Here is a 48,459-nt window from a genome sequence, read left to right as displayed (position 1 = left end):
AACCCACCCCTGACCGGCCTACTCCCAAAGACAAAGAACCGGAAATGAACAATGAACGTTACTGAAGCCTCCCTGTTCTGGGGATTCCTGTTGGTTTACGGCGTGGTCATGTATGTGCTGTCGCCGAAGAGCAAGAACGCGAATTCGTTCTATAAAGGTGCTGATGATCACGGTAACCCGGTGGGTCAGTGGTCACTGACGGCCAGTATTTTTATCAGCTGGATTTTTGCCAAGTCGGTGACCAACGCTGCCAACCTGGGTGCGGCCTATGGTGTGGTCGGTGGTTTGGCGTATGCCAGTTACTGGCTATCGATTCCGGTGGCAGGGTATGTGATTTATCTGATTCGTACTCAGACCGGCGCCCGTAGCCTGCAGGACTTTCTGACCTCCCGCTTTGGGCGGCTGGCCAGTCTGGCGTTTGCGGCGGCGATTCTGATTCGGTTGTATAACGAAGTCTGGAGTAACACTGCTGTGGTGGGCGGTTACTTCGGGTTGCCGGGTGAGTGGGAATACTATGCGGCAGCGATGTTGTTCACTGTATTTACGCTGGCCTACAGCCTCAAAGGCGGGCTGCGGTCGTCGATTTTTACCGATGTGATTCAGGCGTTTGTGTTCGTCTTCTTCGTTGGCGCGGTGTTGTTCCTGATCATTCCGGCCAACGATACCAGTGCCCTGCTGAGTAATGGTGAGTTCAAGCTTAACGCCGGCTTTGATCTGCTTCTGGTGGCCTTGTTGCAGCTGTTCAGCTATCCGTTCCACGATCCGGTGCTGACCGACCGGGGCTTTGTGAACAAGGAAAAGACCATGCTTAAGAGCTTTGTGGTGGCCGGGCTTCTGGGCTTTGTGGCGGTGTTTATCTTCAGTCTGGTGGGCGTTCACGCTCGCCTGAACGGCATTGACGCCATGGGCAATGCGCCTGCGGCTGTGGGACAGTCATTGGGGCTGGCGGCGTTGTTCTTTATGAGCGTGGTGATGATGACTTCGGCAGGTTCGACACTGGATTCCACCTTTACCTCGTTGGCGAAATCCCTGGCGGTGGATCTGCCACGGTTGGCGCAGCGCGCATCGGACAGGCTGCCGAGCATGCGGGTCGGTGCGGTGGTGATGGTCGTGTTTGCGTTTCTGGGCAACCTGCCGATGTTCGCCGGCACCGACATCCTCAAGGCGACCACCATCTCTGGCACCATGGTGATGGGCCTGGCACCGGTGTTCCTGTTCTACGGCTTCACCCGCTGGTCACCCTGGAGCTTTCACCTGAGTTTCTGGACCGGGCTGGGGCTGGGCGTGCTGCTGGCCACCGGGCTGATCCCGTCAAGTTGGGCCATTGGCGACGGCAAGTACGCCATGCTGCTTGGGGTCAACGCCTACGGCTTTCTGATCTGTACCGCCGGGTTCTTTCTGCCGCTGGTGTTAAGGCGACTCGCAGGCAAGTCTCTGGCCACCAGTGGGGTATAGGCATGGCCAGCTCCGAGGGTCGCAGTTGTCCGTTGGCCTACCGCTACCATCCGGCTTCACTTTGCCAGGAAGCCAGTCAGGTGTCCGAGGATGTGCTGTATGTCATTGGCGGGCTTTACGGCAATCCATTCGCTCTGGATGAAATTGAGCAGATGGCGCTGGCGGAGGAGCGGCAGGGGCATCGGGTAAAACTGGTCTTCAATGGCGACTTCAACTGGTTCAATGCCAGTGACGCGCTGTTCCGGCAGATCAATAACCGAGTGCTGGATCATACGGTTACCCTTGGCAATGTAGACTTCGAGCTGGCTGCACCCAGCGTCGGAGCAGGTTGCGGCTGCGCTTATCCCGATTTTGTGGATCAGGGCGTGGTTGATCGTTCCAATCGAATGATGGAACGGCTTCAAGCGTTGGCCGATGAACATCCGGATATACAAAAACGGCTGTCCGGATTGCCCAGGTTTCGCTGCTTGATATTTGGAGGCCTAAAGATTCTGGTGCTGCACGGGGACCCTGAGTCACTGGCAGGCTGGGGGCTGGCCCATGAATCTTTTGTCGCCGGCAACGATTCGGTATTGGCGGAATGGTTCAGGGTGTCGGGCGCGGACGTGATTGCCTCCACTCATACCTGCCTTCCCGCACTCTGGTCAGGCGTGGTCAATGACCGGCTCCGTGTGGTGGCGAATAACGGCTCTGCGGGCATGGGTAACCTGCGTTCGGATACCCGTGGACTGATCACTCGTATTGGTTTTACAAGCCCCCTCGCTGAGCCAGTGGCGGGCATTGAACATCGTGGCCTGAATGTATCCCTTATGCCGGTCGCCTACGATCTCGGTGCCTGGTTGTTACAGTTTGACCGGCTCTGGCCCGCTGATTCACCGGCGGCGGTTTCCTACCGTTACCGAATGATCTCAGGCACGTCCCTGAGCCCGGAACACATTATTTTCCCTTCCAATTCGTAATCAATTTGTCACTGGCGGTTGCTTCAATCCGGTCTATTCTAATAGGGCAAGCGTAGCCTGTTCGGCGTGGGCCGCTCAGGCCCAACTTGAAATATATTTTGTGGTCTATATAATTTAACCCTAATTTTTTGACACGAATTGATCACGCTATGACATCAGAAGGCTCGAATACCACCGCCATCACCCTTCGCACACCCGTTAAGGATGATGGCTACAGGCTCCACCAGCTGGTGGCAGAATGCCCTCCGCTGGACCCCAACTCGATTTACTGCAACCTGTTGCAGTGCAGCCACTTTGCCGAGACCGGCGTGGCCGCGGAGAAGGACGGCGATCTGGTCGGCTTTATCTCCGGATACATCCCTCCCCAACAGCCCGAAACCGTGTTTGTCTGGCAAGTGGCCGTTCACGAGAAAGGTCGTGGACAGGGTCTGGCCAAGCGGATGCTGAAAGAGATTGTGGCCCGGGACGCGTGCAAGAACGTGACGCACCTGGAAACCACCATCACCGAGGACAACGAAGCATCCTGGGCGTTGTTCCGCTCATTTGCCCGTGATCTGGGAGCCGAGCTCACCTACCACGAGCACTTTGAGAAAGAGACTCACTTTGGCGGCAAGCATGATTCTGAATTCCTGCTGCGCATCGGGCCTTTCACAAAGCCAGTCTGAGAGTCTGTTACTGACGCAGGCGTTAATAACCGCTATTTGGAGTGGCCGGCAGACTACTGAGGTAGGTCTGCCAGAAGGCTTTAACCAATGTGTGGCTGGCTGATCGCGACGTAACCCGACGGGCTGCCCCACATCTACCTCGAACCTGACATGCTAAGAGGCAAGACAATGGAACTTTTCAAGTCGACCGAATCTGAAGTACGCGTTTATTCCCGCGCCTTTCCGGTGATTTTTAACCGCGCCAAGAACGCGCACCTGTACACCGAAGATGGCAAAGAGTACCTGGATTTTCTCGCCGGTGCCGGTTCCCTGAACTACGGGCATAACAACGATATCCTCAAGAAAGCGCTGCTGGAATACGTTGAAGCCGACGGTGTGAGCCAGGGCCTGGACCTGTTCACCACCGCCAAGCACGACTTCATCGAGTCCTATAAGAAGCACATCCTTGATCCCCGTGGCCTGGATTACAAAATGCAGTTTACCGGCCCCACCGGTACCAACTGTGTGGAAGCGGCCATGAAGCTGGCGCGCAAGGTCAAAGGCCGTAACGGTATTATCTCGTTCACCAACGGTTTCCACGGTGTGACCATGGGTGCCGTTGCTGCGACCGGTAACAAGCACCACCGGGGCGGTGTCGGTACGCCGCTGGGCAACGTCGATTTCATGTTCTACGACGGTTACCTGGGTGATGACGTGGACACCCTGGAGATCATGGACAAGGTACTGTCTGACAGCTCCTCCGGTGTTGAGCTGCCGGCAGCCGTAATCGTTGAGGCGGTACAGGGCGAAGGCGGCCTGAACGTGGCCCGTGCCGAATGGCTGAAAGGCCTGTCCGAGCTGTGCAAGAAGCACGATATCCTGCTGATTCTGGACGATATCCAGGCAGGTAACGGTCGTACCGGTGAGTTCTTCAGCTTTGAATTCGCCGGCATCAAGCCGGACATTGTGACTGTGTCGAAGTCTCTCAGTGGCTACGGCCTGCCGATGGCCCTGGTGCTGTTCAAGCCGGAGCTGGATATCTGGACGTCCGGCGAGCACAACGGTACCTTCCGCGGCAACAACATGGCCTTTGTAACTGCCCGTGCGGCGGTAGAGACCTACTGGAAAGACGACGCTTTCGCCAACGAAGTGAAGGCCAAGACCAAGGTGCTGGGCGACGCCCTGCAGGCGATTTGCGACAAGTACCCGGGTGAGTTCAAAATGAAGGGGCGCGGTTTGATGCGTGGTATTGAAGCCACACATGCCGATGTGACGGGGCCGATCACCAAGCGTGCCTTCGAGCATGGCCTGATTATCGAAACCAGTGGTCCCAACGACGAAGTCATCAAGTGCCTGATGCCGTTGACCACCAGCGAGGAAGACCTGAAGAAAGGTGCCGAGCTGCTGGCGAAAAGTGTGGACGAAATCATGCAGGAAGGGATCAGCGAGGCGTCGTAAGGCGCCTTTCTCATCCGAACATTCATTCTGCAGGATAGCGAAGACGACACTATGACTACCCAACTACATACCGTAGAAAAGATCGGCGGCACCTCGATGACCAACTACGAGGCCGTCCGTGACAACATCATCATCGGTGATCGCAGCAAAGAAGATCTGTACCAGCGCATTTTTGTGGTTTCCGCCTACGGTGGCGTCACCAACGAACTGCTGGAGCACAAGAAAACCGGTGAGCCGGGCGTGTATGCCCTGTTTGCCGACGCTGAATCCGACTGGGCCTGGGGTGACGACCTCACCAAACTGGTGAAGTTCCTGACCGATATCAACGGTGAACTGTTTGAGGATCCCATGCTCAAACAGCAGGCAGACCAGTTCATCACCGACCGTATTGAGGGTGTTCGCGGTTGTCTGATCGACCTGCAGCGTCTGTGTTCTTATGGCCAGTTCCAGCTGGAAGAGCATCTGCTGACTGTGCGTGAAATGCTGGCCGGTATCGGCGAAGCGCACAGTGCTTTCAACACCGCACTGAAGCTCCAGCAGGAAGGCATCAACGCCCGCTTTGTGGATCTCACCGGCTGGCGCGACAATGAGTTGCTGCCCCTGGACGAGAAGCTGAAGCAGGCGTTCGACGCGGTCGACCTGACCCGTGAACTGCCCATCGTGACCGGGTATGCCCAGTGCAAGGAAGGTCTGATGCGGACCTTTGATCGCGGCTACAGCGAGATGACCTTCAGCCGGGTGGCGGTGATCACCGAGGCCCGTGAAGCGATTATCCACAAGGAATACCACCTCAGCTCCGCCGACCCCAATATCGTTGGTGCCGACAAGGTGGTCCCCCTGGGCCGGACCAACTACGACGTCGCCGACCAGCTGGCCAACCTGGGTATGGAAGCCATCCACCCCCGTGCCGGCAAGGGCATGCGGCAGAATGAAATCCCGCTGCGGGTGATGAACACCTTTGAGCCGGAGCACACCGGTACCCTGATCACCGGCGATTACGTCAGTGAGAAGCCCCAGGTGGAAATCGTCGCCGGCGCCAAGGGCGTGTTTGCCATTGAGGTGTTCGACCAGGACATGCAGGGTGAGCCGGGCTCCGATCGTCGCATCCTCGATGTGCTGAGCCGCTTCAAGGTGCGTTTCATGTCCAAGGACACCAACGCCAACACCATCACCCACTATGTCGGCAGCACGCTCAAGCACGTCAAGCGGGTGGTCAAGGCGCTGAAGGAAGAGTTCCCGAATGCGGAGATCAATACCCGCAAGGTAGCTGTGGTTTCCGCCATCGGCAGTGACATGAAAGTGCCTGGCATTCTGGCCCGTTCAGTGAAGGCGCTGGCGGACGAGGACATCAGTGTCCTTGCCCTGCACCAGTGCATGCGTCAGGTGGACATCCAGTTTGTGGTGGACGAGGACAACTACGAGAAGGCCATCGTGGCCCTTCACGGTGTTCTTATCGAACCGCACAACCACGAGTACGCCATCGTCGCGGCCTGAGACCTGGCCTGAATCAGCCCCCCGGGTGGAAGCGAATATTCCGCCGGGGGCTGCGTTGTTTGTCCCACCTCTCCGGGGAAATCCACGCCCTGCTCCCCATCGTATCTTTGAGTACATTTTTCGAACGGTACCAAAGCCATGACCAGGTCTGTATGGCTGGGACCGTCCCCGACCATAACCCCAAATAGTGAAACGGACTCTCTGGTGGGGCTGTACTTCAGGGATGCGTCCCGGTATGAACTTCTGGGAGACAAGGGCGAACAACGTCTGGTTCGTCGACTCACGCACTGTTATCAGGTGATTGGCCGGGAGTTGGCTTTGCCTGAGGAAACCCCACAGACCTACCGCGATATAGTGGGCAGTCTCGGCGATGCCTGTGCTTTTTCAACCCGAAGTCGCCGCGCCTATCATCTTGCCCGCGCATGCCGCAGCAGGCTGGTTGAGAGCAACCTGCGCCTGGCGGTTCACATTGCCCGCCGATACGGTCAATACGGTATTCCGATGGCTGACCTGATCCAGGATGCGAACATTGGTCTGATCAAGGCGGTGGAACGTTTTGACCCGACCAGGGGCTTTCGTTTTTCTACGTACGCCTACTGGTGGATCAGCGAAGAGGTGAAGCGTTGTCTCCAGCGTGGCACCCGACTGGTGCATACGCCGGAAAATGTGGTCGATGAGATTCGGCAGCTGCGCAAGGTGTCCATGCGATTGCACCAGGTCCTGGGGCGGGCGCCGCTTCAGAGTGAACTGGCGCGGGAAATGGAGGCTTCACCTTCTCGCATTGGTGAACTCCGCGCATTGGCGAGCCGGGAGCTGTCCGTCGATGCACCGGTCTCTGGTTCTGACGGCATCACTCTGGGTGACAGTTTGAGTGCCAATGACCAGTTGGCGCCGGAGCACTCCATGGCGCAGCGGGACCGGAAGAAGACTCTGGCCGAGATCCTGGGCCAGTTGACGGAGCGGGAGCGGGCGGTGTTGTCCCGTCGGTTCGGACTGGGGATGCCAGAACCGGACACCCTCCAGGTAATTTCAGATGATTTGGGTATCAGTCGCGAGCGAGTGCGGCAGATTGAGAAGGGAGCCATCCGGAAGTTGCAGTCACAACTCGGGGTAGAGGCCTTCAGTGGGTCGTGAAGAGCCATGCGCCGACAGTTACCTGACAGAGGACGACAACGGCCGTAAGCACCAGTCGCAGTCTCAGGTACCAAGCCGGCCAAAAGGCTTTCATCCACCGGGCATCGACGAAGTAGAGAGCCAGATACGCGGTGGTATACAGCGCAACCTGCCAGGTTGTCGTGAGTAACAGACCGAGACCGGCGGAAAGAAAGAACACCTGGCTGAGTAGCATGGTCACCAGGGGGGAAAGCGGGTAGCACCGGTTTTCCAACTGCATGGCAATGGGCCAGTAAACGCCGCCCATGAAGGCCAGAACTCCCGCGCTGTACAGATAAAACCAGCCGATGATAGCCACGCTGTGTGCCGGTATGAGAAACAGCGAAAGAATGGCTGCAACGAAGGGCAATAGGCCGAGAAGGCCAACGAGAATCGCAAGGCGGGCTACGGCAATCACGATGCTTGCCTCAGCCAGTAACGACCAGAGAGTCGATTCCCGAGGGTGTTGTCGCGGCTGTTACCGCGTTGGTTGAATGCTATTTTCACCGTGGTGCTCCGGGATGACGTGTTACGCCAGTACTTACGAATCCCGGTGGCAATAAGATCAATTGCCCAGTGCCTGGCACTCCCTATGTTGCGGGCAGCTCACCAGATGATCATTGACCATACCTGTGGCCTGCATGAAGGCGTACACAATGGTCGGTCCGACGAAGTTGAAGCCGGCTTTTTTGAGTGCGCGGGACATGGCTTCGGCCTCGCCAGTGGTCACCGGAACTTCAGACAGGGTTTGCCAGTGATTCTGAATCGGCCTGCCATCCACGAAGGACCACAGAAATTCGCTGAAATCGATGCCCTGCTCTTTCAGCTCCAGGAAGCTGCGGGCGTTCTGGATAATCGACTTTACTTTCAGTCGGTTGCGGATAATGCCTGGGTTGCCGAGTAACTCCTCCACTTTGTCGTCGTTGTAGCGGGCAATCCGTTCCGGGTTGAACTGGTCGTATGCCGCCCGGTAGCTGTCCTGTTTGCGCAGGATGGTAATCCAGCTCAGGCCGGCCTGCTGGCCGTCCAGACAAAGCTTTTCAAACAGCGCGAGCTCATCGAATTCGGGGCGGCCCCACACGGTGTCATGGTAGTCGGTATAGAGTGGGTCGGTTCCACACCAGGGGCAACGGTTGTTCTCATCCATAAGGGTTCCTCTTCAGTTCAGCTGCTGGTGTGATGGGCCGATGCCGGCTGAAGGTCAAGGGGCTGTCCGGTGGGACCGGTCTGTCGAGGTCCAGGTCGGCTGTTGGCCCGGCTAACAGGCCTCCTGAAGGCAGCAATAGATGATCATGCCGGTAAACCAGAGTCACCAGGAAGCCTGCCAGCTCGCCGCTGGCGGCCTGCCATCCGGCGTCGTGGCGGTCACAGTACAGGCTGAAGTCCGACCGTACTTCCAGTGTTTGCAGGTTGCCGGCTATGCCCCGCCCTGTGGCTTTCAGCCAGGCCTCTTTGAGCGTCCACACCCGCAGGAAATCTTCGTGGCTGTTGTTGGCCAGTAACCATGCCTGCTCATCCGGAGTAAACCAGCGGCGCACTACTTTTTGCCAGTGGGGATGCCGGTCGAGTGGCTCCAGATCCAGACCGATACCCGGCTGCCCGCTGACCGCACATCCTGACAGACCGCCGCTGTGGCTCAACGACAGGTGCCAGCCCTCGGGGCGAGCCGAGGCTACGGGGCGGCCGCTGACCGGTTCACAATGTCCGGCCGGACACTGGGAGCCGTGCCCGATGGCCTGTCGAATCAGCCAGCGGCTGCTCAGGTACTCGCGCTGCCTGGGCCCGGAAAATTTGGCCACCGTGGCCCGCTCGTAGTCGGTCAGCCAGCCCGGACACGACAGCACATCGGCTTCGGGCTCCCGGCACAGCCAGACTGTGGGTGCCGTCTCAGGGTTGCAGTCGCTGGATGTGCCAGCCATCACCTTGCCTCACGTATTCAAAGCGATCGTGCAGGCGGCTGGGCCGGCCCTGCCAGAATTCAATGCGCTCCGGGATCACCCGGTATCCTCCCCAGAAACTGGGCAGGGGGATTTCCCCTTCACTGAACTTACGTTTGATTTCAGCCACTTTCTGCTCAAGCAGGCCGCGGGACGTAATGGCCTTACTTTGCTCCGATACCCAGGCGCCAATCTGGCTGCCCCTTGGGCGGGAGGAAAAATAACGCAGGGATTCCGCCTTGCTCACCTTTTCCACGGCGCCCTGGATTTTCACCTGGCGGTTCAGCCCAATCCACGGAAACAAAAGGGCCGCTTTCGGGTTTTGTTCCAACTCCTGGGCCTTGCGGCTGCCGTAGTTGGTATAGAATACAAAGCCACGGTCATCATAATACTTCAGCAGCACAGTTCGCAGGTCCGGCATTGAATCGCTGCCAGCGGTGGCCAGGGACATGGCGTTGGGCTCCAGAATGCCCGCGGCTCGTGCGTCATCAAACCAGGTATGGAACTGTCCTATCGGGTTCTCATCCAGCGTGCTCCGGTGCAGGCCCTCGCTCTCGAATTCACGTCGCATGTCACTGATATCCATCGGATGGATCCTGTCGTAAATAGTGAGTCTTCAGTACTATACAGATACGGTGGTCTATTCTTTCAGGATTGGCGAGTGATGGAAACTGACGGGCAACAATCGGGGAGTTCTGGTGTGGCCAAGGCGCAAACGCAAAAGCCTGTGTACAGGAAAGTATGGTTCTGGTTGGTGTTGCTGCTGGTGGCGTATACGTTGGCCGGCTTTTTTCTGCTGCCCTGGTGGCTGCAGCGGTTTGTCCCTGAACAGCTGGAACAGCGCATGGGCTGGCAAGCACAGGTCGAGGAGATCAAAACCAATCCGTTCAGCATGAGCTTGGATATCCGCACCCTGACGGCGGATGACGCGGACGGCGAGCAAGTCATCGGGTTCGACCGGTTGTTTGTCGATCTGGGGTTCTGGAAGCTGTTCACCGGTGTTGTGGGGCTGCAGGCCATTGCGATTGAGGAGCCCTTTATCCGGCTCGATCTGCTGGACGATTACAGCGTGAACTTCGCGAGGGACTGGAACGAGGCCAACCCGGCCGCGACTGAGCCGGAGTCGTCGGAGGAAGACACGTCCACGCCACCAAAGCTGTACTTCCAGCAAATCACTATCAATGGCGGTGAGTTGTTGTTCCGGGATTTCAGCAAGGCGGAATCCGCCAACTTCCGGATTTCACCCCTGGACCTGACCCTGAACGACCTGGCCACCTGGCAGCGGGACGACACCCAGAGTAACTATTACCTGTTGGCCGCACTGGGAAACCAGACCATCGAGTGGGAAGGTGATCTTAGTATCAATCCGTTGTATTCAAAGGGCTTTATCCGGGTAGCGAATATTGATCATGAGACCCTGAAACATTTCCTGAAGCCCTATCTGCCCTATGATCTCCGGGGTGGGAACGTCTCTGTCAGCACCAACTATGAATTGCAACTGATGGACCAGCTGTACCTGACAACATCGGAAGGTGAACTGGAACTGGAAGAGCTGGCAGTCGCGCTGGACCAGAATCGGGAGGATGTTGCCCTGAAAACCGGGCGGCTGGCTGTTGAGAAGGTTCGTTTTGGCCTGACCGGGCGGACCGCCGAGATTGGCATGATCACGGTGGATGCCCTGGATCTGGCAATGGAACGTGGCCCTGATGGTGCGATCGATCTGCTCGCCCCTCTCCAGCAGGAGCCCGGCAGTGAGAGCGATGAAGATGCCGGGGATTCATCCGGGCCCGGTTTCCAGTGGTCCATGGCCGGGCTGGAGCTGGCTGACAGCCGCGTACAATGGCGCGATCGCCAGCCGGAGACATCCGCAGAGATAGCGGTAGAGCAGCTGGCGCTGACTCTGGGGCGTATTTCCCATGAACTGGGGGAGCCCGTTCGCTATCAACTGCAGGGCACCCTTGCAGAGGGCGGATCGCTTGGGCTGGATGGACAGGCGACCCTACAGCCTTTCACCCTGGAGGCCGGCGTGACAGGCTCCGGCGTGCAACTGGCGGGTTTTGAACCCTATATCCGTGAAATGGCGAACCTAGACGTTCGCAGCGGTCAACTGACGGTGGATGGCAACCTGGATCTGGACGGTCAGCAGGAGCCGCTGACCGGTACCTTCAGTGGCACGGCCGAGGTTGCCGGTCTGAACCTGACGTTGCCGGATTCGGACGAGCCTCTGCTGGCCTGGCAAACCCTCCGTCTGGCACCACTGGAGTACAACGTTTATCCGGCTCGTCTGGAAATCGGCACTATTACCCTGAGCGAGCCAGCCGCTAACGTCGTACGTGGTGGCGATGGGCTCCACAATCTTGAACGGATTATACGTGACTCCGGGGCCGCGTCTGATGATGCTGACGAGCCCTCGGAGGGTAATGGCGGAGAGCCCGACTTTATTTTTCGTATCGAACAGCTGCTGCTGGAAGACGGTGCGGTCTCCTACACCGATCGAACCCTGGAGCCGTCATTCACCACGACGTTCGACGAACTGAACGGGACGGTCGCCGGCATCAGCAACGTTGCGCCCCAGCAGGGCAAGGTGTCGGTGCGTGGCCGGGTGGATAAGGTTTCCGAGCTGAACTTCGAGGGTACCCTGGGTACATTGGGTACCGATGATGTCAGCCGGTTGAGCCTGGCAATGAAAAACGGTTCCCTGCCCAACCTTTCGCCCTATTTCGGGCGCTACCTTGGTTACGGCGTGGACAGTGGCAAACTGAAAGTTGAAATGGATTATGAAATCGCCGGGAGCCGCATCGACGCCACCAACATGATCGTGATGGACCGACTGGAGCTGGGGCAGCCGGTGGCAAGCGATGAGGCGGTGGGTGCCCCGGTCAAGCTGGGGCTTGCGCTGTTGCGGGATCGCCAGGGTGTGATCGAAATTGACTTGCCGATCAGTGGCAACCTGGATGATCCCGATTTCAGCGTTGGAAAGGTGGTGATGCGGGCCTTTGTGAATATCCTGGCCAAGGCTGCGGCGTCACCTTTCAGCGTTCTGGGTTCGGTTGCCGAATTGGCGGGTTTGTCGGGAGAGGAACTGAGTCAGGTTAACTTCCTCGCGGGTGAGGTTGCACTGGCCGAGGGTGAGCAGGCGAAACTGGATGCCCTCGCCGATGCGCTGTCGGAACGACCTGCATTGTTGCTCAATATCCGGGGTGTGGTCGCACCGGACGCTGATGGACTGGCACTGATGAAACAGCGACTGGAGGAGCAGAACGGTGGCAGCCTGAGTGATGAGGCCTGGGAGCAGGCGCGCCAGGAATACCAGGCCGGAAATCGATCGTTACCCCCGGAGGCCTTGGGTAACCTGGCATCCGCCCGAGGCGTCTGGCTGCGGCGGCAAATGCTGGAAGAGTATGACGTTGCGCCCGAACAGCTGTTTTTACTGGACCCGGTACGGGATGCCATAGCTGATGATCAGGGGCAGGTTGCTGTCGAGTTTGCACTGGATGCGCGTTAGTCGGCTTCAGGGCTTCCGGTAGGGAAACCCGGTCAGGAAACCCGGCGGTAACTGTAATCCCCACTGCTCAACGAGAAGTCGGTACTGTCCGCTTTCCATCAGTGGTTCAAACAGCCGAATCATGCTTTCGGCATCCACGGGTGCGTCGGGGTGGGTAATGATCGACAGGCGGTAGGACTGGTCAGTAACCTCGGATACCAGAAAGGTATTCCAGTCTTCCGGGTGGCGCTTCAGATGGTTCTGAAGGTAGGCGCGGCTGACAATTGCGACTTCCGCAACCGAAGGCCTGTCTGCCTTGATCAGATTGATGTTGCGCTGGTGGCTGTCGGAAAACTCGATACTGAATCGCTTCTCCAGTTCCGAATTGTCGGTTTCCAGATCGGCGAAACCGTAGTGGTAGCCGGAAATGGCGACGATCCGCCGTTTGCTTACGTCATCAAAGAAACTCAGGTCACGGCCGGGCTTCTTTAAGGCCAGGTAGATATCTTCATCGGTCAGGATGGGGATCGTGGCGTTGAAATCGTGACCCTCCCAGCCCCAGTTCGGACTCTCGAAGAAAATGACATCGTACAGACCAGCTTCAAAATCCAGGTGGCGCCGCTGGGGCGAAGTGTGAATGATCTTGAACCGGATATCCTGATGGGCATCTGCGACACGTTCCAGGGTCCCGGCGAGCAAGCCCGCGACCTGATTGTCCTCGTTGATACTCGCAATGGGGGGGAAGTTATACACACCCACCCGGATCTCTGTCTCGGCCCTGACTGTGGAGAGAGTCAGCCCGACGGCGAAAAGAGTCGTCACTAGAACTGTGTTTTTGAATAGTTGGGCTGATGACACAATCTCGATCCCGGAGTATAGGTATGAGCGTCCCCAGGCTACCGTTACGGTAGTCTGGTCATAAAGGGTCAAGTATAGACACATGAACAAAAGGAAGCAGTTATTGTGAGCCGCCCCCTGAGCCATTTTTTTGCCTACGTCTCCCGCCTGCGCTGGATAAAGCGCTGGGGGCTGATGCGTAATGCCATTGAGGAAAACGTAGCCACCCATTCCTGGGAAGTGGCGAGCCTTGCCCACGCCCTCGCGCTGATCCGCAACCGGTATTATGGCGGTTCGGTGAACGCCGACCGGATTGCAGCGGCGGCGCTCTATCACGATGCGACCGAGGTCATTACCGGCGATATGCCGACACCGGTCAAGTATCACTCGCGAGTCATGCGGGAAGCGTTCGGAGACATCGAACACAAGGCAGAGGCGGAACTGCTGGCATTGTTGCCGGAGGATCTGAGGGAGGACTTCGCGCCCTATCTGAGGGAGTCCCAGTGGTCGTCAGAGGAGCAGGAGTTGATCAAGGCCGCGGACCGGCTGTCGGCCTGGCTGAAGTGTCAGGCGGAGATTCGCACCGGTAACAAGGAGTTTGAACCAGCCGCCGAGCAGATCGCACGACGGCTGGAACAGGATGGGTTACCCGAGGTTGCCTACTTTATGGAGGTGTTTGCCCCCGGTTACCAGCAACCCCTGGATAACCTGCTGGGGTAGCGCCCGTTCAGGAAGCCGCGCCGGAGGAGGCAACCATGCCGCCGCGCAGGCCATCGCGCTGGACCGACTGGCGCACCAGGTCTTCCGGGCTGCCCGCCAGATCGCGGAACATGCCCATGGAGCCCAGCAGGGCGGACGATTCATACGGTACGAACACCCGCTCGCCTTCCTTGGCCATGTTCGGCAGCACCTTGATGTAGCTCTGCCCCAGAAGGTAGCCGATAACGGTCTGTTTGTTCTCTTCCGATTCGCCCATGGCGCTCAATACCAGGCGAATGGATTCCTGCTCGCCCTGGGCCCGCAGAATGGCGGATTCCTTGTCGCCCTGGGCGTTGAGAATGGCGGACTCGCGCTGACCCTGGGCCATGGCAATGGCTGCTGACTTCTCACCTTCCGCTTCGGTCACGGTGGCGCGGCGCTTACGTTCTGCCGCCATCTGCAGGCGCATGGCTTCTTCCACTTCTTCGGGCATGCTGATGTCCTGAACTTCTACCCGCGTCAGTTTGACCCCCCACTTGGACGCTGCCTCCTCCATTTCCGACTGGATGGCGCTGTTGACCTCGCCACGGGACTCGAACAGTTTGTCCAGTTCCATTTTGCCGACAACCGAGCGCAGGGTGGTTTTCGCCAGTACTTCCACGGCCTGACTCATGTTCGCCACTTCATACACCGCACGGCGGGGATCAATGATCTGGTAGTACAGCGCACCATTGATCTTGACCGTCACGTTATCGGTGGTGACCACGGGCTGGCCGGGGAAGTCCATCACGGTTTCACGGCGATCGATGCGAGTCTCATCCGTGGTGACCGGGTGGTAGTCATCGCCCATGCGTACGTAACGAATCATGGTGATCGGTCGGGGACGTTCGATAAACGGGATGATGATGTTGACGCCGCTTTCCAGTACCCGGTTGAAGGAGCCCAGACGCTCAATAACCATGACCTCGGACTGGCGTACGATCACCAGGCCCTTGGCGATGATCGCGATGCCGATAACAACCAGAACCAGACTGATGATCAGCCCGGGTGACATAAATGCTTCCATACTTGTTACTCCGTGTGATTGACGCTATGGACAACGGCGGTGGTGCCGTCGAATCGTTCAAAAATGACTTCCGTGCCTTCCGGCAATGCCGCTAACCCGGTGTCGCTGGTACGGATCCGGTAGAAATCGCCGTTGACCTTGATGCCGATGGCACCGTCGAAATCCCGTCGCTCACAATGATAGCGACGACCATGTTCAACGCCTGTGCCGGTGGTGCCATAGGCAACGCCTTTGGGTGAAAACCGGGGGCGAATCCAGAGAATGGCAACAGGGACGAGAATGCCTGAAAACACCCCCATACCGACCAATTGCCATTCAAAGGATGCACCCAGAAACGCCAGCACTGCCGTCAATGCCGCTGCGGCCCCCAGCGCCAGAAGCACAAGAACGCCGGAGGCAAGTTCCGCCAGGCTCAGGACCAGCGCCAGGATCAGCCAGACATGTGTGAGACTCCATTCCATACAGGTAATATCCGTCAGTGGTTGGTTTGCAACGTTGCGCCGGATTGTAGCATGGCTCTCAGGGTTGGCCTGAGTGCCCGGAACCGGCGACCTCTAATGCCATGGTCAGGAACCGGACACCTGTTAGAGTAATTACTTTAAAACAAAGAAGAGGCCCCGGCCATGAAAGATCTGAAGAACAAAGTTGCGGTTGTTACCGGTGCGGGTTCCGGCATTGGTCGTTCTCTCGCCAAGTCACTGGCTGCCCGTGGCTGCCGCCTGGCACTGTCAGATGTTAATGAAACCGGTCTGGCGGAAACCGTGAAGGAACTGGATGGCGCGGACGTGAAAACCTACAAGCTGGATGTGTCCAGCCGTGATGCCATTTATGCTCATGCCGAGGAAGTCGCCAAGGATTTTGGCCAGGTCAACCTGGTGATTAACAACGCCGGTGTTGCCCTGTCCGCCACCGTCCGTGAAATGACCGATGATGATTTCAAATGGGTGATGGATATCGATTTCTGGGGTGTCGCCCACGGTACCCGTGCGTTCCTGCCTCATCTGATTGCGTCCGGTGACGGCCATGTGGTCAACGTGTCCAGCGTGTTCGGCCTGATTGGTGTGCCCAAGCAAAGCGCCTACAACGCCGCCAAGTTTGCCGTACGTGGCTTCACTGAAGCCCTGCGTCAGGAAATGCAGCTGGAAAATCAGCCGGTGGCTGTCAGCTGTGTACACCCCGGTGGCATTCGCACCAATATTGCCAACGCTGCCCGTATGGGCAAATCGGAAAATGCCGATGCCCAGCGCAAGGGCTTTGACAAGCTGGCGATGACCACTCCGGACAAGGCAGCCGAAATTATTGTGAAGGGTATCCTGAAGAATGAATCCCGGATTCTGGTGGGGCCGGATGCCTGGGGCATTGATGCCATCAACCGCCTGCTGGGGTCTGCCTACCAGCCGCTGGTAGCAAGATTTTCCCGCAAAAACCTGTATGTCTGAGGTATAATGTAACCTGTAGCAGGTTGCGACTGGACCGCAATCTGCTGTACATTTTACATACAGGATATTACTTCTATACTTGCTGTTCATCTAGGGAAAGAGTCAGCATGAATACGCCTCATCACTCCGATCTGGGGGCTACGCTGGAACTTAGCCGCTCGGGTCTTCGCGACAATCATCGCCGTTCGTTAATGCGGCTGTTGTTTCTGGTGACTGGTTCGTCACTGGTCATTTTTGCCTGCCTGCAGTTACTGAACGGATTCTGGTGGGTCGCAACCATCGAGCTGGCCGCCAGTGCCCTGCTGTTTTTTGGCATGGCCCGCCTTCGTACGTCACCCCACCTGCAGCAATGGATTTATGGGTATCTGGTGACCCTGTTTTCCTTCTTCCTGGCGATCATGGTGCTTCCGGAAGCGTCGGTGTCGGCGTTTGTCTGGGTGCTGATGATGCCAGTGCTGGCTTACCTGCTGCTTGGAAAGTGTGAAGGTCTGATTCTGAGTGTTCCCTTCATGATTGTAGGTTGCGTCGTGTATTTCATACACTTGGGCGATATTGGCAGTGCCCATGTGATGATTGACCTGCTCAATATGGTCCTATGCGGCGCGTTGATGCTTACCTTTGTGCATATGTACGAAGTTCGCAGGGAAGAGGCCGAACAGCGGCTGGTCACCATGGCCCAGACGGATGCCCTGACCGGGCTGGCAAATCGCAACAGTTTTCAGCATAAGCTGAACCGCACCATCGCCGAGTGCGAGCGTAGCGGTACCGGGTTTGCCCTGGTTATCATGGATATCGACCACTTCAAGGTGGTGAATGACAGCATGGGGCATGATGCCGGGGACTATGTGTTGCGGCATATCGGCTCGTGTCTGAGGGAGCGCTTGCGGGGCACCGATTCGGTCGGACGACTGGGCGGCGAGGAGTTTGGCCTGATCCTGCGGGACGTAAAGCCAGCGGATGCGTTTGAGTTGATGGATGAGCTCCGCCAACGTATCGCCGATAGTGAACTGGTCTATGGTGACGTCCCGGTCCGTGTGACGGCTTCCTTCGGTCTTGCCCAGTGGCCCGATCACGGCCGTCAGGCGGAGACCCTGTTTCGTGTGGCGGACCGTTGCCTGTACAGTGGTAAGCGCGCGGGCCGCAATCGTGTGGCGCGCGCGGAACCGACAACACCGAGAGGTGAAATACTGGCTGGCTGAGGGGTAAAGCAGTGTGTGAATTACTGGCTATGAGCGCCAATACCCCGACGGACCTGTGTTTCAGCTTTACCGGCCTGACCCGTCGGGGCGGTGAGACCGGTCCCCACAAGGATGGCTGGGGCGTGGCGTTCTATGAGGGCAAGGGCGTAAGGGCCTTTCATGAATCCGGGGCCAGCGCCAGTTCCCGCATCGCTGAAGTGGTCCAGACACATCCCATAAAAAGCGAGGTGGCAATCTGCCACATCCGCCAGGCCAACGTTGGTGAGATCTGCCTTGCCAATACCCATCCATTTATCCGGGAGTTGTGGGGACGCTACTGGGTGTTTGCCCATAACGGTCAGCTATCCTCGTTCCATGCCCCCAAGGGGTTCTACGAGCCGGTGGGCACAACAGACAGCGAGGCCATGTTCTGCGATATCCTCAACGATCTCCGCAAGCACTGTGACCGTGAGACCCCGGTTGATGAGGTGCTGAATCATCTTGTGACGTTATCCCGGAACTATGCCAGTGAGGGCGTATTCAACCTGTTGTTGAGCAATGGCGACTGGCTGTTTACCTATTGCACGACCAAAATGGCCAGCATTACCCGCCGTGCGCCGTTTGGTCCGGCGCGATTGAAGGATGCCGATGTCACGGTAGATTTTGAATCTGAAACCACGCCTGATGATATCGTCAGCGTCATCGTGACCGAACCGCTGACGACGGATGAGCAATGGGACATTTACCAGCCTGGTGAATGGCGGTTGTGGCAAAGAGGGGAAGTTATTCGGTCGGGTTACGCGCTGGCATAACCCGACCCTGAAGCCGCATGACCGACTGCGGTGATTACTGACTGCAGTGATCACTGAAGGGTACGGCGGTTCCCGTTCTGATACTGGGGCGCGATGTGCGCGCTGATCTGCTCCTTGAAGCTGGCGATCAGTTCGCTGTTATCGTGGTCCCAGGGGTGGAAGCCCGGCTTGAAGTATTCCAGCCACGTCGGGATCAGGCTGGAGAAGGTGCCGTTCTTGCCCCACATACGCCACAGCCCCTTGGCGCTGTCCTTCAGTGAAAAGTGCTTGGGATCGTTCAGCATCATCCGGGTGGTGAAGTAGCTTGCCATCACGCCCAGCATGGCTGTACTGAAGGTCAGGTAAAATGCGCGTTCCGCATAGGTGCCGCCGACTTCCTGGAACACATCGTAGGTTACGGCCTTGTGCTCGGTTTCTTCAATGGCGTGCCACATCCACAGTGGGCGCATGCTTTCGTGCATATCTTCACGCACGTCACTGCGCTCCAGCAACATGTCGGCCATCATGGCAGTGAGGTGCTCAAGGCCGCAGGTGATGGCCAGCTGGTGCCGCTTGGGCAGCTTCTTGGCAATGCCGAGAACCACTTCCAGGTGCTTTTCCAACTCTTCCACTGGCATGCCGCGATCCCGCACGTGCTGGTTCATGGCGTCGTGTTCCAGGGAGTGCATCGCTTCCTGACCGATGAAGCCGCGCATTTCCGCCTTGAGCTTGGGGTCTTCGATCTGGTCCCGGTAATAGCGCACGGAATCCACAAAGAACTGCTCACCCTGGGGGAACAGCACTGACAGAGCGTTCATGGTGTGACTCAGGATGTAGCTGTTATCCAGCCAGTAACGGGGCACCTGTTCGCCGAACTCAAAACCCATACGCTGGGGTTTGATGGAAACGTTATCCGGCGTGTTGGAAGCCGGCGCCCTGGACTCTGCGGTTTTTGTTCTCAGCATGTTCATACTCCTCTGCGACTGAACGCTTTGGCTGATGTCATGGCTGCAGTGTGGGCGAGTCAACGATATCTTTGAATGCGTGAAAGGGACGGCCACCGTTCAGGTTGGGACAGTGGCGGTGGTTTAAATTGACTATGATGACAGTATCACAGGTGCTTCCAGCCCCAGTGCTGCCGTCGCTGGCTTCTGTTAGCATCAGGATAACTTTCCCAAACACCCATAAGGACAACCTATGGCGAACACCAGCCCGGACAAAGAACGGCAAATGCTGGGGTTTTTCCTGGTGCCTGGCGTGTATATGCGAGTCATGGCCGAAACCGTGCGGCAGCTTGGCTACAATGACCGGTCGTTGTACGAGGGCCTGAGTTTTTCAGCGGAAGACCTGAAAGCGAATGACAGCCGGGTGTTCGTGACCGACGCCATTATGATGACCCAGCGTGCGTTGGACCTCGCGGGCAAGGATGGCTTGAGCTTCCTGTTGGCGCGGGAACTGCGGTTGACCATCCATGGCACCCTGGGTTTTGCTGCGCTGACCAGCCCGACGTTTGCCGATGCTCTGGATTCGGTACGCCGCTACCTGCAGCTTCGCGCGCCGTTTCTGAGCATGAGTCAGTCCGAGGCTGGTGATAACGTGCTGGTCCAGCTGCGCACCGAGTTTGATGCACCGGGCCTGTACCCGTTCCTGGCAGAAACCGTGAGCGCCACCCTGATATTGCTGACGGAGCAGTTGCTGGACCGCGAAGATGCCGAAAAGCGCGGGTTTGCACTGACCGACGGCAAATTGCCGGGGGTCACTGTGCATATGAGCAAACCCGAGCCGGATTATTACCCCCGCTTTGCGAATCAGCTGCCGGTGCGCTTCGAGTACGGCAAGCCCGAGGAAATGCTGGTGTTTCCGAAGGATCTGCTGAATGTGCGCATGCGGTTGGCGGATGCAGATGCGTCCCGCATGGCCCGCGAGCAGTGTGAGTTCGAGTTGCAGAAGGCGTTGAAGGATCAGGGCGATATCACCCTGGCGATTCGCAATATGCTGCGGATGACGCCTGGCCCGCTGCCTTCCCTGGAGGCTATGTCGGAGCGTTTTTGTGTGTCGTCGCGGACGCTCAAGCGCCGCCTGGCGGAGAAGGACACGACCTATCGCGAGATTCTGGAGTCGGTGCTGAAGGACCGGGCGATTCAGTTGCTGCGGTATACCAATCAGTCGGTGAGTGAGATTGCCTACGAGCTGGGTTATGCCGATCTGTCCAATTTCAGCCGGGCCTTCCGCAAATGGACCGGGAAGTCGGCCAGCGAATTCCGCGAAGATGGGCCTGATCCGGCGCCTGAGCTGGGGCCCTGAACTGGGGGATGGGCATGGGGTGGTATCTTTTTTCAATGGAAAAAGAACTCGCTACGCTCAGACACCTTTGTTCCATTGAAAAAAGATACCACCCCATACCCTCGCGGAAATCAGGAGTAGCCTCCGTAGGTCGGGTTAGCGAAGCGTAACCCGACAACCCCAGCCACCCGCTAATCCAGGAAACACCATGTCACTCGAAAAAGACACCCACAGTAAACTATTCGGTTACCTCCTCTGGATCTTCGGATTTCTCGGATCCCATCGTTTCTATTACGGCAAACCGATAACCGGCACCATCTGGTTCTTCACCCTGGGCTTGCTGTTTATCGGCTGGATCATCGACCTGTTCCTGATTCCGGCCATGGACCGCGAGGCGGATCTGAAATTCCGGGACGGCGAGGTCAGCTACAACATTGGCTGGCTGCTGCTGACCTTTACCGGCGTGTTCGGCCTGCACCGGATGTATATGGGCAAGTGGATTACAGCGATCCTGTATCTGCTGACGGGCGGGCTGTTCCTGATCGGCGTGCTCTACGATTTCTGGACGCTTAACGACCAGATTTCCGAGCGGAACCGCGAAGTTAAATTCGACTGATCTCTCACAGAGAGATACTCCGAAGTATGACGAGACCTTCTGCTGCCTTCTTCCAAAACCGTAGAGGGCCAGGGATGGCCCGATCCGAGCCCACAGGGATGTGCTTGTAGGCGTGTTTTGGAAGAAGGCAGCAGAAGGTCTCAGCCACCTAAAGTTAGTTCCCCGCAGCGACTTCCAGTTCCCTTAACCCCTCTTCCAGATAATCCAGCATCCGCTGCAGGCTCGGCAGTGTGCGGCGGCAGCCGATGAGGCCGAATTCGATCTGGTCGCGGTAGCTGGTCAGGGTCATGTTCAGGGCCAGTCTGTCCATGGCGATGGAGACCGGGTACATGCCTTCCATTCGGGCGCCGTTCCAGTAGCAGTCTTCGGAAGGCCCCGGCACGTTGGAAATCACCACATTGAAGGTCTGCCATTTCGGGGCCATACCCGTGAGCAGATTGAACGCCGCCGGCGCGAGCGACAGTGCGGTGTAGTTCAGGATCTCCTCGGAGGACATGGTCGAGTAGCGATCCTTGGCCAGTTTGACATCCTGATGGATGTGCATCAGCCGGTTGGCAGGGTCGCTGAGATGCGTGCCCAGAGAAGCGAGGATGATACCGACCTGGTTGCCTTCGTCACTGTCATCACGGCGCAGGGATACGGGCACCATGGCGATCAGCGGTTGCTCCGGCAGGGCATCCTGGTTCATCAGGTAGGTCCGCAGGGCACTGGCGCACATGGCCATGACCACATCGTTCACCGTCACCCCGTAGGCCTGACCTACCGCGCGAATACGTTTCAGGCAGTAGGACTGGGCCGCAAAGCGGCGGGAGCCGGTGATCTTCCGGTTGAGAATGCTGCGGGGGGCGTGAAAGACGGAATCGTACGCCGGATCCTTGCGGGCCTGGTTGACCGTTTTCAGTAGTTCCCGGGCCACCGTGGGCACCGTGCCCAGCTGTTTGCCGGATTCCCCGATCAATTGTCCGATGCTTCGCCACAAGGACATCCCTCCCTCTTCCGCTGAACGCCGGGTCCTCGGGGGCAATGCCCAGATCGGGGGCATATCACGCTGTTCGGGATCAGAGGACAACATGCGTTGGGCCATGCGCATGGCGGAAACGCCATCCACCAGGGAGTGGTGAATCTTGGTGTACACCGCAAACTGGCGATCCCTCAGGCCCTCAATCAGGTGAAATTCCCACAGTGGCCGCTCGCGATCCATCAGGTGAGAATGCTCCGCCGAAACAAACGACAGCAACTCCCGAACACGGCCCGGTGTCGGTAGTGCCTCAAAGCGGAAGTGATGTTCCAGGTCCAGGTGTTCATCCTTCACCCACACCGGTTGCGCGAACCGGCTGTCCAGACGACGGTCAAACGGCGATGTCACCGTGGAGTGGTCACGGAGCTGGTCCGCAAGCCGTGCCACGTAGTCATCCGGCGCATCCTCCGGAAAGGAAAACAGCTGGAGCCCCCCGACATGCATGGGCTGCTGGCGCTTTTCCAGCCAGAGAAACATCTGATCTGTAGGGCTGAGTGGCTTCACGGGGCCATCCTTGTTGTTGGATTTTCCGTGATCTTACCTTAGCCGTGATGGCAGGGAATTGACCACTGGTAACCCCCTGCCGGGAAAAATGGCAACCAGCTCCCGCCGACGTTGCGATCAGGCTGCGACGGTTTCCGATTGACTCACCGGTACTTCCAGCCTGATCTGATCTCCATCCAGCAATACCGGGTAGGTTTTGATACTCACGCTTTCATCCTCCAGGCACTGACCGGTGATCAGGCTGAAGTGTTGTTTGTACAGTGGGGAAGCCACCACCGGTTCACCCTTGATGTCACCGGTGATGCCCCGGGCCAGCACGTTCGAGCCACTGAACGGATCGGTGTGACTGACAGCAAACAAAGCCGGCAGACGATGCGGCAGGTAGAACACCGCCACCGGCCCATCTTCGGTCCAGACCGCAACTCCGGATTCCGGCACCAGATCTTCAACCTTACAAACCACATCCCAGCTAGTACGAGCTTTCATAACAGTCTCCAAAGCAATCTTTTGATATCTCTGTATGGTCACGTGAGTGACGGGTATGGGGGTGTTTTTCTGTCAGGAAAAAGGTGTCTGAGCGAAGCGAGTTCTTTTTCCAGAAGAAAAATACCCCCATACCCCTCGCTCCACCCCCAAGCCAGCAGGCTACGAAGCAACCTCAGTCTCAAGAACAGGCCGCCGCTGATCCCGCTCAGTAGTCCACTGCTGCACCGGATCCTTCTTCTCCGGCGCATTGACGAACTCGCGGAAGCGCTTGCGCTTCTCCGGATCTTCCACCGCCGTTTTCCATTCGCACTGGTAGGTTCCAACAATGCTTTCCATGTGCTCTTCCAGTTCCTTGCCAAGACCCAGACTGTCTTCCAGCACTACCTCTTTCAGGTAGTCCAGACCACCTTCCAGGTTCTCCATCCACACACTGGTGCGCTGCAGGCGATCGGCCGTGCGCACATAGAACATCAGCACCCGGTCAATGGTGCGGACCAGCTCCTCGTCGGAAAGGTCAGTGGCAAACAGGTCGGCGTGGCGCGGGCGCATGCCGCCGTTACCGCAGACATACAGGTTCCAGCCATTCTCGGTGGCGATCACCCCGATATCCTTGCTCTGGGCTTCGGCACACTCACGGGTACAGCCGGACACCGCCATCTTGATCTTGTGTGGCGAACGCAGACCTTTGTAGCGCTCCTCCAGGAAGATCGCCATGCCCACACTGTCCTGTACGCCATAGCGACACCAGGTACTACCGACGCAGGATTTCACCGTACGCAGGGACTTGCCGTAGGCGTGACCGGTTTCAAAGCCGGCGGCGATGAGCTTTTCCCAGATCTCTGGCAGCTCGCTCAGGGTGGCGCCAAACAGGTCGACCCGCTGGCCACCGGTGATCTTGGTGTAAAGGTTGTACTCCTTGGCCACCTCACCCAGCACGATCAGCTTGTCCGGAGTGATTTCACCGCCAGGTACACGGGGCACAATGGAATAGGTGCCGTTCTTCTGCATGTTGGCCATGAAGGTGTCGTTGGTGTCCTGCAGCGGCACGTGGTCGGTGGCCAGGATGTGCTCATTCCAGCAGGTCGCGAGGATCGAGGCGACGGCCGGCTTACAGATGTCGCAGCCATGGCCCTTGCCGTGTTCCCGGATCAGCGTCTGGAAGGTACGCACACCGTTGACCTTCACCAGATGGAACAGCTCCTGGCGGCTGTATGGGAAGTGTTCACAGATGTCTTTGCTCACTTCCACGCCGCGCTTTTCCAGTTCGTTGTCCACAACGTTCTTCAGCAGTGCCGCACAGCCGCCGCAGCCGGTACTGGCCTTGGTTTCGCTTTTTACGCTACCCAGGTCGCTGCAACCGGCATCAATCGCGCCGCAGATATCGCCTTTGGTGACGTTGTGGCAGGAACATATGGAGGCAGTTTCCGGCAGGGCATCGGGGCCCAGGGCTGGGGCACCGCCCTCGCTTTCCGGAAGAATCAGGGTTTCCGGGTTGTCCGGCAGGGTGATGCCGTTGAGGGCATACTGCAGCAGAGTGTCATAGGGACCGTTATCACCCACCAGAATGGCACCGAGCAGGGTCTTACCGTCCTCGCTGACCACCATGCGGCGGTAGTGTCCGGCCTGCTCGTCGTTGAAACGGATATTGCGGGCACCCGGGGTCTGTGCGTGGGCATCGCCAATGGAGCCCACATCCACGCCCAGCAGTTTGAGCTTGGTGCTCATGTCGGCACCGGTAAAGGCGGCCTCACTGTCACCGTTGAGTGCGGAGGCCAGAGTGCGGGCCATGGTGTAGCCGGGAGCGACCAGACCGAAGATTTTGCCGCCCCACAGGGCGCATTCGCCAATGGCGTGAATGTGCGGGTCGGAGGTGGTGCACTGATCGTTGATGACGATGCCGCCTCGCTCGCCAATGTCCAGTCCGCTGGACCGGGCCAGGGCGTCCTGGGGGCGGATACCGGCGGAGAACACGATCAGGTCGGTTTCCAGATGGCTGTCGTCGCTGAAGTTCATCCGCAGGCGGCAGTCCTCACCTTCGACAATCTCGGTGGTGGCCTTTTCGGTGTGGACCTGAACGCCCAGTTCCTCAATCTTGTGCCTGAGCAGGGCACCACCGTCGGTGTCGAGCTGCACCGGCATCAGGCGCGGGGCAAACTCCACCACGTGGGCATCCAGCCCCAGGCTCTTGAGGGCATTGGCTGCTTCCAGGCCCAGCAGGCCGCCGCCGACCACAACACCGGTTTTGACGCCCTTGGCGCTGGCGCGGATGCTGTCGAGGTCCTCCAGGGTGCGGTACACCAGACAATGGGGGTGCTCGTTGCCCTTGATCGGTGGCACGAACGGGTAGGAACCGGTGGCCAGCACCAGTTCGTCATAACCGTAGGTACCCTCGGGGGTGGTCACGGTCTTCTGGTCCCGGTCAATGGCGGTGACCTGTTCGTCCAGATGCAGGTCGATGTTGTTCTCTGCATACCAGTCGGCGGTGCCCATGGCCAGGTCGGCATGGGTAGAGCCGCCAAAATACTCGGACAGGTGGACGCGGTCGTAGGCCAGCAGTTTTTCTTCGCCGAACACCTTGATATCGAAGCGGTCAGCGGCAGCCGAACCGGTCAACTGCTCAAGAAAATGGTGACCCACCATGCCGTTACCGATCACGATCAGGGTTTGTTTGCTCATGGTATTTCCTCTCTCTTTCACTGACGGCATCAGGCGGCGTCGCAGTAATGTTTGCCAAAGGCCAGGTGGGCCCGGACAGGGCTGATGTCATCGGCCTGTTGAATGCGTTCGCTGTACCAGGGGCCGTCCGTGGTTTCACCGAACAGGACCGCGCCGGTCAGGCGCTGGTTGCGGATCAGCAGGCGGCAATAGCGATTGGTTTCATAGTCTTGCCAGACCACCGACTCGGTATCGCCGTCCGGCTGTGTCTGGCCACAGGAAAAAATCGGAATGCCGCTGATCTTCAGTCGCGTGGGAATGACCGACGGTTCAAAAGCGGCATCGCTGTTGGCATCGCAGAGCACCTGGGCAAGCACTTCAGCCTGCTGGTAACCGGGCTCCACCAGTCCAAAGGTCTGATCGCTGATCTGGCAGCACTCGCCAACGGCATAGATATTCGGATCGCTGGTGCGCAGCCGGGTATCAACCTGGATGGCGCGATCACAGTCCAGACCAGCATTCCGGGCCAGTTGGGCGTTGGGTGAAATGCCGGCGGCGATGACCACCAGGTCGGTGCTGATCAGGGTTTCATCGTCCAGCTGAACCGCACGGATGGTGTCTCTGCCCAACAGGGCAACCGGGGAAGTATGGGTGCGGATAGCGAGGCCCCGCTCTGTCAGGGCATCTTCCAGCAGGGCACCTCCGGTCGGGTCCAACTGGCGGTTGAGCAGGTGGCTGCTGCGATGCAGCACGGTGACGGACATACCCCGGCTGCGCAGACCTTCGGCGGCCTCCAGGCCCAGGAAACCACCGCCGATGACCACAGCCCGCCGGTGGCGCTGGCTGATCTCGATCAGCTTACGGGTGTCCCGCAGGTCGCGGAATCCGACCACGCCGGCCATCTCTTCGCCGGCAATGCCGAGACTGGCTGACCGAGAGCCGGTGGCAATCACCAGGCGGGAGTATTCCTGCACCATACCGCTGGTAGTGGTGACCGTTTTTGCCTCGCGGTTGATGGCGGTGACGGGATCCCCCTGATGCACCTCGATGTGGTGCCGCTGATACCAGTCGGGCTGCTGCAGCTTCAGGCTGTCCTCGCTGGCATCCCCGGCCAGCAGCGCCGACAGCTGGATGCGGTTATAGGCCGGGCTTGCTTCGCCATTGAACACAACAATCCGGCTGAATGGCTGGTGCGGTTGCGCAACCAGTTTTTCCAGCAGTCGTTGTGCCACCATGCCATGGCCGCAGATAACGAGGGTTTGCCCTGCCCCGGTAGTCATGTCTGCCATCCCTTTTTCAATCGATTTTCAGCCCAACAAAAAAAGCCGGAGCATCTCCTCCCCGAAGGGACTGGATGGTCCGGCGCCAATGCCAACAACAATGATCTGATGGTCCGGCCAATCCATGGCCGGGACGTTCTTCCCTGTTCTACCCTCTATCCACTGCTAACTCCGTGCCAGTTTTATGAAGTCAATGTAAACAATGGCTTAGGCGTTTTCTTCCGCAGGCTGCACTTCTGGTGTGCGCTCGGACGGGGCGGTGTGCACCGTGAAGGTGCCCGATCGCTGCTCCTGTTCATCTGCGTTTGATTCGGCGTCGGATTCGTCCCGTGGAGCGTTCACTTTGCCCGGAAAGCTCTGCTTCTCATACAGGAACGACAACACCGCCTGCCGGTAATGCACATACTCCGGATGGTCCGCCAGGGCGACCCGGTTGCGTGGCCGTGGCAGCTCAATGTGAAGCTCTTCCCCCACCGTGGCGGCGGGGCCGTTGGTCATCATCACGATGCGGTCGGACAGCAACACCGCCTCATCCACATCGTGGGTGATCATGATCACGGTGCTGTTCAGGTCCTGCTGGATCTCCATCAGCGAGTCCTGCAGGTGTGCCCGGGTCAGCGCATCCAGTGCCCCGAAGGGTTCATCCATCAGCAACACGCTGGGTTTCATCGCCAGCGCCCGGGCAATCCCCACCCGCTGGGCCATGCCCCCGGAAATCTCGCCGGGGCGTTTGTCGAGGGCGTGCCCCATGTTCACCAGGTTCAGATTGTGCAGAATCCAGTCACGTCGCTCGGCCTTGCTCATGGTCTTGCGGAACACCTGCTGAACCGCCAGCTCGACGTTTTCATACACCGTCAGCCACGGCATCAGCGAATGATTCTGGAACACCACCGCCCGTTCCGGCCCCGGCGTATCCACCTCGTGCCCGTCCAGCACACAACCGCCGCGGGTGGCCTGCAGCAGTCCGGCGACGATATTCAACACCGTGGATTTGCCGCAGCCGGAGTGACCGATCAGCGAGACGAACTCCCCTTTACGGATTTTCAGGTCCACGTTTTCCAGGGCGACAAACGGACCCGTGGGTGTATCGAAGGCCATTTGAACATTGGTTAATTCAAGATGTGGTTTGTTATTCATTCCAGGCAACCTTTTTTTGAATAAGTAACATGATCCGATCCAGCAGGAATCCGATGAAGCCGATGGCGAGCACCGCCACCATGATCCGGCTCAACGACTGACTGCTGCCATTCTGGAACTCATCCCAGACAAACTTCCCCAGCCCCGGGCTCTGGGCCAGCATCTCGGCGGCGATCAGCACCATCCAGGCAATGCCCAGGGAAACCCGCAGGCCGGTGAAGATCATCGGTACCGAAGACGGCAGCACCACCTTGCGGACATGGGTCCAGAACGACAGCCTCAGGACCTTCGATACATTCAGCAGGTCGGGATTGACCGCTGCCACGCCGACACTGGTGTTGATCAGGGTCGGCCACAGGCTGCACAGAGTCACGGTGATCATCGACGTCAGAAACGATTTCTCGAACATCGGATCGTCACTGACATAAGTGGCTGAAACCACCATGGTCACCAGAGGCAGCCAGGCCAGCGGGGACACCGGTTTGAAGATCTGGATCAATGGGTTCATCGCCGCCGAAAAGTGACGATTAAGCCCGATCACAATGCCCATGGGCACGGCGATCAAAGTTGCCAACAGGAAGCCGGCAAGCACGGTGCCGAGACTGGTGGCGATCTGGTCAAAGAACGTGGGAGCGCCGGGATAGGAGCGAATCCTGACCTCTGCCTCCGGATTTTCGGCCAGAATGCGTTCGTTGCGCTGCTCCTGCATGGTTACGAACTGTGCTGCGCGTTCCCGCTGGTTGCTGTGTTCCTGCCACAACTGGCCGGACTGCTCCAATACCGCCGCAGGGCCCGGAAAGGCTCCCAGGGAGGTCTGCACCTGAGGCGCGGCGAGGTGCCAGAAGCCCAGGAACAGCAGGATGCCGAGAACCGGAAGCAGCAACTGGCGACCGGCTTCGGCCAGATGGCGTGGGGACAGTGTGTCGGTCAGCGCCCGGAGCCAGCGAGGGGTCTCCGGTGTCTGATCGGTCTGGCTGAGTGTGGTCATGGGATCTCTCCTGACAGTCACGTGGTTAAGGGGTTTGCGACCCTTTCAGGCCGATGTCGAAACTGTCGATGTAGGCGTTCGGCTCCCGCGGGGTGAAGGCGACGCCGTCAATCAGCTCACCCTGGTAGGGGCGGGCAAAGTTTTCGGCGTCCAGGTCCGGGAAGTCTTCGGCGCTGAGGGTGCCATCCTCGATCAGTGAGCGGGCGGCTTCCTTATAGATGTCCGCGCGGTACACCCTGGCAGCGGTTTCCATGTACCAGTCGTCGGACTTGGGTTCCGGAATCTGTCCCCAGCGACGCATCTGGCTCAGGTACCAGATGGCATCTGAGGGGTATGGGTAAGTGGCGTAGTGACGGAAGAACACGTTGAAGTCAGGCACCTCACGCACGTCGCCTTTCTCGTACTCGAAGGTGCCGGTCATGGAGTTGGCGATGACTTCCTCATCGGCGCCGACGTAATTTGAACGGGCGAGAATCTTCACCGCCTGTTCCCGGTTGGCGTTGTCATTGTCATCCAACCAGTGGGCGGCGCGAATCAACGCACGCAGCAGGCGCAGGTGGGTGTTGGGGTATTGTTCGGCCCAGGTTTCGGTTACCCCGAACACTTTTTCCGGGTTGTTGGGCCAGATCTCGTAATCGGTAATCACCGGCACGCCGATACCCTTGAACACCGCTTGCTGATTCCAGGGTTCGCCGACGCAGTAGCCCTGGATGGTGCCGGCTTCCATGGTGGCGGGCATCTGCGGTGGCGGCGTCACTGACAGGTGAACGTCTGCTTCCAGTGTGCCGCTGGTATCACCACGCTGGGGCGCGTAGTAGCCGGGGTTCAGGCCACCGGCGGCCAGCCAGTAACGCAGTTCATAGTTGTGGGTGGACACCGGAAACACCATGCCCATACGAAAGCGCTCGCCTTCGTTGCGGTACTGCTCAATGACCGGTTTGAGGGCGGATGCACTGATCGGATGCGCGGGCTGACCGTCGTCGTTATTGCCGATATGCGGGCGCATCTGTTCCCAGACATCGTTGGAGACGGTTATGCCGTTGCCGTTCAGGTCCATGCTGAAGGCGGTGATGATGTCGGCCTGGGTGCCGTAGCCGATGGTGGCTCCCAGTGGCTGGCCGGCCAGCATATGGGCGCCGTCCAGTGAACCGGTGACGACGCCGTCGAGCAGGACTTTCCAGTTGGCCTGGGCTTCGAGTTCCACAAACAGGCCTTCGTCCATAAAGAAGCCCTGTTCCCAGGCGACGGCCAGCGGCGCCATGTCGGTGAGCTTGATAAAGCCCAGTTTCAGATCCGGCTTCTCCGCCGGTCCGATGTCGGCCTGAACCGTGCCGGTCCCGCCCATTATCAGAATTGTGAATGCCAGTGTCTTCAGCTTCATAGCGCTCTCCCGTAGTTTCCTTTCCCCAAACAAAAAACGCCCGCTCCCCACTGATGGGAAACAGGCGTCGATGCCCGGGAAACCTGGTTGGTTATCGGAAAATGTTATCTGTAGATGTGTTTGCAGGGGGTGTGCCAGGTTTTTATTGAATTGAATTTAAAGGATTTTTGTTCGTTTCTTTAGGTTGGCGAGAGCGGCTGGAGCGGTTGATGGGAGCGGTTTTGGTGCGTCAGGCTTCGTTTGCGGGCACGGTCGGAGCGGACTGCCAGTCGTGAATCTGTTCTCCAAGCAGGGAATCGCTGGAGACATCCACTGGACCGAACTGACCGTTCATGGTGAACGGCCTCGGATGCCTGCCCTCGGTTTTACTGTCGATTACCGGGGTATCAATACCCAGGGATCCTGCAGCGTCGCGGAACACATCGGGGCGGAAGATGCGCTGTATCGAGGCCGTGTCGATCCGTGACAGCTGTTGTTGATGGGCGATCAGGCGTGTGGCCAGCCAGTGGGCCTGGGAAAGCCAGGGGAAGTTTGCCGAGTTGCGGAAAAAATGCTGGTGCAGTTGGGGGTGAAACGGGCTGTTGTCACCTTCCGCGTGCACGGGAAACTGTTCGCCAATGTTGCGATCGAAATACTCACCGAGGTACTCCGGGCGGGCGAGGATCCGTGCCAGCATGGCGTGATTGTTCGGGCTGTCCAGCCAGCGACAGGAAGCCAGGAGCGCCCGTATCAGGTGGCGGTGCATTTCCTGGTGCTGTTCGGCCCAGTCGGCCCGGAGTCCCATGACCTTCTCGGGAGCGTTCTGCCAGATCTGGTGCCCGGAGTGCAGAATGCGACCCAGTTCCCGGCTCTCAAGCACGCTGTTCCAGGGTTCACCGACACAGCAGCCTTCAATGGCGCCGCTCTGCAGGGCGTCCATCATCTGGACCGGTGACACCGGGATAATATGGAAATCCTCGCCGTTGACGGCGCCGGCGGAATCGAGCCAGTCACGGAGTTGCAGGTCATGGCTCGACCACGGGGCAACCGAGGCCAGCCGGATGGGCTTCTGGCGTTTTCTCGCCAGCTGCGTTAATGCACGGGCGGTTTCGATAGGCTGCCCGAGATCAACGCCGGACAGGGCAATGTTCTCAAACAGATCGTTGCCCAGGGTTATGCCGTTGCCGTTGCGGCTCAGCACCATACTGGTTGTCACCGGTACCCTGGGGCGGTCGGTGGCCAGGGACATGCTCAGGGGCATGGGGGCGAGCATATGCCCGCCTTCCAGAAGGCCAAAACTGACCTTGTCCCGGAGCGAGGCCCAGGAACTCTCACGAATGAGTTCGACCCTCAGGCCCTCGGCCTCGAACAGGCCCATTTCCTGGGCCATGATCAGGGGCGCGCTATCGAGCAGCGGAACAAATCCGAGCCTGAGGTGAAAAACCGTACGACCGCGGATGGGCGTGGGCATGGCCATGGGATCAACTCCCCCGTGTTGGGTCAGGACGCCTGCCTGACCGCGGGCCTGGTCGTTTGCCGTTCCAGCAGGGTGATGATTCGCCGGGCCATGTCCGGCAGTCGTTCGCTGTGGTCCATGGCTGCTGAACGTAGCATCTGGAACGCGGTGTCTTCATCGCAGTTTTCGTGTTTCATGATCAGGCCCTTGGCCTTCTCAATGAATTTTCTGTCCTCCAGTGCCCCGCGGGTTTCCGCCAGCTCCGTCCGCAGTGCCTGAAAGGATTCGAACTGGGCGATGGCGGAATCTATGATCGAGCGCACGCTCTGGGGCTTGATGCCGTCCACCACGTAGGCGCTGACGCCAGCGCGGACTGCGGCCTGAATGGTGGCGCGGTCTCCGGGTTCGTCCGCGGAAAAGACGATGGGGCGGGGCGCGTGATCGTTCAGCGTGCTCATGTTCTCCAGGGTGTCCCGATCCGGTGAATCCATGTCTATGATGACCATGTCCGGCTGGTCACGGGCGACGGCGGCTGTCAGCCCGGTGGCGTCGGGACGCTGTCGGATCACTTCGTGGCCGCTGTGAGTCAGGGCCGCACACACCTTGCTGGCCCGCTCCGGATTATTGTCGATCAGTAGAATTCGCAAAGACTCTGATGACTGCATGACGTTTCCTCAATGTTCGTTGCGCGGAATAACAGGGATACCGCGGTATTGCGCAGGTCTGGGGTCCGCTTCCGGACGTTTGTGACCAGAGTGGAGCAATTTATCTGCCATGGATGGCCAGTGATGGGAAAAACAGTCAGTTAGGCGGCAGCAGGGGCATCTGTCACCGTCCCGAGATGCGCGGATATTGCCTCGCGCCTGTGCATAGAACGCCCATTGTGCACCAGAATGTGGCCGGCTCCGTGGCCGTGGGCCGCAACTCCATCTCCCGATTCGTTGGTTATCAGGCACTTTGCGAGGCTGGCCCCCGATTTGCTACAGGTTTGTCAAAGGTTCTTTCCAGACTGAAAGATTTGAACAGACCCAGGCAATGAAGCCCGCCAGGATTTCGAGACCATCACGGCCGGAACCCTGCCGGGCTTTTTTGTTGCGCTTTCTCCGGTGGAGCAGACATGTTGGTGCCTCTGAGTGATCACGAAAACGGAACAAAAACGACCTGCCCTTATTGCGGGGTGGGTTGCGGTGTAGTGGCTTCGGGTGCCGGAGAGCCGGAAATCACCGGCGATGACAGTCACCCGGCGAATGTCGGGCGCCTGTGCGTCAAGGGTGCCAGCCTGGGAGAAACCCTGGGCGACGACGGCCGCCTGCTGGCGCCCAAAGTGGATGGCGCCACCGTGGCCTGGCCGGAGGCGATTGATACGGTGGCTGACGCGATCAGGACGTCCGTAGAGACACACGGCCCTGCCTCGGTTGCCTTCTACCTCTCTGGCCAGCTGCTGACCGAGGACTATTACGTGGCCAACAAACTGGCCAAAGGGTTTATCGGTACCCCGAACGTGGACACCAACTCCCGGCTTTGCATGTCATCGGCGGTGGCGGCCCACAAACGGGCCTTTGGTGGCGATCTGGTGCCCGGCTGTTACGAGGATATTGAACTGGCGAATCTGCTGGTCCTTGCCGGCAGTAACGCGGCCTGGGCACATCCGGTGCTGTACCAGCGCATGAAAGCCTCCGCCCGGGCGGGCCGGAAGGTGGTGGTGATCGATCCCCGGCAGACCGCCACCAGTGAGCTGGCGGACCTTCACCTGGCCCTGAAACCCGGAACCGACACCATCCTGTTCAACGGGCTGCTGGTATGGCTGGCGGCAGCCGGGGCGATTGATGGGGCCTTTGTTGCCGATCATTGCCACGGATTCCAACAGACGCTGGCCGCCGCCCGGGCGGCCGCACCCACACCGGCGGCGGTGGCCGAGGCCTGTGACCTGCCCCAGGAGGATGTGGAGACCTTCTATCGCTGGTTTTCCGAAGAGCAGCGGACGGTGACGGCATTCTCCCAGGGGATCAATCAGTCCGTTGCCGGTACCGACAAGTGCAACGCCATCATCAACTGCCACCTGGCGACCGGCCGCATTGGCAAACCCGGGGCCTGCCCCTTCTCCCTGACCGGTCAGCCCAACGCCATGGGCGGTCGGGAAGTGGGTGGTCTGGCGAACACCCTCGCCGCCCACATGGATTATGACACCCCGGGCGCAAAGGACCGTGTGGCCCGCTTCTGGCGCTGTGATTCCGTTGCTGATGGGCCGGGTCTCAAGGCCGTTGACCTGTTTGATGCGGTGGAGCGGGGAGACATCAAAGTCTTATGGGTGCTGGCCACCAACCCGGCAGTGAGTCTTCCGGAATCCGGGCGGATTCGCCGTGCGCTGGCCCAATGCCCCACGGTGATCGTGTCTGACTGCACGCAACACACCGACACCACGGAATACGCCAATATTCTGCTGCCCGCCGTGGGCTGGGGTGAAAAAGACGGTACGGTGACCAACTCGGAACGGCGCATTTCCCGCCAGCGCCGATTCCTGCCGCCAGCGGGAGAGGCAAAGCCTGACTGGTGGATTCTTTCTGCGGTGGCGGGCCGCCTGGGTTATCGGGAATTCTTCGATTACGACGGCCCGGCGGATATCTTCCGCGAACATGCAGCGCTCTCCGGATTTGAGAACCGGGGAGAACGGGCCTTTGATATTTCCGGGCTGGCGGACCTGAATGATGAAGCCTATGACGCCCTGGTGCCGACCCAGTGGCCGGTGACCAGCCACGCCGACGCCGGCACCAGCAGGCTGTTCACCGACGGTCAGTTCGCAACTGCCGACGGCCGCGCCAGGCTGGTGCCGGTGGAAACGCGATTGCCGGAGCAGTCGCCTGACGCCGAGTTCCCGATGATCATCAATACCGGGCGGATTCGTGACCAGTGGCACACCATGACCCGGACCGCGTTGGCCTCCCGGCTGCTTGCCCATCGCTCCGAGCCCTTCATGGATGTTCACCCGAAGGATGCCAGGGCGCTGGGTGTTGAAGAGAATGGATTGGCCACCCTGGAGGGTGACCATGGACGTTTTGTCGGCCGGGTTCATATCAATCCCGGGCAACGGCAGGGTGAGGTTTTCCTGCCGATTCACTGGAACCGGCAGTTCACCGGGGATGGGCTGGCCACCGCCCTGACTAGCAGCATTGTTGACCCGGTTTCCGGTCAACCGGAAGCCAAGCATGGTCGTGCCAGGCTGACGCGCTGGCCGGCACGGTGGCACGGCCGGTTATTGGTGCGCAAGAACCGGCCCCGGCGCTGGCAGGCCGATTATTGGGCCATGCAGCCGCTGGAGGCCTGCTCGAGTTGGTGGCTTGCCGGGCGCACGAACGTGGACTGGCCCGCCATGGTGCAGGAATGGCTTGGGGGGGCACCACAATTGGTGATGCAGGACGAGCGCCAGGGCCGGTTCAGGGCCGCCCGACTGTCGCAGGGTAAGCTGGAGGCGGTGCTGATGGTGGAGCGGGACCCAACGCTTCTGCCCCCGGTGGACTGGCTTGCCGACTGTTTTACCAGGCCGGAACTGGACGAAGCAACTCGTCGCTGCCTGCTTGCGGCCCGAGCCGTCGACACCGAGGATATTGGTGCGCTGGTTTGCAGTTGTTATCAGGTCGGAGAGAAGCAGATCTGCCGGGCCATTGAGGCTGGAGCCACCAGTGTTGCGCGGTTGGGCGAAGAGCTGCAGTGCGGTACCGGTTGTGGCTCTTGCCTGCCGGAGTTAAGGGGACTGGTCGACAAGCACAGTGCCGGCTCGCCCAGAACCCGGGTCGGGGAGCACGCCGGTTAACGGCCCGGTCTACTCAGTAACGATACTGGCACCCGGTAACGAAGCCCGCGTGAGGGGCCCGTCCCTGCCACGGTACAGGTCTTCCGGTTGACCCGGATGATTTCGCCCTGGTGCTGATGGCGGCCGCTGCCGAAGTGGACCGCATCGCCTACCTGCCAACTGGCCGCCAGTTGTTGCGGCGGGAGGATGTCGAATGGATCGTGAGGCAATTCAAGCCCCTGCCTCCGGGCCTGATCCGCCAGGTAACTCCGCGCGGCCCCGGCGCCACCACTGGCATGAAGCTGGTCGAGAATGTCATAGAAGTGATGGTTGTGTACCGAGCCGTGAAAACGCTTGCCAGCGCTGTGTTGCAGCAGGTGGGCAAACTCATGGCAACAGGTGTGGGCCAGCAGGTTGAGAGTGGTCAGCTCGCCACCAAAGTACCCCCGCCGCTGGATTTCCCGGGTTGAGAGCCACCCCATGGCGGTCTCGGCCTGCTGCTTGGCCATGATCATCCGAACACCATAGGTAATCTGATGTTGCCGGGTGCGGGAATCGTACCGGTGGTAGGTGGCCTGGCCGGAGCCGACCCGACACTGCAGGGCGTCATTTGTGGTTTGCTGGCTTACCCACTGCTTTGCCGGAGCCCAGAGGATTTCCCGGGTGGTGTGGCACATCAACTGGCCAATGGCTCGTGCGGTGTGGCGTTCGGGCATCATGAATCTGGTTTGGCCATGGGATTCGAAGGGGCTGGTGGTTCAGATCCGATCATACCTGCAATTCAAGCGGTGGTAAAAACAACAACGGCCAGCATGAGCTGGCCGTTGTTGTGGCGGAGTCGGGTACCCGATCAGCCTTCGATCGGCGAACGCCAGTCGTCCGCACCGGAAGTGCCTGCAACGGCGTGCTCCCAGGTTACCTTGCGGTAGGACAGGGATACCTGAACAAGCTGGGTGAAGTCAGCGTTGTCGGCATCCTGGCAGTGAGGCATGTTGCAATCGATGTCGATGATGGTGGCATCTTCCAGGATGGTGGAGAAGAAGTGCTCCTGTTTGCCCTCAACGGAGGTGCGGTACCACTTCAGCTCTACCTTTGGCAGCATTTCGCCGGAAGCCAGGGCGTTGTACATCAGCGGGGTGGCCTTGTTCAGAGCGGAGGTGAACTTGAACGGCTTGTGAACGCGCTGACCGGAAGGCTGACCGGACTGGGGATCAGTCGGAACGGTTACAACGTGGCTGAATTCCTGAACCAGCACTTCGTCTTCGTGACCTTCAACGTAGATGTTGCCTACGGAGTCGGAAGTGAATGCGCCGGCGGTGATGTTGCCCTGAGTCTGGCCTTCGATGCTGATATAACAAGGAGTTGGCATAGTCTGCTCCATGACGTGTGAATGAATAAATGTCCCCGGGGTCTTCCCTGGACGGTCCATACCAGTACAAGTGCCGTGCCAGAATCAATAAATCCTTAAAAAACAGTATGTAAGGCTATGTTGAGCGATTGCGCATCCGTTGGCGGGGCAAAAGCTTGCTTCCGATCAGGCGAGCGATTGCTGGCCGGGCAATAAGTTGCCCGTTCGGGGTGGCGATGCCTGGAAAATGGCGGCTGGTTCAGCGTAAACGGAATCGAACCGGAAGGGCGTAGGTAAAGCGGTCGCCGGTCATGGCGTCGGGCACCTCGGGCAGTGGTGCCGCCTGCGCCAGCATATCCATGGCTGCATCGTCCAGCAGGTTGTGGCCGGAGGAGTCCTTCAGGGAATGGTCCAGCAGGGTGCCGTCGCGGTCGAACTCAAAAATAATCACCGGTACGCCTTCCTGCCCCAGGCGGCGGGCTCTGCGCGGATAGTCATAGTATCGGCTCAGGTGCCGGCTCAGCTTTGTCAGGTAGTCGTCCACGTCGGAGGAATCACCGGCGCTGAGTTCAACCTGCTGGGCATCGCTGGTGTCACTGGCGGTTTCTTCTGTGGTCTCTTCGGAGCGTTCTTCCGCTTCGGGGAGGTCAACCTCTTCCACTTTCTCTGTGACCGGCTTTTTCGCGGGCTCGGGCTCCGGTTCGGGTTGCGGCTCCGGTTCAGGTTCCGGCACGATTTCTGGCTCTGGCTCTGGCTCTGGCTCTGGCTCTGGCTCTGGCTCTGGCTCTGGTGCTGGTTCAGGTTCAGGTTCGGCTGGCTGTTCCACCGGCTCTACCTCGGGGGCTTCGTTGCGGGGTGCACCGGCGAGGCTGATTTTCATGGCCGGAGCCGTATTGACGGCGGATTCCCCGAGAGGCTTCAGGGTGGGCACGTTCCGGGGCGCGGCAATAACCACCGCGATGACCGTGATCAGGACCGCCATGACCAGAAACAGCGCCCTTATCTTGCTGCTTGCGATCATTACGATGCGGGCTCCGTCAGCAGGATAACGTCGGTATAGCCGTTGTCTTCCAGCAACTGGAACAGTTCTTCGAGATCCGACATGGAAACATTTTCACCGGCCGCAATTTTCAGCGGGTTGGACTCGTCCGGTGCGGGCAGTCTGCCGGGCAAAGTTTCCCTGGAGAGGGGCTCGCCATCGATGTGCCAGCCTTTGTCTGTCGAGACCATAAGATCTGCGTGAGGTGGCTGTTGACCTTGCGCCTGAGCTGTTGCTGGCAAGTCTGGCAAGGGGGTGTCCGCCAGTTGCCCGGCGACGATAAAGAACATCAGCAGCAGGAACACCAGGTTGATCAGCGGCAGCAGGGCGTCTTCCACGCGCTCCATAAGGGATTTGCCGGAAGTTGACGGCGGTGGAACCAGGTGGGTCACGGACGACTCCCGGACGCCGGGGTCCGTTTCCAGTGCGCAGTAATGCCCTGATTCTCAAGGCTGCTCAGGGTCTGGGTGAAGTGCCTCAGTCCGGTGTCAGGCGCAGTACTGACATTCACCTCTCCGATACCCCCGGATGTCAGTTCGGGTAACAGCTCTGATAGCGGCAGGGTTTGTTCTTTCCACTCCAGACGCCCATCGGCCAGCACGTGTACTTCCGGGATCGGATCGCCGGTGGTCGGGCTGGTATTGCCGGTCTGGTTGGACAACTCCAGGTAGTCCACAGGCAACAGCCTGCTGGTGAGCATGAAAAACACCAGCAGGATGAACACCACATCGATCAGCGGGGTAATCCGGATCGGGAGGGGGCGGCTTGGCCTCGGATCAACCAGTTGCATGGGCAAGATGGCTCTGGGACTCGGTGGTGACTTCGCGGGCGGATTGTGCAGGTTTGTGAGCCGCGGATTCCGGCGCCGGCTTCACGGGAGAAAGCATGGCGTCCTGCTGGCTTTCCAGATCGACAGCCAGCACGCTGACCAGGGCGCCGTTGACCGTTTTGTGGATCCGACGCAGGCGGAACTCGATCCAGGCTGCCAGGGCGGCGAAGGGGATGGCGACTACCAGGCCGGCAGCGGTGGTGGTCAGCGCTTCGTAGATGCCGCCGCTGAGTTGACTGGCGTTGGCGCGGCCTTCGGTGGCGGCCATGGCGCTGAAGGCCTCCATCATGCCAAGGACTGTACCCAGAAGGCCCAGCAACGGTGCGAGTGCCGCAATGACTTCAATGACTTTCAGCGGGGCTTCAAAAGGTTCCAGAGCCTGTTGGGCGTCCCTGGCCGTGGTTTCCCGGATCTGCTGGGGATTGGCGCCGGCCAGCTGACTTTCCATGGTATTGGCCAGCAGGTGGTGCAGGGGGTTCAGTCGTGACCACAGGGTAGACTGTTCACGAAGCCGTGCCGGGGCCCGATCAGACGGATTTTGTTGCCAAATGGTAATCGCATTTTTAAGTTTCCCGGTCAGCCGGGGGGTATAAAAAGTACCGAATAGCATCAGATAGACGAAAGTGACGACCCCGGCAACGGCCAGCGCAAGCAAAACCATCATCACCGGCCCACCCATGTCGATCAGCTGACTGAGCGGCGTTGCCAGGGTATCGGGGGCGTTGGCGAGTGGAAGTTCAGACATGGTTTTGCCTCAGTACTAAAAATTAGATCTAAATAATAACGATTATCACTAAAATTTCAAGTTCCGTAACCTGAGATGCGGCGTGGGGTCTGCTAAAATTCGGTGGTTATATCGTTGACCTAAACATTCTTGTACTAACCTGTGCCTAACTGCCTATTTCAGATCAGGCTGTCTTGTTTCTGTATGTCCGGAGTCACGCTGCTGTGTTGATCAAACGTTGGTTTGGCAGTCTGGTAAATCGTGCCGTTGCCTTCGTAATTCTGGTGATCCTGTTATCGGCGATCGTGGTCACCATTGCCGGCACCCTGATGAGCCGTGACGAGCTGGAAGCACAGGCCAAGGCCGAGGTAGTCACATTTGCCGACCTGGTGGCACAGGATCTGGATGACAAGCTGTCCAACCGCCGCGAAATCCTGGCGGAAATCGCGGGGGATATGACCATGAGCGGGGATGTCCTTGAAGTTCGGGCGAGCATCCTGATTCGCAGGGAAATCGCCTTACGTCACCTGTTCGATGCGTTCTACCTCATTGATGCTGGTGGGAAGGTTCTCGCGGAATATCCGGAGTCTTATGCCCAGAAGGGCCTGGATGTCAGTGGCCGGGAGTATTTCAGAAGAACATTCGAACAGCTGACGCCGGTGATCAGTCATCCCTACCGCTCCTTTTATCAGAATGCCCCGGCGGTGATGATTACCGCTCCGATCTTTGATCACAACGGCCGGTTTATCGGCATGATCGGTGGTGCCATTCTGCTGGAAGCGGACAACTTCATGGGGGATGTCAGCCAGGTGCGTATTGGCAAGTCCGGTTATATTGCTGTCGCCACACGAGGAGGCATTACCCTTGCCCACGGTCGGACCGGGGCGGTGATGGAGCCGGTACCGGCCGATAACCAGGCTGTCCAGCAGGCAATGTCTGGCGTGGAAGGCGTGCTGGAGTCGAACAATGGCGCGGGTGACCAGACTATTATGGCAGTGCGCCAGATGACCGAAGTGCCGTGGTTTGTGGCGGCGGTCTGGCCGGCCAAGGAAGCCTACGCCGCTGCCGGGCGCCTGGTGGATAACCTGCTGTGGGTGCTGATAACGGTGATCGTGATCCTTGCGCCGTTTGCCTTTGTGGTGTTCCGCCGGTTGATGGCACCGATGAAAGTGCTGGGGTACCAGATTACCGAGAGACACCTGGGGGTTCGCACTACGCCGGTGGATGTGTCCGGGGTGCGGGAAATCCGGCAGGTGGCGGAAACGTTCAATACGGTAATGGAAGAGCGGGACGAGGTGCTGTCATCACTGGCCGAGCGGGAAGCGTTTTTCCGTTCGCTGACCCAGAGCGCCCCGATCGGCATCGTCCAGACCGATGTTCTTGGGCGAATTGAGTTTGTGAACCCGACGTTTGAAAAGATCACCGGGAGTGTGGACAACGGCCTGCTCCACAAATACCTGATCGCGGCTGTCCATGAGGACGACCGGGAAGAGGCGCTGCGCGAATGGTATTCGGCTTTGCTTAACCACGAAGTGTTTCGTGGCCGCTTCCGCCTGAAACATACTTCCTCCGGAGAGTCGGTGTGGGCGGATGTGATGACCGCCTCGATAGACACGCCCGAGAAGTCCCTGGGTACCATTACAGTGGTGAGGGATATCACCCGGGAACTGGAAGTGGAAGACGCGCTGCGTGAAGAGCAGCAGCGGGCCGACAGTATTCTTGCCGTGCTGCAGGAAGGGGTTCTGATGGTTGATACCGGTGGTCTTATCCGCTACGCCAACAGGGCCGCCTGTGGCTTTATGGGAAACGGGGAAAACTGCGAGAGCCATAACTTCTTCGAGCGCGTGGTGATCGAGGATGAGACGCGTCAGTGGCAAGCCTCGGACTTTCTCACGGGCGAAGCCTTTGAGAGTCTGTACGTCACCCTCCGTAATGCCAGGGGGCAGCTCTTTGATATCGATCTCACGATGTTGCACCTGCGCAAGGGGCACGAGAATGAACGGCTGGTGTTTGTTCTGCGGGATGACAGCGAACGCCGGCGCCAGGAAGAGCGGCTGTCCTGGGAAGCCACCCACGATAGCCTGACCCAGTTGCTGAATCGGCGGGCGTTCAACGCCTCACTGGTGAAATGCCTGAGTCAGGTTGATGAGCAGGCCTCCGCCAGTGTGTTGATGCTGATTGATCTGGATCACTTCAAGCCGGTCAATGACGAAGGCGGGCACCTGCTTGGGGATGACCTGCTGAAACGCCTGGCCGACCTGCTCAAGGATTCCGTGCGCCAGTCCGACACAGTCGCGCGCCTGGGCGGCGATGAGTTCGGCATTATCCTGCCGGCCTGCGGATTGGAGCGTGCCGAGGTGTTGGCAGAGAAAATCCGGGCTGGAGTCGAGGCCATGCGTATCGAGCAGGATGGACGCTCATTCGGAGTCACCACCTGTATCGGCCTGACCGGACTGTCACCCAGGGACGCCGGGCCCCGAGAAGTGGTGGCCCGTGCCGATGAGGGGTGTTACATCGCCAAGGCCCAGGGGCGGAACAAGGTTGTGGTGGTGCCGGTTCCTGAATCCTGAACTTCCGCGGATCTAAACCATCATGGCACTGGCAGCCTGCCACAGCAGCCTGAGGGCCAGTACCGTCAGTAGAATATTGAAAGCCAGGCTGAACAGCCGGTTGCTCATGGTTCTGAGCATGTGCAGACCTATCCAGGTGCCGGCGAAGCCGAAAGCGATCATGCCCAGAATAAACATCAGCCATTCCCTGAAAATGAAACCGGCGATGCCAAACACCAGGGCCTTGGGGGCATGTTGTAGACACATCGCCGTGGCAAAGGTGGCAACGGTGGTGAACCGGTCGGTATGCATTTGCTTGATGAATGCCGCGACCAGAGGCCCGGTGGCCCCCACGAACAGGCTGACAAAGCTGGTCACCGCGGAGGCCAGGAACACACCGAAAGGCCCAAAGGCGCCCTTGGGTAGATCCGGGCCCCAGCACAGATACAGCACGAACAGTGCGATGGTCAGTTGCCAGAGGTGGGCGGGCAGGTCCACCAGAAGCCAGGCGCCGAGACCCGCCCCGACAAATACGCCGGGTGCGAACGCGGCGATGGTTTTCCAGTCGGTGTGGCGACGGGCGAGAACCGCCCGCCCGCCGTTGGAGCCGAGCTGGATCATGCCATGGACCGGGATGATCGCCGCCGGAGGCACCCACATGGCCATCAGTACCAGTAACAACACGCCTCCGCCGGCCCCCAGACTGGCAGTGATCATGGATGTGATGGCTGAGGCCAATAACAGAAACACCGCGATGTAAGGTGGCAGGGTCTCCGGAATCAGGGTCAGTTCCACGTGTTGTGCCTGGCAGTCAGTCGCAAAAGTCGGTGTCCTTGAGTTTCGGGCTGTTGCACAGAGCCTCGGTGGCCAGTTGCACATCAGCGACATAGTAAAGCGAGGCCAGACCAAACCGATCTCTTCCCAGATTGTGGAAAATCATGCCAAAGGCGATGTCTCCCGCCGTGTAGGTCTCATGGTGACTGGCAAAGTAGGCGGCAGGTTTCGACAGGTCCTCGTCCTCGAGCAAAGTCTTCACCCGCGCGGCGCCACCATGGTAGGCCTGCACCAGCAGCAGCGTGAAGAGCCGGTTCTGCTTGGCCGGGGGCAGGTGGCCAAAACGTTCGTCAAAGGCGGGCTTCAGGTTCTTGGCGTTCTGGTCCATCAGACGCAGGGCGCAATCAATCTGGGCCAGTCGGTGCCAGTAGTGGGTTGGTTTGATTCGGCAATCCTCAAGGGCTGCCGGCGACAGCTGCAGGATGCCCCGGGCGTTGGCGGTGGAGTGGGCCCGTTGCCGGCCGCCACTTTCGATGAGCACCTGGCCCCCAAGGTAGCGAATCAGCTCCGGTGGCAGATTAAGTCGCTGCTGTTGCAGACGCTCGTTGTACACGTACAGCAGCGCGTTGTGGAGGGACTGAGGGGATTCGGCCGAGGCAAAGCTCAGGTCATCCCAAGCGCCCCAGACCAGATTGGCGGGTATGGTGCCGAGATAACGGGCCCTGGCTTCATCCAGGTCAACGTGCGGCTGGTCGCAGGCCAGTGCAAAAGGATAGCCCGTAGTGCCTTTGCTGCCTTTAGCCCAGGCATCGGCGCGACCACTGGAAGCCAGCCGTGCACGGGTAGCGTTGAGTTGCTTCTGGGTCTCCTTACGGCTGTCACCGTCGTTGATGTAGCCAAGGAACTGGCCACGCATATCGTAAAGGATATGACGTTCGCTCTCGGAGCAGTAGCCGGACTCCTTCAATACCCAGCGCCGGATGGTGATGATGTTTTCGTAGACTCCCTGACTGACCCAGTAGGGCGAGCTGCGAACAACGTCCGTCCAGTCGTCAACCGGTTCTGCGCCTTTGGCCATGATCGCCAGAAACAGCAGCGGGATAACCGGGACAACCCGATACAGACTATTGAGTCTTGTCTTCATAAACGTTATACCCGTGATTCCCAAGCTATCAGAATAACAAATGGACGTGACAATGAAGCAATCCGAATACCTCCGATACGATGCCGTTGCCCTTGCCGACCTGATCCGGCACGGGGAAGTGTCTCCCCGGGAAGTCTGCGAGGCCGCAATAGAGCGTGCGACACAGGTCAATGGCAGTCTGAATGCCATCTGCCATCCCCAGTTTTCCGACGCCCTGGATCAGTCCCATGACGGGACAGGCACTTTCGCGGGCGTTCCCCTGTTGCTGAAGGATCTGGCTCAGGAACAGGAGGGTCAGCCGTGTACCTATGGCAGCCGCGGGTTGAAGAATAACATTGCTCCCAGGGATTCGGAGTTCGTTCGCCGCGCCCGGGAAGGGGGGCTGGTGTTCCTGGGACGTACCGCCACCCCGGAGTTTGGCCTGAAAGGGGTGACCGAATCCAGGCTCTGGGGGCCTTCCCGTAATCCCTGGGATACCCGGCTGACGCCAGGTGGCTCCAGTGGCGGTTCCGGAGCGGCGGCTGCGGCCGGCATTGTGCCCATGGCCGGCGCTAATGACGGCGGCGGTTCCATTCGCATCCCGGCGGCCTACAACGGGTTGTTCGGGCTCAAACCTTCCCGTGGTCGTATTTCTTCGGGGCCTTTCGTGGGAGAAGCCTGGACCGGCGCGTCCACAGACCACGTGGTCACCCGTACGGTCCGGGACAGTGCGGCGATGCTGGATGTCCTGGCTGGACCGGCGGCTGGTGATCCGTTCGTGATTCCACCGCCTCCCGAACCCTATGCGGATCTGATGCACCGGACGCCGGAAAAACTCCGCATTGGGGTGTTCACGTCGTCACCCTACCAGACCGAGGTGGCGCCTGAATGTGTGGCCGCGGTTGAGGAAACCGCGCGTTTGCTGGAAAACCTCGGCCACCAGGTGGAGTATGCTCGTCCCGAGTTCGATGGCATGGCGCTGGCGCGTTGTTACCTGGGTCTTTATTTCGGCGAAGTGTCGGTGCTGATGAACAAGGCTAAAACTGAATTCGGTGCCAGCGATGATGATTTTGAGCTGGATACTCGTTTGATCGGCATGCTGGGGCGTACGTTGCCGTTGCCGGAATACGTCAGCCGCCGCCAGCAATGGAACGATTTTTCCCGCGCGCTGGGAGCGTATTTTGGCCGGTTTGATCTGTACCTGTGCCCGACCACCGGCCAGCTACCGGCAAAAATCGGAGAACTGGATACACCGTCTCATCTGCAACTGGCGGCGAAACTGATGCTGGCGTTGAAGGCTGGCAAACTGGTGCACAAGAGTGGCCAGGTTGATCAGATGGCCCTGGAAAGCCTCGCACGCACGCCGTTCACCCAACTGGCTAATCTGACAGGAACCCCGGCAATGTCCGTGCCCCTGCACTGGACGTCGGCGGGCCTGCCGGTCGGCGTGCAGTTCGGAGGAGCCCATGGCAGTGAAGGTTTGCTGCTGCAACTGGCTGCGCAGCTGGAGGAAGCCAATCCCTGGTTCTCCCAATACGAGCGCCTGGAAGAAGGGGTCAACTGAACCCCGGCGTTGCCGGGCAGGGTTGAAATTCCGCTTTGTGATCCGACATAGCCAACTCCACGTTTATCTTTATAGCCGGAACAGGCTATGCTGTATGTCAGGAAGGCCTCAGTCTTCCTGACAGACCCTGATGGCATCGAGGAGGCGAGCGTATTATGAACCAACCGATGGCAATCGACGAACTGGTATCTGTAGCACAGGCCGAGGCCATGGGGGAGTTAGACGCCCCGATGATGGCCATCGTTCTGTCCAGCGAACAAAGCTACGACTTGCCCATCAATTCCCTTGAAACCGATGCCGACAAGGCCCGCTGGGGGTTAATCCTCCGCGCTGCCCGCGAGCATGTGGAAGCGGATGCCGTGGCGGTGCTCTATCCCGCCTGGACCACCATTCGCCACAAAAAGCCTGAGAACGAGACTGCGGACGCGGCCGAGGCAATGACGGAAGATAACGGTGAGGAGGCCGAGCCGTCAGACCCCATCGATACGCTGTTCGTGCAGCTACACACCCGGGACCACGTCTACTGGCGGGGGTTTGAGCAAATCCGTGATCCCAAACATCAGCGCATCATCGGGTTTCGCCGTATCAAGGCCCTGTCTACGGACTACAAGCGGGATGAAGCGCCGTCCGTGACAGCCTGGTTGAGCACTCTGTTCGAACCGTTGCCGGATGAGGGTGAAGAGACTGAGGTGGACCGCGAGCTGGCCGACCTGCTGGAAGAGCCGGAAGTGAGCGCGGCCCTCTACCCGAGGCAGATGCGCGCCCTGCACTGAGACAATGCCGGGGCCCTGAGGGGCTTCCGGCCCGAGTTCAATGCTGGCGGAGGAATGTTAAGAATTCCTTCGCTGGCAGGGGCCTGCTGAACAGGTAACCCTGTATATCATCGCATCCATGGGCCTGCAGGAACGCCAGTTGCTCCTGAGTTTCCACGCCCTCCGCAACGACCCGCATGTTGAGGTTGTGGGCGAGATTGATGATTGTTTCCACAATGGCACCGCTTTGGGCATCCTTGGTGATGTCCACGACAAAGCTGCGGTCGATCTTCAGTATGTCGATCGGAAAGTGCTTCAGGTAGGTCAGGCTTGAGTAGCCGGTACCAAAGTCATCCAGAGCCACGAGAACGCCCTTGTCCCGGAGTGCCTGTAACTGACGTACTGTGACCTCCATTTGGGTCATAATGGCGGTTTCCGTGACTTCAATGGTTAGCAATTCAGGTCTCAGAGAAAGGCTGTCGAGGGTCTGGGTTATCTGTTCGGCAAGCTTGCCGTGACTGAACTGGTGGGCAGAAATATTGATGGCAATACGCACCTCCCGTTGTTCCTGACCTCGCCACTGGCCTATCTGCCGCGTGGCTTCCTCGATGACCCAGGCCCCGATCGGCAGTATCAGGCCCGTTTCTTCCGCGACTGGGATGAAGTCCCCTGGGGAGATCATCCCGTTGTGGGGGTGCTGCCAGCGGATCAGCGCCTCGGCACTCCGGACCTGCCCGGAGGCGAGGTCCAGCTTGGGTTGGTACCATAAGCTCAGTTCGCCGCGGGGGAGGGCCTCACGGAGTGATTGCTCGATATTGAGCCGTTCCCGCACACGGTTGTTCATCTCCGATGAGTAGAACTGGAAACCGTTGCGACCGAGTTCCTTGGCACGGTACATGGCGGTATCGGCGTTACGGAACAGTTCATCGCCGTTCTCGCCGTCCCTGGGATAAATTGCTATGCCGACACTGGCGGAAGCAATGATCTCATGGCCGTTTATGTCAATTTTTCGCTCGAACTGTTTCAGTATTTTTTGCGCCAGACTGGCTACGGACCGTTCGTCCTTCACTCCGGCGGTGAGGATCATGAATTCATCTCCACCCAGCCTGGCAACAGTGTCGCTCTCCCGGACACAGTCCCTCATGCGGGCGGCGACTTTCTGAATCAGAATATCCCCGACGTTATGACCTAGGCCATCGTTCACGCGCTTGAACTGGTCCAGGTCCAGCATTAGCACGGCAAGTTTATCCCCCTCCCGGTGGGCCTGGTGAATGGCGTGGCTTAACCGGTCCTGTAAAAGATTCCGGTTGGGCAGCCCTGTCAGCGAATCGTGGTTTGCCTGATGCTCGAGCGCCGCTTCATACCGCTTTCTGTCGGTTACATCGTTGAATACGCTTATGAAGTGAGCAATTTTTCCTTGTTCATCATGAACTGCCGCCACCGCCACCTCGTTCCAGAACATGCTGCCATCCTTGCGATAGTTTCTCAGGATAACTCTGCCCGATCCGCCGGAGCGCATACAGTGCCGCAGCCGGTCCAGCTCCGGTTGATTCCGGTCGGCTGCCAGCAGGAAACGCGGGCTCAGCCCCATCAC

43 protein-coding genes (1 of these 43 cut by a window edge) are annotated in these 48,459 nt (G+C 59.0%); 17 read left to right on the top strand and 26 right to left on the bottom strand.

Annotated elements, in window-relative coordinates:
* The first annotated feature begins 51 nt into the window (after positions 1-51).
* The 6 genes from ACQUWM_RS16005 (at position 52) to ACQUWM_RS15980 (ending at position 7,144) form a co-directional block, all read left to right on the top strand.
* The gene (locus ACQUWM_RS16005; protein ID WP_428922816.1) at positions 52-1,455 is read left to right on the top strand and encodes a sodium:solute symporter family transporter; all 1,404 of its coding nucleotides are present in this window, start codon (positions 52-54) and stop codon (positions 1,453-1,455) included.
* A 2-nt stretch (positions 1,456-1,457) separates the two neighbouring features.
* On the top strand, positions 1,458-2,414 hold the full coding sequence (locus ACQUWM_RS16000; protein WP_428922815.1) for a hypothetical protein: 957 nt from the start codon (positions 1,458-1,460) through the stop codon (positions 2,412-2,414).
* 149 nt (positions 2,415-2,563) lie between these two features.
* Positions 2,564-3,079 (top strand): diaminobutyrate acetyltransferase, encoded by a 516-nt coding sequence (ectA, locus tag ACQUWM_RS15995; protein WP_407001784.1) that lies wholly within the window; start codon positions 2,564-2,566, stop codon positions 3,077-3,079.
* Positions 3,080-3,247: 168 nt separating this feature from the next.
* Entirely contained in the window at positions 3,248-4,516 is a 1,269-nt protein-coding gene (gene ectB, locus ACQUWM_RS15990) for a diaminobutyrate--2-oxoglutarate transaminase (RefSeq protein ID WP_407001785.1), read from the top strand.
* A 51-nt stretch (positions 4,517-4,567) separates the two neighbouring features.
* Positions 4,568-6,010, top strand: coding sequence for an aspartate kinase (locus ACQUWM_RS15985; RefSeq protein ID WP_428922814.1), 1,443 nt, complete (start codon positions 4,568-4,570; stop codon positions 6,008-6,010).
* Between the two features lie 138 nt (positions 6,011-6,148).
* On the top strand, positions 6,149-7,144 hold the full coding sequence (locus ACQUWM_RS15980; protein WP_428922813.1) for a sigma-70 family RNA polymerase sigma factor: 996 nt from the start codon (positions 6,149-6,151) through the stop codon (positions 7,142-7,144).
* Here ACQUWM_RS15980 and ACQUWM_RS15975 read toward each other — a convergent pair.
* The 4 genes from ACQUWM_RS15975 to pdxH form a co-directional block, all read right to left on the bottom strand.
* A complete protein-coding gene (locus tag ACQUWM_RS15975; RefSeq protein ID WP_428922812.1) occupies positions 7,131-7,580 on the bottom strand; it encodes a DUF3429 domain-containing protein in 450 nt (149 codons plus the stop codon). The genes ACQUWM_RS15980 and ACQUWM_RS15975 overlap by 14 nt on opposite strands.
* Before the next feature lie 147 nt (positions 7,581-7,727).
* On the bottom strand, positions 7,728-8,309 hold the full coding sequence (locus tag ACQUWM_RS15970; RefSeq protein ID WP_428922811.1) for a DNA-3-methyladenine glycosylase I: 582 nt from the start codon (positions 8,307-8,309) through the stop codon (positions 7,728-7,730).
* Positions 8,302-9,081 carry a 4'-phosphopantetheinyl transferase family protein gene (locus tag ACQUWM_RS15965; protein WP_428922810.1) on the bottom strand — a complete coding sequence of 260 codons (780 nt, stop codon included), beginning with the start codon at positions 9,079-9,081 and terminating at the stop codon, positions 8,302-8,304. The genes ACQUWM_RS15970 and ACQUWM_RS15965 overlap by 8 nt, the downstream gene beginning before the upstream one ends.
* The gene (gene pdxH, locus ACQUWM_RS15960) at positions 9,050-9,685 is read right to left on the bottom strand and encodes a pyridoxamine 5'-phosphate oxidase (RefSeq protein WP_428922809.1); all 636 of its coding nucleotides are present in this window, start codon (positions 9,683-9,685) and stop codon (positions 9,050-9,052) included. The genes ACQUWM_RS15965 and pdxH overlap by 32 nt, the downstream gene beginning before the upstream one ends.
* 141 nt (positions 9,686-9,826) lie before the next feature.
* Here pdxH and ACQUWM_RS15955 point away from each other — a divergent pair, with 141 nt between their 5' ends.
* On the top strand, positions 9,827-12,604 hold the full coding sequence (locus ACQUWM_RS15955) for a DUF748 domain-containing protein (protein WP_428922808.1): 2,778 nt from the start codon (positions 9,827-9,829) through the stop codon (positions 12,602-12,604).
* A gap of 6 nt (positions 12,605-12,610) precedes the next feature.
* Here ACQUWM_RS15955 and ACQUWM_RS15950 read toward each other — a convergent pair whose 3' ends face one another.
* A complete protein-coding gene (locus ACQUWM_RS15950) occupies positions 12,611-13,405 on the bottom strand; it encodes an amino acid ABC transporter substrate-binding protein (RefSeq protein WP_407001792.1) in 795 nt (264 codons plus the stop codon).
* Between the two features lie 141 nt (positions 13,406-13,546).
* Here ACQUWM_RS15950 and yfbR point away from each other — a divergent pair, with 141 nt between their 5' ends.
* A complete protein-coding gene (gene yfbR / locus ACQUWM_RS15945) occupies positions 13,547-14,140 on the top strand; it encodes a 5'-deoxynucleotidase (RefSeq protein WP_407001793.1) in 594 nt (197 codons plus the stop codon).
* Between the two features lie 7 nt (positions 14,141-14,147).
* Here yfbR and ACQUWM_RS15940 read toward each other — a convergent pair whose 3' ends face one another.
* Both ACQUWM_RS15940 and ACQUWM_RS15935 read right to left on the bottom strand, forming a co-directional pair.
* Complete coding sequence (locus ACQUWM_RS15940) at positions 14,148-15,185, bottom strand: SPFH domain-containing protein (protein WP_407001794.1); 1,038 nt, start codon at positions 15,183-15,185, stop codon at positions 14,148-14,150.
* Positions 15,186-15,190: 5 nt separating this feature from the next.
* Positions 15,191-15,646: an NfeD family protein gene (locus ACQUWM_RS15935; protein WP_407001795.1), complete on the bottom strand. Its 456-nt coding sequence runs from the start codon at positions 15,644-15,646 to the stop codon at positions 15,191-15,193.
* Between the two features lie 162 nt (positions 15,647-15,808).
* Between ACQUWM_RS15935 and ACQUWM_RS15930 the strand changes: the two genes are divergently transcribed.
* The 3 genes from ACQUWM_RS15930 (at position 15,809) to ACQUWM_RS15920 (ending at position 18,614) form a co-directional block, all read left to right on the top strand.
* The gene (locus ACQUWM_RS15930; protein WP_428922807.1) at positions 15,809-16,624 is read left to right on the top strand and encodes an SDR family NAD(P)-dependent oxidoreductase; all 816 of its coding nucleotides are present in this window, start codon (positions 15,809-15,811) and stop codon (positions 16,622-16,624) included.
* Positions 16,625-16,731: 107 nt separating this feature from the next.
* Complete coding sequence (locus ACQUWM_RS15925; protein ID WP_428922806.1) at positions 16,732-17,823, top strand: GGDEF domain-containing protein; 1,092 nt, start codon at positions 16,732-16,734, stop codon at positions 17,821-17,823.
* Positions 17,824-17,834: 11 nt separating this feature from the next.
* Positions 17,835-18,614 (top strand): class II glutamine amidotransferase, encoded by a 780-nt coding sequence (locus ACQUWM_RS15920; RefSeq protein WP_428922805.1) that lies wholly within the window; start codon positions 17,835-17,837, stop codon positions 18,612-18,614.
* A gap of 50 nt (positions 18,615-18,664) precedes the next feature.
* Here the strand turns inward: ACQUWM_RS15920 and ACQUWM_RS15915 are convergent, their stop codons facing one another.
* Positions 18,665-19,558: a metal-dependent hydrolase gene (locus tag ACQUWM_RS15915; RefSeq protein WP_407001800.1), complete on the bottom strand. Its 894-nt coding sequence runs from the start codon at positions 19,556-19,558 to the stop codon at positions 18,665-18,667.
* A gap of 232 nt (positions 19,559-19,790) precedes the next feature.
* Between ACQUWM_RS15915 and ACQUWM_RS15910 the strand changes: the two genes are divergently transcribed.
* Positions 19,791-20,897 (top strand): helix-turn-helix domain-containing protein, encoded by a 1,107-nt coding sequence (locus ACQUWM_RS15910; RefSeq protein WP_407001801.1) that lies wholly within the window; start codon positions 19,791-19,793, stop codon positions 20,895-20,897.
* Positions 20,898-21,084: 187 nt separating this feature from the next.
* Complete coding sequence (locus ACQUWM_RS15905; protein WP_428922804.1) at positions 21,085-21,492, top strand: NINE protein; 408 nt, start codon at positions 21,085-21,087, stop codon at positions 21,490-21,492.
* A 154-nt stretch (positions 21,493-21,646) separates the two neighbouring features.
* Here the strand turns inward: ACQUWM_RS15905 and ACQUWM_RS15900 are convergent, their stop codons facing one another.
* The 9 genes from ACQUWM_RS15900 to ACQUWM_RS15860 all read right to left on the bottom strand — a co-directional run bounded on the left by ACQUWM_RS15900 (position 21,647) and on the right by ACQUWM_RS15860 (position 33,041).
* On the bottom strand, positions 21,647-23,014 hold the full coding sequence (locus ACQUWM_RS15900) for a WS/DGAT/MGAT family O-acyltransferase (RefSeq protein ID WP_428922803.1): 1,368 nt from the start codon (positions 23,012-23,014) through the stop codon (positions 21,647-21,649).
* 117 nt (positions 23,015-23,131) lie between these two features.
* Positions 23,132-23,500, bottom strand: a complete 369-nt coding sequence (gene nirD / locus ACQUWM_RS15895) for a nitrite reductase small subunit NirD (RefSeq protein ID WP_428922802.1) — start codon at positions 23,498-23,500, stop codon at positions 23,132-23,134.
* Between the two features lie 159 nt (positions 23,501-23,659).
* Positions 23,660-26,176 carry a nitrite reductase large subunit NirB gene (gene nirB / locus ACQUWM_RS15890; RefSeq protein ID WP_428922801.1) on the bottom strand — a complete coding sequence of 839 codons (2,517 nt, stop codon included), beginning with the start codon at positions 26,174-26,176 and terminating at the stop codon, positions 23,660-23,662.
* Positions 26,177-26,205: 29 nt separating this feature from the next.
* Positions 26,206-27,435 (bottom strand): NAD(P)/FAD-dependent oxidoreductase, encoded by a 1,230-nt coding sequence (locus ACQUWM_RS15885; RefSeq protein ID WP_428922800.1) that lies wholly within the window; start codon positions 27,433-27,435, stop codon positions 26,206-26,208.
* A gap of 207 nt (positions 27,436-27,642) precedes the next feature.
* On the bottom strand, positions 27,643-28,533 hold the full coding sequence (locus ACQUWM_RS15880) for an ABC transporter ATP-binding protein (protein WP_428922818.1): 891 nt from the start codon (positions 28,531-28,533) through the stop codon (positions 27,643-27,645).
* A 31-nt stretch (positions 28,534-28,564) separates the two neighbouring features.
* Positions 28,565-29,560: an ABC transporter permease gene (locus ACQUWM_RS15875; RefSeq protein ID WP_428922799.1), complete on the bottom strand. Its 996-nt coding sequence runs from the start codon at positions 29,558-29,560 to the stop codon at positions 28,565-28,567.
* Between the two features lie 25 nt (positions 29,561-29,585).
* The gene (locus ACQUWM_RS15870) at positions 29,586-30,941 is read right to left on the bottom strand and encodes a CmpA/NrtA family ABC transporter substrate-binding protein (protein WP_407001815.1); all 1,356 of its coding nucleotides are present in this window, start codon (positions 30,939-30,941) and stop codon (positions 29,586-29,588) included.
* A gap of 229 nt (positions 30,942-31,170) precedes the next feature.
* Positions 31,171-32,397, bottom strand: a complete 1,227-nt coding sequence (locus ACQUWM_RS15865; protein ID WP_407001817.1) for a CmpA/NrtA family ABC transporter substrate-binding protein — start codon at positions 32,395-32,397, stop codon at positions 31,171-31,173.
* 23 nt (positions 32,398-32,420) lie between these two features.
* Positions 32,421-33,041: an ANTAR domain-containing response regulator gene (locus tag ACQUWM_RS15860; protein WP_407001819.1), complete on the bottom strand. Its 621-nt coding sequence runs from the start codon at positions 33,039-33,041 to the stop codon at positions 32,421-32,423.
* A 452-nt stretch (positions 33,042-33,493) separates the two neighbouring features.
* Between ACQUWM_RS15860 and ACQUWM_RS15855 the strand changes: the two genes are divergently transcribed.
* Entirely contained in the window at positions 33,494-36,184 is a 2,691-nt protein-coding gene (locus tag ACQUWM_RS15855) for a molybdopterin-dependent oxidoreductase (RefSeq protein ID WP_428922798.1), read from the top strand.
* Here the strand turns inward: ACQUWM_RS15855 and ACQUWM_RS15850 are convergent.
* The 6 genes from ACQUWM_RS15850 to ACQUWM_RS15825 all read right to left on the bottom strand — a co-directional run bounded on the left by ACQUWM_RS15850 (position 36,181) and on the right by ACQUWM_RS15825 (position 40,124).
* Positions 36,181-36,879, bottom strand: a complete 699-nt coding sequence (locus ACQUWM_RS15850) for a hypothetical protein (protein ID WP_428922797.1) — start codon at positions 36,877-36,879, stop codon at positions 36,181-36,183. The genes ACQUWM_RS15855 and ACQUWM_RS15850 overlap by 4 nt on opposite strands.
* A 134-nt stretch (positions 36,880-37,013) precedes the next feature.
* Positions 37,014-37,532 (bottom strand): Hcp family type VI secretion system effector, encoded by a 519-nt coding sequence (locus tag ACQUWM_RS15845; protein ID WP_406986594.1) that lies wholly within the window; start codon positions 37,530-37,532, stop codon positions 37,014-37,016.
* Between the two features lie 238 nt (positions 37,533-37,770).
* On the bottom strand, positions 37,771-38,532 hold the full coding sequence (locus tag ACQUWM_RS15840) for an energy transducer TonB (RefSeq protein WP_428922796.1): 762 nt from the start codon (positions 38,530-38,532) through the stop codon (positions 37,771-37,773).
* Positions 38,532-38,942 (bottom strand): ExbD/TolR family protein, encoded by a 411-nt coding sequence (locus tag ACQUWM_RS15835; protein ID WP_428922795.1) that lies wholly within the window; start codon positions 38,940-38,942, stop codon positions 38,532-38,534. The genes ACQUWM_RS15840 and ACQUWM_RS15835 overlap by 1 nt, the downstream gene beginning before the upstream one ends.
* A complete protein-coding gene (locus ACQUWM_RS15830; protein ID WP_407001842.1) occupies positions 38,939-39,340 on the bottom strand; it encodes an ExbD/TolR family protein in 402 nt (133 codons plus the stop codon). Before ACQUWM_RS15830 ends, ACQUWM_RS15835 begins: the two co-directional genes overlap by 4 nt.
* Positions 39,327-40,124: a MotA/TolQ/ExbB proton channel family protein gene (locus ACQUWM_RS15825; protein WP_407001843.1), complete on the bottom strand. Its 798-nt coding sequence runs from the start codon at positions 40,122-40,124 to the stop codon at positions 39,327-39,329. The genes ACQUWM_RS15830 and ACQUWM_RS15825 overlap by 14 nt, the downstream gene beginning before the upstream one ends.
* 203 nt (positions 40,125-40,327) lie before the next feature.
* Here ACQUWM_RS15825 and ACQUWM_RS15820 point away from each other — a divergent pair, with 203 nt between their 5' ends.
* Positions 40,328-42,673 (top strand): sensor domain-containing diguanylate cyclase, encoded by a 2,346-nt coding sequence (locus ACQUWM_RS15820; protein WP_428922794.1) that lies wholly within the window; start codon positions 40,328-40,330, stop codon positions 42,671-42,673.
* Positions 42,674-42,685: 12 nt separating this feature from the next.
* On the opposite strand, the gene ACQUWM_RS15815 is transcribed toward ACQUWM_RS15820, so the two are convergent.
* On the bottom strand, positions 42,686-43,447 hold the full coding sequence (locus tag ACQUWM_RS15815; RefSeq protein ID WP_428922793.1) for a sulfite exporter TauE/SafE family protein: 762 nt from the start codon (positions 43,445-43,447) through the stop codon (positions 42,686-42,688).
* 16 nt (positions 43,448-43,463) lie between these two features.
* Positions 43,464-44,570, bottom strand: coding sequence for a hypothetical protein (locus tag ACQUWM_RS15810; RefSeq protein WP_428922792.1), 1,107 nt, complete (start codon positions 44,568-44,570; stop codon positions 43,464-43,466).
* A gap of 52 nt (positions 44,571-44,622) precedes the next feature.
* On the opposite strand from ACQUWM_RS15810, the gene ACQUWM_RS15805 reads away from it, so the two are divergent.
* Together ACQUWM_RS15805 and ACQUWM_RS15800 are read left to right on the top strand one after the other, a co-directional pair.
* Positions 44,623-46,113 (top strand): amidase, encoded by a 1,491-nt coding sequence (locus ACQUWM_RS15805; protein ID WP_407001848.1) that lies wholly within the window; start codon positions 44,623-44,625, stop codon positions 46,111-46,113.
* Between the two features lie 155 nt (positions 46,114-46,268).
* Positions 46,269-46,886 carry a hypothetical protein gene (locus ACQUWM_RS15800; protein ID WP_407001849.1) on the top strand — a complete coding sequence of 206 codons (618 nt, stop codon included), beginning with the start codon at positions 46,269-46,271 and terminating at the stop codon, positions 46,884-46,886.
* Positions 46,887-46,923: 37 nt separating this feature from the next.
* Here the strand turns inward: ACQUWM_RS15800 and ACQUWM_RS15795 are convergent, their stop codons facing one another.
* Positions 46,924-48,459, bottom strand: the 3' portion of a protein-coding gene (locus ACQUWM_RS15795) for an EAL domain-containing protein (protein ID WP_428922791.1). 1,134 nt of this gene lie beyond the right edge of the window; the window shows 1,536 of its 2,670 coding nt (coding positions 1,135-2,670); the start codon falls outside the window, past its right edge; its stop codon occupies positions 46,924-46,926.

This window comes from Marinobacter sp. DUT-3, assembly GCF_050379435.1.
In the GTDB taxonomy this organism is placed as follows: domain Bacteria; phylum Pseudomonadota; class Gammaproteobacteria; order Pseudomonadales; family Oleiphilaceae; genus Marinobacter.
This window is presented reverse-complemented; position numbering and strand designations above follow the sequence as displayed.

What these genes read in the sequence shown, in the direction of transcription:
- ACQUWM_RS15970 (WP_428922811.1), bottom strand. Translation starts at nt 8,309, where the DNA reads ATGGATGAGAACAACCGTTGCCCCTGGTGTGGAACCGACCCACTCTAT.
- ectB (WP_407001785.1), top strand. Translation starts at nt 3,248, where the DNA reads ATGGAACTTTTCAAGTCGACCGAATCTGAAGTACGCGTTTATTCCCGC.
- ACQUWM_RS15870 (WP_407001815.1), bottom strand. Translation starts at nt 30,941, where the DNA reads ATGAAGCTGAAGACACTGGCATTCACAATTCTGATAATGGGCGGGACC.
- ACQUWM_RS15940 (WP_407001794.1), bottom strand. Translation starts at nt 15,185, where the DNA reads ATGGAAGCATTTATGTCACCCGGGCTGATCATCAGTCTGGTTCTGGTT.
- ACQUWM_RS15840 (WP_428922796.1), bottom strand. Translation starts at nt 38,532, where the DNA reads ATGATCGCAAGCAGCAAGATAAGGGCGCTGTTTCTGGTCATGGCGGTC.
- ACQUWM_RS15910 (WP_407001801.1), top strand. Translation starts at nt 19,791, where the DNA reads ATGGCGAACACCAGCCCGGACAAAGAACGGCAAATGCTGGGGTTTTTC.
- ACQUWM_RS16005 (WP_428922816.1), top strand. Translation starts at nt 52, where the DNA reads ATGAACGTTACTGAAGCCTCCCTGTTCTGGGGATTCCTGTTGGTTTAC.
- ACQUWM_RS15860 (WP_407001819.1), bottom strand. Translation starts at nt 33,041, where the DNA reads ATGCAGTCATCAGAGTCTTTGCGAATTCTACTGATCGACAATAATCCG.
- ACQUWM_RS15985 (WP_428922814.1), top strand. Translation starts at nt 4,568, where the DNA reads ATGACTACCCAACTACATACCGTAGAAAAGATCGGCGGCACCTCGATG.
- ACQUWM_RS15825 (WP_407001843.1), bottom strand. Translation starts at nt 40,124, where the DNA reads ATGTCTGAACTTCCACTCGCCAACGCCCCCGATACCCTGGCAACGCCG.
- ACQUWM_RS15905 (WP_428922804.1), top strand. Translation starts at nt 21,085, where the DNA reads ATGTCACTCGAAAAAGACACCCACAGTAAACTATTCGGTTACCTCCTC.
- ACQUWM_RS15935 (WP_407001795.1), bottom strand. Translation starts at nt 15,646, where the DNA reads ATGGAATGGAGTCTCACACATGTCTGGCTGATCCTGGCGCTGGTCCTG.
- ACQUWM_RS15965 (WP_428922810.1), bottom strand. Translation starts at nt 9,081, where the DNA reads ATGGCTGGCACATCCAGCGACTGCAACCCTGAGACGGCACCCACAGTC.
- ACQUWM_RS15800 (WP_407001849.1), top strand. Translation starts at nt 46,269, where the DNA reads ATGAACCAACCGATGGCAATCGACGAACTGGTATCTGTAGCACAGGCC.
- ACQUWM_RS15885 (WP_428922800.1), bottom strand. Translation starts at nt 27,435, where the DNA reads ATGACTACCGGGGCAGGGCAAACCCTCGTTATCTGCGGCCATGGCATG.
- ACQUWM_RS15865 (WP_407001817.1), bottom strand. Translation starts at nt 32,397, where the DNA reads ATGGCCATGCCCACGCCCATCCGCGGTCGTACGGTTTTTCACCTCAGG.
- ectA (WP_407001784.1), top strand. Translation starts at nt 2,564, where the DNA reads ATGACATCAGAAGGCTCGAATACCACCGCCATCACCCTTCGCACACCC.
- ACQUWM_RS15875 (WP_428922799.1), bottom strand. Translation starts at nt 29,560, where the DNA reads ATGACCACACTCAGCCAGACCGATCAGACACCGGAGACCCCTCGCTGG.
- nirD (WP_428922802.1), bottom strand. Translation starts at nt 23,500, where the DNA reads ATGAAAGCTCGTACTAGCTGGGATGTGGTTTGTAAGGTTGAAGATCTG.
- ACQUWM_RS15805 (WP_407001848.1), top strand. Translation starts at nt 44,623, where the DNA reads ATGAAGCAATCCGAATACCTCCGATACGATGCCGTTGCCCTTGCCGAC.
- ACQUWM_RS15830 (WP_407001842.1), bottom strand. Translation starts at nt 39,340, where the DNA reads ATGCAACTGGTTGATCCGAGGCCAAGCCGCCCCCTCCCGATCCGGATT.
- ACQUWM_RS15845 (WP_406986594.1), bottom strand. Translation starts at nt 37,532, where the DNA reads ATGCCAACTCCTTGTTATATCAGCATCGAAGGCCAGACTCAGGGCAAC.
- ACQUWM_RS15925 (WP_428922806.1), top strand. Translation starts at nt 16,732, where the DNA reads ATGAATACGCCTCATCACTCCGATCTGGGGGCTACGCTGGAACTTAGC.
- ACQUWM_RS15915 (WP_407001800.1), bottom strand. Translation starts at nt 19,558, where the DNA reads ATGCTGAGAACAAAAACCGCAGAGTCCAGGGCGCCGGCTTCCAACACG.
- ACQUWM_RS15855 (WP_428922798.1), top strand. Translation starts at nt 33,494, where the DNA reads ATGTTGGTGCCTCTGAGTGATCACGAAAACGGAACAAAAACGACCTGC.
- ACQUWM_RS15980 (WP_428922813.1), top strand. Translation starts at nt 6,149, where the DNA reads ATGACCAGGTCTGTATGGCTGGGACCGTCCCCGACCATAACCCCAAAT.
- ACQUWM_RS16000 (WP_428922815.1), top strand. Translation starts at nt 1,458, where the DNA reads ATGGCCAGCTCCGAGGGTCGCAGTTGTCCGTTGGCCTACCGCTACCAT.
- pdxH (WP_428922809.1), bottom strand. Translation starts at nt 9,685, where the DNA reads ATGGATATCAGTGACATGCGACGTGAATTCGAGAGCGAGGGCCTGCAC.
- ACQUWM_RS15880 (WP_428922818.1), bottom strand. Translation starts at nt 28,533, where the DNA reads ATGGCCTTCGATACACCCACGGGTCCGTTTGTCGCCCTGGAAAACGTG.
- ACQUWM_RS15930 (WP_428922807.1), top strand. Translation starts at nt 15,809, where the DNA reads ATGAAAGATCTGAAGAACAAAGTTGCGGTTGTTACCGGTGCGGGTTCC.
- ACQUWM_RS15850 (WP_428922797.1), bottom strand. Translation starts at nt 36,879, where the DNA reads ATGCCCGAACGCCACACCGCACGAGCCATTGGCCAGTTGATGTGCCAC.
- ACQUWM_RS15810 (WP_428922792.1), bottom strand. Translation starts at nt 44,570, where the DNA reads ATGAAGACAAGACTCAATAGTCTGTATCGGGTTGTCCCGGTTATCCCG.
- nirB (WP_428922801.1), bottom strand. Translation starts at nt 26,176, where the DNA reads ATGAGCAAACAAACCCTGATCGTGATCGGTAACGGCATGGTGGGTCAC.